The sequence below is a fragment of the Denitratimonas tolerans genome (assembly GCF_037203605.1).
Classification (GTDB): Bacteria; Pseudomonadota; Gammaproteobacteria; order Xanthomonadales; family Xanthomonadaceae; genus Denitratimonas; species Denitratimonas tolerans.
Map to the genome: position 1 here is coordinate 169,889 of NZ_JBBDHC010000002.1, position 56,755 is coordinate 226,643.

Consider the following 56,755-nt stretch of genomic DNA (forward strand, 5'->3'; position numbering starts at 1 on the left):
CGGCAAGGCCGAGGGAGGCCATGCGCTCGCGCAGTTCGTCGAGCGTGGCCACGTCGCCGCCGCGCAGGGTGAGATCGAGCGTGCCGGCGCGGTATTCCAACCCGTCCAGGGTGTAGCGGCCGCTGCCCGAGAGCAGCGGCGCGATGCGCGCCAGGAGGCCCAGGACGCCCTCGCCGCGCGCTGCGCCGCCGCGACGCGCAAGCTCTGCGGCCACCTGCGCGCGTGGATCGACCACGCGCTGCACGTCGGGCAGTGCCTCGCGCAGGAGGGTTTCCATCTGCGCGCGCTGGCTGGCATGGAGGCGGTCGAGCTGCCAGCGTTCGACCGCCATCGAGGTCATGCCCAGCAGCACGCCGGCAGCCGCCAGGATCGCCGCCCAGGCCCAGCCGCGACCGGGGTTCGCGCGCGCATCCTGCGGACGATAGTCACCGACCAGGAGATTGCTCTGGTCAAGGTCCAGCGTCGCCAGGCGCGTTGCCAGCCAGACCGGCACATCGACCGCCGTGTGCTCGATCCCCGCCGGCCACGAGATCGAGGCATCGACGCTGCGGCCCAGAATCTGCAAGGGTGCGGTCGCGCCGGAGTCCGCGAACAGCGCCAGCCAGCCCGCGACCTCTTCCACCCTCCCGGCCAGCACGCCACCGCGCGCGTGGCGCAGCGTCGCGCAGTCGCCGTCGAGCAGCAGCACGGGACCGGTGCCCTGCGGCAGCAGCAGGCTTTCGGGGACGAGACAGTCGGCCCGCACGCCGTGGCGGGAAAGCAGCGCCAGCCACGCCTCCATGCGCGCGCGCGCGGCGGCAAGCGCCAGCACGGTCTCGGGCCGACCGTCGTCGAACGCGGCCACATGGCACTGTTCGACCGGCTCGCCGAGCTGATCCTCGATGGCGAACGGCAGGCCGCGCTCGAGCTGGCGGCGCTGGCGCGCGATGCGCGGTGCCTCCAGCAGGAGCACCTCGGCGCTGGGCACGAGCACCACGGTATCGCCCTGCGGCGCGTGCGGCGGGAATCCCGGCGTCGGCCCCGCCAGAACCCGCCCGGCGCGATCCAGCGCCAGCCACTGGGCGCGTTCATCGTCGAGGATTCGGATCAGGTGGCGATGGGGCATGGCAGGCTCGATGCAATCCGGTCGATTCTAGCCGCAGTCACCGCACCTGCGCTGCAGGCGTCGCGCCGCCATCACAGCCGGCCGCGGGCGCGGGCGATCACCTCGACGCGGCCCGGACGCCGGTGCAGCAGGCTGGAATAGAGGAAGGGAATGCCGTCCGCAATGACCTGGGCTTCCAGGATGAACCACTCGGTTCCCACGGCGTAGCCGGCCAGCGGAACCGGCGGCAGGCCGATCTGGGCCAGCTCGCGCTGCACTTCGTCGGTCGATGCGTAGTTGGCCTGCCCGTCGCGCGCCAGGCGCTCGGCCATGGAGGGCGTCATCGCCTCCGACAGGCTCATCCACAGCGCCGGACTGGCGAAGTTGAGGTTGATCGGCGCGGCGGCGGGCAGCGCGCACACTTCCGGTGCAAGCAGCGCATAGACCTCGGGCGTGACGCCCGGCAACAGGCGCAGTTCCGACACGTGGACGAAGGGCTGGTTGGCCGCGCGCTGCGGCGGCTGGCGCGCCAGGTAGGCCGCGTCCTCGGCACCGCGCGAGCGCGGGATGGCGTCGGCGTCGATCCAGTCGGCGACCTGTTCGGCGATGGCCGGATCAAGCCGCAGCGCGCGCAGCAGCCGTTCGAAGCGCGCAATCGCACCGGCATCGTCGGCATCGCCGGGATGCAGGCTGTTGAGGTTGAAGCAGCCGCCCTGGTCGCGCAGGCGGCCGAAGATGCGCACGCCGGGCAGGTCGATCGGCGGCATGTCCTGGGCCCAGGGATCCTCGCGGCTGTCGATGCCCGGAGCATCGCTGGCGTCCTGCAGCAGCACCGCGCCGGCCCAGCCTTCGACCCCGCGCATCAGCTCCCAGCCCTGCGCCGCGCGCTGGCTGTTGCGGGTTCGCGCAAGCGTCGCCTCGCTGCGATCCAGCAGGGCGGCGATCAGCACCGTGGCCAGCGCCACCACCAGCACCGCGGCCAGCAGGGCCACGCCGCGCTGTCGCCGCGCGCTCACGGGGCCGGCTCCGCGGGCAGTTCGAGCACCCGTTCGATCTCGCCGAAACCTTCGACCTCAAGCCGCAGGCGCAGCGCGCGCGGCAGGACGCCGAACGCGCCATTCAGCGGCGGCCACTGGCGATGCTCGCGGCCGCGATCATCCAGAAACACCAGCTCCAGCGAATCCACCCCGTCAAGCAGGCGGTCCTCGATCGGCTGCGTGCCGGCGGCGCGGTCGAGCACCGCCCAGCGCTGGCGCAGCAGATCGCCGTCGCGCCGGATCCAGGCCACGCGTTCAAGCTCGGAGCGCGGCAGCGCCAGCGGATTGGCGTGGCCGTAACGGGTCAGCTCCATGCGCTGGGCGCTACCCTCGAACGCCGGTCGCATTCCGCCATAGGCGTCGCGCACCCCGCGCCGCGCCGCGGTGATCACGTCGCGCTCGATCAGGCCGACGGCAAACTGCAGCCGCCCCAGGCGCGCGGTGACCTGGGTCGACTGCTCCTGCGCCTGTACCAGCGCGCGCAGCCCGCCCCAGGCCAGCGCCGAGGCCACGGCGAACAACGCCACGGCGACCAGCATTTCCAGCAGGCTGAAGCCGCGATGGACGGCCGTGAGCGGCACCGCACGGTGCAGGCACGATCGGAAAGGCGCGCGCCGCATCAGGGCTGGTTCGCAAAGGCGGTGAGGCGTGCCGCGACGCCATTGCGCGCGTCGCCTTCGGCGGCCACCACGGTGACGTCCATGCGGCGCACGCGGACTTCCTGCGTGGGTTCGACGTCCAGGGTCCAGCGCCAGCGCTGTCCGCCCATGCGCATCTCGCCGCTGCTGCGACCGACGGCGGGAAACGGCGCGCGCAGCCGCGCATCGGCCACGACGTTGGTGGCCACCCACTGCGCCAAAGTACCGTCGCGCAACTGCGCCTGGGCGCGTGCGTCCAGACCCGCCAGGCGCACCATCGCGACCAGCGCGAGCGCCAGCAGCAGCAGCGCCACGAGCACTTCGAGCAGGGTGAAACCACCGGCGGCGACCGGCGATCGAGGCTGCCGGATCGCTGCGCGCGCTGCCGACGCGCGGCGCGGCGTGTGGCACATATCGCGCGGACGCGCTTCAGCGATCACGGCGCACCCGGATCAGGGTCAGCGTGCCGTCGAGTGCGCCCTGAAGCTGCCAGGGCTGCGCCACGTCGGCGCGATCGATGCGCAGCACGAACGGGGTCATCTCGCCGGAAGAGAAACAGCCGAAGCTCGGCTCGCGCCCGGACTCGTCGCCAAGCACCAGATCGAGGCCGTCGCGCTGGGCCGAAATCAGCAGCTCGCGCCCGAGCGGCCGGGCGCGCAGCTCGTCGGCGCCGCCCTCGCCCAGCGGCCGCCAGCCGTCGATCTCGACGTAGCCGAAGCGCAGGCCGTCGCGCACCGCGTCAAACCCGATGTCGCGCCCGCCGATGACGGCGCGCTCGCAGGCCAGCCGCACCAGCCGCTCGGCCCGGCGCGCGGCGTTTTCCACCTCGCGCTCGCCGCTGCCGCCGATCGACAGGACCGCGCCCGTCACCGCGATGCCGACGATCACCAGCACCACGAGGATTTCGATCAGCGAAAAACCGGTCGACCCGTGCGCGGGCACGGGCGCGCGTCGCGCGTGGGTCGAATCAGTTGTCCCAGCTGGCGATATCGGCATTCTCGCCCTCGCCGCCGGGCTGGCCGTCGGCCCCCAGCGAATACAGGTCGAAATCGCCGCGCTGGCCGGGGCTCAGGTACGCATAGTCGCGTCCCCACGGATCCTTGGGCAGGCGGTCGATGTAGCCGCCGGCCTTCCAGTTGCGCGCCTCGGGCAGGCCGCCGGGCTGGCTCACCAGCGCCTCCAGTCCCTGGTTGGTGCTGGGGTAGGTGAAGTTGTCGAGGCGATACATGTTGAGCGCGGTGGACAGCGCCTGGATGTCGGCGCGCGCCTTCACCTGGCGCGCCTCGCCGGGCTTGTCGAAGAACTTGGGCACCACGAAGGCCGCCAGGATGCCGAGGATCACGACGACCACGAGCACCTCGATCAGGGTGAAGCCGCGCATGCGCGATTCGGCGCGGGTGCGGCGTGATGTGGTGGAGCGGCGAATCGGAAGCATGGAGTAACCCTGGCCGGCGTGCGTTCGCCCGGATTCTAGCCGACCGTGGCAAGCAGCGTCGCCCGGCAGGCATCATGTCGGCATGGATTCCGAAGGACGCGCACCATGCGCCTGACCCGCTGCTTCATCGACGCACCGCTCTCGCCCGGTGCCATCCTCGCGCTGCCCGATACCGCCGCCGCCCACCTCACCCGCGCGCTGCGGCTGGGGCCGGGCGCGCGCTTCGCGCTGTTCAACGGTGACGGGCACGACTACGAAGCGGAGCTGGCGCAGGTCGACAGGCGCGGTGCCAGCGCCGAGGTCATCGCGGCGCGCCGCGTCGACAGCGAGTCGCCGCTGACGCTGGTGCTGGCCCAGGCCGTGGCGCGCGGGGAAAAGATGGATTTCGTGCTGCAGAAGGCTGCGGAACTGGGCGCGGCAGGCATCGTGCCGCTCGTCACCGAGCGCACCGAAGTCAGGCTCGACGCAGAGCGCGGCGAGAAGCGTCGCGCGCACTGGCAAGGCATCCTTGCCGCGGCCTGCGAACAGTGCGGCCGCGCGCGCCTGCCGGCGCTGGGGCCGGTGGCGACGCTGGCGAACTGGCTCGTCGGCGCGCCCGCGCCAGGGCTGGATGCGCGCAGCGATTCGCCCGACCAGCGCCTGCCGCTGTTCTACCTGGATCCGGATGCGGAAACGACGCTGCGCGACCTGCCGGAGGCCGCACGCGCCGGTGCCTGCTTCGTCATCGGGCCGGAAGGCGGGCTGGGCGAGCGGGATCTGGCGCTGCTGCGCGCCAGCGGCGCGATCGGCATCAGGCTCGGGCCGCGCGTGCTGCGGACCGAAACCGCGGGACTGGCCCTGCTGGCCGCGATGCAGGCGCTGTACGGGGATTTCTGATGGGGATCACGCCGCTGCGCGAATGTCGCTCGGGCGATGGGCGGACGCGAAAATCCGGCACACCGCCCGACGAGACGGGCTGGACTCAGGCCACCGCGGTCGAATCGATCTCGGCAATGCGCGCTTCGATGGCCGCCAGATCCGGGATGACCGCCTCTTCGTCGCGCAGCATGACGCGCATCAGCACGCCTTCTGCGGGCGCATCGTCATCACCGCTGTCACGCGCCAGCGCATCGTGCGATACCGTGACCAGGCGCGGGAAGCCCTGGGTCAGCATGGCAAAGTATGAATGGCGCGGATTGCCGCCCAGGGCCTTGAGCACCACGACCTTGGCACCGAATTCGCTCTCGTGCTCGGCCGAACCGATCATGCGGGCATAGGAGATGACCGGCAGGCGCCAGCCGCGCCAGCGAATGCGACCCAGCATCCAGGCCGGTGCCCCGTCCACCGGGTCGGGCGGCGAATAGGTGATCACCTCGGCCACTGTCGCGTTGGGCAGCAGTGCCCGTGCGCCGGTGACGGCGATCATGACGCCTCGGATGTCCTGCGAGACTACGGTGCTCATCCCTGCAACTCCCTCAGCGCGCCACGCGCGCAACGCAACGCTGTGCCAGCTCGCGCGGCGAACCGGTGAATTCGACCACGCCGCGGGCGCGCGCACCGTCCACCATCGAACTGACCACGCAGGACTCCGGATCCTGTGCCCAGACCTCACCGCCCTTGGTGGTGAGGTAGGCCGCACCTTCCACGGCGTCGCCCGCCATGCCGCTGAAGATGATGGCCGTGGCCTTGCTGCCGAAGCGATCGGCCACGTCCTGCAACACGGTGTCGATCGACGGCGTGTAGCGCGGCGGTTTTTCGTGCGGACGGGCGACCACGCTGCCGTCGGCTTCCAGCACGACGTGCTCGGTCGCGGGAATGACGAGCACCTCGCCCTTCTTCGCGGGCACTGCTGCCGATGCGATCCGGACCAGCAGCGCGGAGGCCTTCTGCAACTGCTGGGCGAGGCGTTCGAAATAGCCCGACTCCAGGTGCTGCACCAGCAGGAATACCGCCGGCAGATTGGCCGGAAGCTCGGACAGGAAGATTCGCACGGCATCCGGCCCGCCGATCGAAGCTCCCAGGACGAACACGTGGCCGAGCGGGCTGGCATCGGCTGCGGTAGCGGCCGTCGCGGTGTCCACCGCGCTGGCGGGAGCCTCCACGAGACCCATGGCGACCATCAGCGGATCAACCTCTTCCTCTTCGATCGGTTCCAGGCTGAACTTGTCGAGATCGCCGAAATCATAGGTCGGCTTTGCCTCGGCTCCGGTGGCGGAGTCCGATTCGGCCAGCGTGACCCCCTCGTCCAGCGATGCCAGCGCCAGCTCCAGTCCACCACCGGCGACCGGCACACGCGCGGCGCTCGCCGGTTCCGCATTCGCCGCCGCGACCGGCGCAGACGCGTCGATGCCGGCAGGCGCATCGAAGGCGGAAAAATCCAGCTCCTCCAAGGCGGCTCCGTTGTCCGTGGTCTCGAATGCATCCAGCTGCGCCGCAAGGGCCGCAACCTCGTCGTCCAGCGCGCCGGCCGAATCCGCGTCGTTCTCGCCTGCGCCGTCGTCCAGGCTCCAAGCTTCGGCATCGAAGCCCATCCCGGGTGCCGCCGCATCTTCCTGCGCCGTGGATTCCCGGGAGGCCGGATCGGCGAATTCAATGCTCCCGGAATGTTCCGGGCCGCCCCGATCGCCTGTTCCATCGGATCGGGAGCCGTCCTGCCCGACGGCCGGAGCAGGCGCGTCCGACGGCGCTTCCTCACCGAAATCCCAGTTGAACTCCGCGAGCTCTTCGGTCGCGGCGAGCACCATCTCGGCGTCGGGCGACGAAGTCTCGCGCGCCGGTGCCTCGGCATCGAGAGCGAGCGCCCGTTCGATCTGCGCGTCGCCCAAGGCTTCATCCGCCAGCACCGCCGCATCGACCGCGCCAGGCGTGGGCGCAAGCAGCTCGGGCGCGGGCGCATCCGCCAGGCTCAGGGCGTCTGAAAGCAGGTCGAAATCAATGTCCAGCGCCGCGCCCGCGCCCTGCGGCGGCTCGCGCGCACCCGCCGGCGCTGCGGTGAATTCCTCGCTGAATTCCCCGGTATCGGCACGCGAAAGCTCCGGCACCTCGGGCAGCGCATCAACGGGAACCGTTCCGGAGATGTCGAGGGCCTCGTCGATGAAAGGGGTCACGTCCGGCTCGGGGACCAGCTCGGCCGGTGTCGGAACGGCACCGGGATCGGGGAAAAGCGACACGGGCTCGCGCAGGCGCCCGGCCCCTTCCGGCACGGGCGGCATGGTTTCGCCGTGACCCAGGACCTTGGCGGCAAGATGCCGCGCCCAGCGCGCCAGATCCCAGCCTTCCAGCGAGCGACTGACATCCGCGTCGTTGAACACGACGTTGATTTCGGGGTCGTCGAGCACGGCCTGCAGGTGGTCCAGGGTGTCGTCCAGCCCTTCCTCCAGGTTGACAATCACCACGTTGAGTGCGCCGCCCAGCGCGCTCGGACCGGGCGCGGCGGAAGGCTCACCCTCGAAGGCGATGGAGGCACCGAGCTCCTGCAGCGCATCGCGCAGCTGGCGGCGCGCGCCGTCATCCCGGCCCAGGAGAGCGACCCGGCAGGACTCAGCCGAGATCGCCACGGTGCACCTTCAGGATTTCGTCCACATTGCGCATCAGGTCCGCCTCTTGGTACGGCTTGCCGAGGTAGCGATCAACGCCGATCTCGAACGCGCGCTGGCGATGCTTTTCGCCGGTGCGCGAGGTGATCATGATGATCGGGATGCCGCGCAGGCGCACATCGTTGCGGATGTGCGTCGCCAGCTCGTAGCCGTCCATGCGCGGCATCTCGATGTCGAGCAGCATCACGTCCGGCACCCGTTCGGTCAGTTTCTCGATGGCGTCGACGCCGTCCTTCGCGGTGAGCACCTCGTAGCCATGGCGCTCCAGCACGCGGCCGGTGACCTTGCGCATCGTGATCGAGTCGTCCACCACCATGACCAGCGGAACGCGGCTGACGGGTGCGGCCGGTGCCGCTTCGACCACCCCACCGTCGAGGTGCATGGCGGTGTAGCGACGCACCAGCGGCGCGACGTCGAGAATCACGATGACGCGGCCATCGCCCATGATGGTGGCACCGAAGATGCCGGGAATCGAACTGACCTGGGCACCCACCGGCTTGACCACGATCTCGCGGCTGCCGATGACGTGATCCACGCAGATCGCGGCGCGCTGGTCGCCGGAACGGGCCAGCAGCAGCGGCACCTGCAGGCTGCCCTCGGCGCGGACCGGAGCCTGCCCCAGCAGGCGGCCCAGGTCATGGATCACATAGTCCTCGCCCGCGTAGACGAAGCGGGGCGCGCCTGTGGCGAGCTGTGCGTCCAGTTCGCTGCGATCGATGCGCGCCACGCCCTGAACCGAGGCAATCGGCACGGCGAAGGAGGTTTCGCCCTGCTGCACGAACACCGCCTGCGTCACCGCCAGGGTGAAGGGCAGCCGCACCGTGAACACGGTTCCCTTGCCGCGCTCGGACTCGATGGTCAGCGAACCGCCGAGCTGGCGGATTTCGCTGTGAACCACGTCCATGCCGACGCCGCGGCCGGCGATCTTGCTGACCGTGGATGCGGTGGAAAAACCGGACTCCAGGATGAAGGCGTACAGCGCCTGGTCGGTGATGGTGGCGGTGGGAGCCAGCAGGCCGCGCTCGATCGCCTTGCGGCGGATCGCATCGCGGTCCAGGCCACGTCCGTCATCGGCCACCTTGATGACCACTTCGGAGCCTTCGCGCATCACCGCGATGCGGACCGTGCCCTCTTCCGGCTTGCCGACGGCGCGGCGCTCCTCCGGCGTCTCCAGTCCGTGGGCGAGCCCGTTGCGCAGCATGTGCTCCAACGGCGCGGTCATGCGATCGAGCACGCTGCGGTCCATTTCGCCCTGCGCACCCTCGACCCGCAGCTGCGCCTTCTTGCCCAGCTCCGAAGCGGTCTGGCGAATGATGCGGCGCATGCGCGGCACGAGCGAATCGAACGGCACCATGCGGGTGCGCATCAGGCCTTCCTGCAGGTCCGAGCTCACGCGCGACTGCTGCAGCAGGAGGGTCTCGTACTGGCGCGTGTGGTCTTCCAGCGTGCCCTGCAGGTTGACCAGGTCGGCGGCAGACTCGGACAGCGCGCGGGAAAGCTGCTGCAGGGTCGAGAAGCGGTCCAGCTCCAGCGGGTCGAACGCCTCCCTGCCGCCGGCCTCCACCTCGCGCTGGTAGCGCGCGACGATCTGCGCCTCGGTCTCGATTTCCAGCTTGCGCAGCTGGCCGCGCAGACGCTCGTTGGTCTGCTCCATTTCCGCCAGGTTGGCGTGGAACAGGCCCAGCTGCTGTTCCAGTCGGGCGCGGTAGATCGCGACTTCACCGGCGTAGTTGACCAGGCGGTCGAGCAGGTCGGCGCGGATGCGGATCTGCTCCTGCGGCGCGCGAACGCTGACGTCCTCTTCGTCCAGCGCCGTGGGTGCCAGTTCGACACTGGGAGCGGCTACGGCCTCCTCGGCGGTCCACTCCGTCGCGGTCGCCGGGGTTTCGGTTTCGGTTTCGACCTCAGTTGCGGTCACGACATCGGCAGCGATCGGCGGCTGCGCCGCTTCCAGGGCTTCGACGGCCACCGCGGCATCCTCGACGGCACCCGGCACCAGCTCCGGTTCCTCGCCGCGCGCCAGCATGTCCACGCGCTGGATCAGGAGCACGGGCGAAGCGATGGCCTGTCGCGATGCGACGCGCGCGGTCATGCGGTTGAGTCGATCGAACGCAAGCTCCAGCACATCGATGCCGTGGCGCGGCAGCGCGCGCTTCCCTTCCGCCACGATCTCCAGCAGGCTTTCCATCACGTGCCCGAGGTCGCCGATGGCATACAGACCCGCCATGCGCGCACCGCCCTTGAGGGTGTGCAGGTCGCGCTGCAGGGCAACGACAAGCTCCTGATCGGTCGGCGTTTCGCGCAGGCGTGCCATCAGCCCGTCGGAGTGGTCGAGGATGTCGGTCGCTTCCTCGCCGAAGATGTCGAGCAGTTCCTCGTCCATGTCCGCAATGCGCAGCGGCTGGTCGGGATCCGGGTCCGCGGTATCGAGACCGGCGATGAACCATGCCGCCAGCATGGTCTGCTTCGGATCGGCAGAGGACGTCCTTTCCGCGCGCGCTGCGGCTTCTTCGACGACGCGGTCATCGGCCTGCGCAGGCGCGGCTTCCGGTTCCAGCGCGTCGGCAGGTTCCTCGATCTGCGCGCCGTCCCAGATCGGCTCGTCGATCAGCGCATCGATGTATTCCTCTTCCGCCTCCAGCGCGGCCGATCCGGTCTCGGCAAACGCATCCAGCGGCGCGGCAGCCGCCTCGTCGCCAAAAGGCACCGGCACGCGCACGCCCGGCGCGACATCCCATTCCGGGGCGATTTCCTCGCCCGGAACCTGCGTCGCTTCGACAGGTTCGGCGGCATTCCCGTCAGGCATCCCGAGCAAAAGCTCGGCGTCAACGTCTTCGTCTTCGGCGACGGGCACCGGGATCGGCGCATCGACCGTATCCGATGACACCTCAGGCGCGGGCTCATCATCCAGATGATCGAAGAAGGCATCCGCGGACACGATCCCGGCGTGCGCCGGATCGCTGGCCTCGGTCGGGGCGAGGTCCACCGTCTCGATGTCCACGCCAGGCGTGCTCGCTGCGGCCGGCACCTGCGCCGCCGCTTCGTCCGCCAGCCACTGGCGAATCAGATCGTCCACGCCGGTTTCGGGTGCCGACGCGGACTCCGCGGCTTCTGCCGTCGTGGCCTCGGCACTGGCCTCATCGCCGGATTCAGCTGCCTCGTCCGCCAGGCTCACCGATTCCAGCATGGCCTCTTCCGGCACGTCGAACTCCGGTTCGGAGAACTCCATCTCGACGACTTCAAGGCCCGCGTCGATTTCCGCTGCTGCCGGCAGCTCCGACGGCATCTCGATCAACTCGGACCACTCGACCGCTTCGCCCGCTGCCGGCTCCCCGGCAGCGAGTTCCTCGACCTCCAGGCTCGGCGCGGGCGGTTCCGCAGCGGCGGGCTCGTCGATTTCGGCGGCGGCCATGTCTTCGATGTTCCAGACCGGGAACTCGTCGCTGGCTGGCGGTGCGGCGGCCGCTGCATCCGCGTCGGCGGGTGCGTCAGCCATCGGAATGCTGACCACGCTGGTGAGATCGGCCTGGACATCCAGGCCATCGAAGTCCAGCGTTTCGTCCAGGACGGTCTCCGGACCCTCGGCCGCGGCGTCCACGGGCGGCACCTCGTCCACAACAGGCGCGGCGATCTCCTCCGATGTGAACTGCGACCACGGTTCGAGCGACACGGCGCTGCTCAATTCCGGGGCCTCGCTGGTGATTTCTTCGTGCGTCGGCACCGGCGCGAACGGACTCGGCGTGTCGGGCAGCGTGTCGCGCTCGATGGAAAGCCGGGCGGCAAGCTCCCGCAGCGACGTCAGTCGCGGCGGCCGGGCCTCCAGTTCGACCAGCACCTGGCGCAACGCGCGGGTCGAGTCCATGAGTACCGCGCGTCCCTGCTCGGAAAGCGTCAGTCCGTTGGACAGCGCGCGCTTGAGGTAGTGCTCGAGCGGCGAGGTGATTTCGGTGACCAGGGGCAGCTCGGTCATCGCGAACGCGCCGTTCATCGTATGCACCGCACGCACCACCGCTTCATCGAGCGGCTGTGCCGGCTGTGCCAGCCAGGCTTCGATCGTGTCGAGATGCCCGGAGACTTCGGGCTGCAGGATCTCGAAAAGTACCGGGTCGATGGTGGCGACCTCGATGCGATCGTCACGGGCTTCTTCAATGCTCTCGAAGGCAGCTTCCGCGGAAATTTCCTCCTGCGGCGGTGCGATGGCATCCTGCGCCCCGGCGACGGGCGGGCCGGTGACCCCGGACACGGCGGTCGCGTCGACTTCGGACACGGCCGGGACGTCTTCGTGCGTCGGTTCGGGCATCGCAGGCGGCGCGACGGGCGTCGGGACGTAGTGGACCTGCTCGCCGGCCGCCAGCCGGTCGGCCACGGATTTGATCGCATCCAGATCGGTGCGAACGCTGCGCTCACCGCGCAGCGCGGCGTGAATTTCCGGCAGCACGTCAAACGCCGCCTCGACCAGCGAGGTCACCGCGGGCGTTGCGGAAATGGTGTGGTCGAGCACGCGGTTGAGCATGTTCTCGATCTTCCACGCGAATTCGCCCAGGGTGAGCGCGCCGACGAGGCGGCCGCTGCCCTTGAGGGTATGGAACACGCGTCGGATCGACTTGAGCTGGTCGAGGTCGCCGGGGGCCTGCATCCAGATCGGCAGCAGCTGCCCGAGGTTCTCGATTTCCTCCTGCACCTCTTCGACGAAGACCTCGCGGATCTCCTCGTCGATCTCCTCCGAGGCGGCCTCGAAGCCTCCGGTGATGGGGCCGCTCTCCGGTTCGGAGGCGACCTCTGCCGGTACCGGTGCCGGTGCCGGCGGCACCTTCCCGGATGCGGCGTCGGCCGGCGTCGCCGCATCCGGCATCGGCGCGATGGGCTGCACCTCCACCGTATCCGCGTCGTCCCGTGCCGGCGATGCCGCAACGTCATCCTCGGAAACGCGCGCATCCGGCACTGCGGGAACGATTGCGTCCGAGACCGGTTCAGGCGCGGAATCCCGAGGCGACGGCTCGATGGCGTCCTGCGGCGCCGCGACGGCGACTTCCGGGACCGGCCAGTAGCCCAGTTTCTCCAGGCTGCCGTGCGCCGTCAGCAGGATGCGATCGCGGCCGGGGCGCTGCTCTGCCTGGGCTTCGAGGAAATACTCGAGGCTGGCAAGGGCGTCAGCGAGCGTCTCCATCTGCGCGACATCGGGCACGAGCCGCTTTTCCAGCAGCTCGCGCCGGGTGAACTGTGCAATGGCTTCCAGATAGCCCGCCGGTTCGAGCAACTCGACGATCCGCAGCACGCCCGCGACCTGGCTGAGAAGATCCGGTGCGGCCTCGAGCTGTGCGGCATCCCAACTCGATTCGATGTAGCCGACAAAGCAATCCTTGGCGCGGGTGAAATTGACCTGAGCCTCTTTCACCAGCGCCTGCATCACGCGGCGCGTCTCGATCGCCGGAAGCCGGGTCGCAGCCTCGGCGCGCTCGCCCGTGGGCACGCCGCCCAGATGCTGAACCTGGTCGTCCAGCGACGCCTCGACGTACAGCAGCGCGCCCGCGATATCCAGCAGGGCGGACTCATCGGCCGCACGCGAGCCGTCGGTGATGGCCCGCACGGCATCGCGCTGCTCCTGCACCACGCGTCGCGCAACCCCGAGGCCAAGCATGCCCAGGGTGTCGGAAACCCGCTCCAGCACCTCGACCTGGTTGGCAAGCTGTGCCGCTTCCGCCTCCGGATTGCGCAGGTGCAGATCCAGCGCGTCCTTGACCCGCAGCAGGTCATCCTTGATCGCGCCTGCGACGGTGTCCAGCAGCGAGCGATTGTGCCCGGTCAGGCTGCTGCGAGCGTGTTCGACTTCTTCCTCGCTCGGCAGGAGGTCCTCCAGGCCGAAAACCTCGCGCATCTCGCCGATCCGGCCATGCTCGGTGGGCGCATGGGCCACGAAGTAAAGCAGGTTGCGGGTGAGCTCGTGCGGCGGGTCGGTCCTGAAGCTGCGCTCGCCAGAATCGGCCAGCCGCTTGATCTCCCGCTCCACCTTGCCGATCGTCTGCTTGAGCTGAAGGCTCGGCTCAAAAGCCTTGGCCCGCAGCGCCTCCAGCACGCCGGCCGCGACCCAGAACAGGCGGCGCGCCTCGAGCTCGGCGGTCTGCGCGATGAGTTTGTCCAAGGTGTCGGTCAGGCGCGCCAGGTTGCCGTCGACGTCGTCGTTGCGGAACCACTTGAGCAGCGCCAGCTGGAACTGGGCGCGCAGCGGTTCGGCCCTCGCGCGAAGCTCGGCTTCGGGTAGCGGCTGCGCCGGCCCGCCGGCACCGACCGGCAGTTCACGCCCCAGGTTGGGCGTGAAGAGCGCAATCTCCGACAGGCCCTTCTCGCCCCGCGCCGTGCGCAGGTCGTTGAGCAGCGGCAGGAGAACGATCGGGATGTCCTTGTGGCCGGTCTGCAGTCGCTCCAGGTAATCGGGCAGCTGCATGATGCCGCGCATGAGCACGCTGTAGGCCTCGTCGCGATCCGCGATCTGCCCGTCCAGCAGCGCCCCGGCCAGGCTCTCCATCTCCTCGGTCACCATGGCCGCACCGTACAGCTCGACCATGCGCAAGGTGCCCTGCACCTGATGCAGGTAGGTGGCGCAGAAGCGCATTTGGCTGACGTCGGAGGGATCCTCGACGTAGGCCTCAAGGGCTTGCCGAGCCTGCTTCAGGGTCTCGTCGAGTTCGCCCTTGACCCAGGCCAGCGTGGTGAAGTCGATGTCGTCTTGCGGCCTCATGCCTGGGTCTCTTTCGTATTCCGGAGGTAAGCCAGCGTCTGCGGCCCGCCGGTCCGGCGCATCTGCGGGTGGCTCCAGCCGGGCGCTTCGCCCGGGCCGAGCACCAGAAGACCGTTGGGTTGGAGCAGTTCCACCAGGGCATCGAGCATTTCGCCCCGGCGTTCGCGTGCAAAATAGATCAGCACGTTCTGGCAGTAGATGATGTCGAGCTTGCGCAGCGGCGCGCGTGACGCATGCAGCAGGTTGACGCAGGCAAAGCCGACGCGCTTGCGCAGGCGATCGCAGATGCGGAAGTTCTCGCCATCGTCAAGCGCCTCGACCTGCGCCCGGTAGGCGGTCGGGATTTCGCTGATCCGGCGCATCGGGTATTCGCCGGCCCGCGCCACGGCCAGTGCGGCCTGGCTGACGTCGGTGGCGGTGACCCCGAAGCGCCGCTCAGGTGCACTTCGCGACAGCTCGGCATCCACCACCATGGCGAGCGAGAAGGCCTCCTCCCCGGTGGAACAGCCGATCGAAAGCGCATGCAGCGAGGCGTCCGCACCGGCGGCATCCAGCCAGCGCGGCAGCCATTCCTCGCGGATCAGGGCGAGCGACGGCGGGTGGCGGAAGAAATGGGTTTCATGGACGGTGAGGTGATCGACCAGGGAGGCCCACTCGACCGCCCCGCGCGCTCCCTTGACAAGCTCGTCGTAATACGTCTGGAACCCGGTATGGCCGGTTTCGCGCATGCGCCGGCGCAGGCCCGTTTCCAGAAAAGGCTTGCGCTCGGGCGGCACGATGACGCCGGTGCGCGCCTCGAGCAGGCGCACCCACCGGTCGAACTCGGCATCGTCCAGTGCACGCATGCCGATTGCCGATGCCGATGTGGCTACCGTGGCCATTCCGTCGCAGCCCCCGTCCGCCCGCACCTCAGCCCGGCAGCTTGAAGTCGGCGACCGAACGACGCAGGTCGGCAGCCAGCTGGGCGAGGTTTCCGATCGACTCGGCCGTCTGGCTCGCGCCAACCGAGGTCTGCGTGGTGATTTCCTGAATCACGTTCATCGTGGCCGAGATGTTGGTTGCGGCAGCCGACTGCTGGCGCGCCGCCTCGGAGATGTTCTGAATCAGGTCGGCGAGGTCGTTGGACACCTTTTCGATCTCGCCCAGGGCCAGGCCCGCGTCCTCGGCCAGTCGCGCACCGGCCACCACTTCGGCGGTGGTCTGTTCCATCGAGGACACCGCTTCGTTGGTATCGGCCTGAATTGTCTGCACCAGCGTCTCGATTCGCTTGGTCGCATTCGCGGAGCGTTCCGCCAGTCGCTGCACTTCGTCGGCCACCACCGCGAACCCGCGGCCCGCCTCACCGGCCGAAGCAGCCTGAATGGCGGCGTTCAGTGCCAGGATGTTGGTCTGCTCGGCAATGTCGTTGATCAGTTCCACGATCGAACCGATTTCCTGCGAGCTTTCACCCAGACGCTTGATTCGCTTGGAAGTTTCCTGAATCTGGTCGCGAATCGAGTCCATGCCCTGAATCGTCTGGCGCACGACTTCGGCGCCCTTTGCGGCGATCTGCACCGAGCGCTGCGCCACGTCCGCCGATTCGGCCGAGTTCTTCGACACCTCGTCGATCGAAACCGCGATTTCGTTGATCGCGGCCGAGGCCGAGGTGATCTGCTGCGCCTGGTGCTCGGCGGCTTCGGCCAGATGCATCGCGGTGGCCTGCGTTTCCTGGGCAGCGGCAGCCACCTGCACGGCGGTTTCGTTGATGGTGGTAACGAGGGAGCGCAGCGCCTCGACCGCGAAGTTGATCGAGTCCGCGATCGCGCCGGTGATGTCCTCGGTCACCGTCGCGCGAACGGTCAGGTCGCCTTCGGCCAGCGAACCCATTTCGTCCAGCAGGCGCAGGATGGCCTCCTGGTTGCGCTGGTTCAGTTCCTGGGTGACGCGGAAGCGCTTGACCTGGTCGCGGTACAGGGTGAACAGCAGGCCGAGGATGGCGATGATGGCGGCCGCGCCTGCGGCGATACCGATCCACACGCTCGGGAACGCGCGGCTGGCGGGAAGATTGACGAACGCCTGGGTCAGGTTTTCCGCGCCGCCCAGGAGCTGGGCCGAGGCCTGCGAGATTTCATCGGCGGCGTTCTTGACTTCAAACAATTCGGTGGAGGCGTCAAGGATGGCGTCAACGTTTTGCTCGAGGTCGGAATAGAGCGTGGCCACGCGCGCCAGCGACTGGCGGGCCACCGGACTGTCGATGCGGCGGATGTTCTGCTCGGGCAGGCCGTTCTGGAGGCCACCGAGCACCTGGCTGAAGAGGGTGGCGTCGCGCGAAAACCGGTCGGCGGCGGACGTGGCCGCGGCACCGCCCTGACGAATCTGGGTCACGTGGCGCAGCATGCGGTCGGCCAGCACGATCTGGCGGATGGCGGTGGAAAGCTGGGCATAGCTGGCGTTGCCGGCCTCACCCATCGCGCGCACCACCTCGTCCATCTCGGCCTGGATCAGCGGCACGGCGTTGGCGAAGCGGTCGGCGGTCTCGGTCAGGCCCAACACCAGCTCCCGACTGTCGAGGATGCGCCGGGCCGCGTCGTTCATCGGCCCCCAGGTCTCGGTGACGCGCTGCAGCGGCACGCCGACGGTCGCGTCGCCGGCGTAGGCCGGGTTGCTTGCGCCGCCCTTGTTCAGGGCATCGAGGTTGGCCTGGATCGCGATGCGCGTGCTTTCGAGCTCGTCGAACGCGTCCACGCCGCCGGATGCGGCGTCCTGTGCAGCCTTTGCCACCTGCTGCGACAGCACGCGCACGTCGGCCACCAGGTCACGGGCCTGCCCCTCCTCGCCCGCGTATTTGGTCGAGAGCACGGCGTTGGCGATCAGCGCCAGCAGTGCGATTACCAGCAGGAAGATCCAGAAGTTGATCATCCCGCTGCGTTCTTTGCCGGTACCGGCGCCCAATGTGCTCATCGCAAGAACCTCACCCTGAAATGCATTACATACCGCCCTGTGCGGCGGCGGCCTGCCTGAATTCCGGCGTACGCGTCAATCGCGCCATGTCGAACACTCCCCAGACCGTGTCGCCCAGTCGATAGGCGCGCTGCACGAAGGGCGCATAGCCGCTCCCCGCCACGCCCTCCACGGCCACGATCTGGCCTTCGTTGAAGTTGCGCTGTCCCAGCAGTTCGTCGATGAGGACCGCGACGTTGCCGCCGCTCTGCCGGATCACCAGCGCGCGCGTGGTGGCGTGCTGCACCGTGCGCTCGCCTTCCAGATATTGCTTGAGGTCGACGATGGGCAGCAGCGAGCTGCGCAGGTTGGCCACGCCCAGCAGCCAGGTGTCCGCGCCGGGCACGGGCGTCAGCGGCGGCACCGAGATGATCTCCACGACCTCCGCGAAACTCGCGGCCAGGCGCTTTGCACCCAGACGAAACGCTATGCCGCGCCACAGGCCGGGGGCATCGATCTGGTCGGGCAGGCCCGCGACGTGGGTCAGGCTGCGTCGCTCGTAGTCGGTCAGGATGTCGAACGGGGTGGCCGAGGAGAACGTCATGGGTCAGCCTCCCGCACAGCCGTGAAGGACAGCTGCCCGACGGCACGGCGCGCGCCGCGCGTTCCGGGCAATCGCACAACCTGCCTGCACTGGATTTCGGACTTCAGCCATGCTCCCCCCGCAAGAGTTGGCGGTCAATCATGCACCACATGCCGCCGTATCGCCGAGAGTAGTTCCTCGCGGGTAAACGGCTTGGTGAGGTACTCCTCGGAACCTACGATTCGCCCGCGCGCCTTGTCGAACAATCCATCCCTGGACGACAGCATGATGACCGGCGTCGACCGGAAAAGCTGGTTGTTCTTGATAAGCGCGCAGGTCTGATAGCCATCCAGCCGCGGCATCATGATGTCCACGAAGATGATCTGGGGCTGGTTGTCGGCAATCTTGGACAGTGCCTCGAATCCGTCCGACGCCGTGAAGACCTCGCACCCCTCCTTCTTGAGAAGGGTCTCGGCCGTGCGTCGGATGGTCTTCGAGTCGTCGATGACCATCACCCGCATCCCCGCCAGACTGCCTGTGTTGCCATCCATCCAATGGTCCCTCTGTGGCACGGCACGCAGTCGCCGCGCATTGACGTCTTATCGCAACGGAAGCCGATGTCTGTCAAGGCATCTCCCCGAAATCTCGCCCCGCTGCTGCGATGCTAGTATAAGCACACGCCCGCCCTATCGCGGGCGTTTTCATGAAAAAGGTGTGATCGTGTCGCTTGAAGTACTCGTGGTGATGGACCCGATCGAGTCGATCAAGGTCGGCAAGGATACGAGCTTTGCGCTGCTGCTTGAGGCGCAGCGCCGCGGGCACCGCATCCATGTGGCCGGAATCCCGGATCTGGGCGTGCGCGATGGCCGCGCCATCGTGCAGGCCACGCCGCTGCAGGTGCGTGACGACCCCGAGGCCTGGCACATCCCGGGAGCGCCGCAGGAGCGCGCCTTGGGTGGCTTCGCCCTGGTCTTCATGCGCAGCGACCCGCCGGTCGACGCCGCCTACCTGCACGCCACCCAGATCCTGAGCCTGGCGCAGCATCAGGGCGCACGCGTGGTGAACGATCCGCAGGGCCTGCGCGACATGAACGAGAAGCTCGCCGCGCTGGCGTTCCCGCAGTGCTGCCCGCCGACTCTGGTGTCCTGCGAAAAAGCCGCGCTCAAGGACTTCGTGTCCGAATTCGGGGACTGCGTGCTCAAGCCGCTGGACGGCATGGGCGGACGATCGATCTTCCGCGCCCGTGCCGGCGAGTCCAACCTCAACGTGATCCTCGAGACGCTGACCGAGGGCGGGCGGCAGTTCGCCATGGCGCAGAAGTACCTGCCGGAGATCGTCGAAGGCGACAAGCGCATCCTGCTGATCGATGGCGAGCCCGTCCCATACGGCCTCGCGCGCATCCCGCAGGGTGACGAATTCCGCGGCAACCTGGCGGCGGGCGGGCGCGGCGAAGGCCGGGCGCTGACCGAGCGCGACCGCTGGATCGCCGCGCAGGTGGGGCCGGATCTGGCGAGGCGCGGCATGCGCCTGGTCGGCCTCGACGTGATCGGCGACTGGCTGACGGAAATCAACGTCACCAGCCCGACCTGCATGCGCGAACTCGACGCGCAGTTCGGCCTGAACATCGCCGGCGATCTGTTCGACCGGCTCGAGGCCGCGCCGGCGTGACGACCGCTCCCCCGGTCACCAGCGGGGACCGTCTCGGGGCGACCCTGGTGTTTTCGCTGATCGCCCACGGCGTGCTCGCGCTGGGCGTTGGATTCGCCATCGAGGATCCGGCCCCGGTGCTGCCGACCCTGGACGTGATCCTGGTGCAGACCCACTCCGACCAGGCGCCCGACAAGGCGGATTTTCTCGCCCAGGCGAACCAGTCGGGCGGCGGCGAGGTCGACACGGTAGAACGCCCCAGCGAACCGCAGCCGGCACCGGCACCCAACCCGGTACCCGGCGTCGCGCCCGCGCCGCTGGAGGCCGGTTCGCCGCGCCCGCAGCAAACCCATGCCGAGGCCGTGGTCGCCTCGATCACGCCGGATCAACAGCAGGTCGACACCACCCGCGCCGTGGTCACACCCAGCACGCCGCTGCCTACCAACCGCGAGCTGATCGAGCGCAGCCTGGAAATGGCGCGGCTGGCGGCTTCGGTGGAGCAACGCGAGCAGCAGTATGCGCGCCGCCCCAAGCGCAAGTTCGTCTCCGCCAACACGCGCGAATACGAATACGCCTCCTATCTGCGCGCCTGGCAGGCGCGGGTCGAACGCATCGGCAACCTCAATTATCCCGACGAGGCGCGTCGCCGCAGCCTCATCGGCCAGCTCGTGCTGACGGTCGCCATTCGCCGCGACGGCAGTGTGGAAGACATCACCATCGTCCAACCCAGCGGACTTGCCGTGCTCGACGAGGCCGCGGTCCGCACCGTGCGCCTGGCCGAGCCCTTCGCGCCGCTGCCCGATTCGGGCGACGGCACCGATATCCTGCACATCACCCGCACCTGGCATTACCTGCCCGGCAACATGATGCAGAGCCGCTGACGCCGTACACTTCCGGATGGCGGGGCGGGCTGAAGGCCGTAGAATGGCACCATGCAAAGCACGGACTCACTCGCCAACCGCTTCCTGATCGCCGTTCCGGGCATGGACGACCCGAACTTCAACGGCGGCGTCGCGCTCCTGTGCCACCACAGCGCGGAGGGCGCGATGGGTCTGCTGGTCAATCGCACCTCGGACTTCATCCTGGGCGAAGTGATGGCGCAGATGGGCATCCAGTCCGTCGATCCGCAGCTGGCCGCCATGCCGGTCCTCGCCGGCGGGCCGGTGGAACCGGAGCGCGGCTTCGTGCTGCACAGCCCGGACGGCGGCCCCTGGGACTCGACCTTCGAAGTATCCGGCGAGATCCACCTCACCACCTCCAGGGATATCCTCGAAGCCATGGCGCGCGGCCAGGGTCCACGGCACGCGGCGGTGGCGCTGGGCTATTCCGGCTGGGGCGTGCTGCAGCTCGAGAGCGAACTGCGCGAACACGTCTGGCTGTCGGTGGATGCCACGCCCGACATCGTGTTCGAGGTGCCGCTCGAAGCGCGCTGGCGGGCCGCGACGCGCCTCATCGGGATCGATCCCGCGGCGCTGGCCAGCTACAGCGGAAACGCATGAGCGACACCGCCACGACCATCTGCGTACTGGGCTTCGACGTCGGTGCACGGCGCATCGGGGTGGCCGTCGGCAATACCGTATCCGGAACCGCGCGCCCCATCGCCATGGTGGCGGCGCGCGACGAAGGGCCGGACTGGGATGCGGTCAGCGCCCTGGTGCGCGAATGGCGCCCGGATCGGCTGGTGGTCGGCGAACCACTGACCCTCGACGGAGAACCCCAGCCCGCAACCCACATGGCCCGGCGCTTTGCGCGCGAAGCTGCGGTCCGCTATGCGCTGCCGGTCGACCTGATCGACGAGCGCTCCAGCTCGCGCGAAGCCGAACGACGCTTCGCCACTGCCCGCCGCGACGGCCGAGCGCGCCGACGCGACGCGAAAGCGATGGATGCGCTCGCGGCGCAGGTCATCGTCGAACGCTGGCTGGGCGAATCACCCCTGCCCTCACCCTGACATTTCCCGAGAGCCCGATGCGCCACCTGCTCACCCTCGAAGACCTGCAGCGCGACGAAATCACCCGCCTGCTGGATGCCGCCCAGGCGCTGCGGCCCCACGCCCTGCGGCGCAGCGCGCACCGCCCGCTGCGCGGCCTGACCGTGGCCAACCTGTTCTTCGAGCCGTCCACCCGCACCCGCGCCTCCTTCCAGCTTGCGGCCGAAAGGCTCGGTGCGGACGTGCTCAACTTCGAGACCGAGAGTTCCTCCACCCGCAAGGGCGAAACCCTCGTGGACACCCTTCGCAATCTCGAAGCCATGGGCGCCAGCCTGTTCGTGGTGCGGCACACCCACAGCAGCGTGCCCGCCTCGCTCGCGGCGGCGGCAGCGCCCGCCAGCGGCGTCATCAGCGCCGGCGACGGGCACCACTCGCACCCGACCCAGGGGCTGCTCGACATGCTCACGATCCGCCAGCACAAGGGTGAGGACTTCTCCCGCCTGAAGGTCGCCATCGTCGGCGACATCCGCCACTCGCGCGTAGCGCGCTCGGATGCGCAGGCGCTGCGTGCGCTGGGCGTGCGCGACCTGCGCCTGGCGGCACCGGAGGCGCTGCTGCCTGATCGAAGCGACCCCAGCTTCGCCGGCGCGCAGGTGGCCGGAACCCTGGACGCCGCGCTCGACGGCTGTGACGTGGTGATGATGCTGCGCCTGCAGCGCGAGCGCATGGACGAGGGCCTGGTCGCCTCGCTGGAGGAGTACTACCGCGACTGGGGCCTGTCCCCCGAACGGCTCGCGCTGGCGCGACCCGATGCCATCGTGCTGCATCCGGGGCCGATGAACCGCGGCGTGGAGATCGCCGACGCGGTGGCCGACGGGCCGCAGTCGGTGATCCTGGAGCAGGTGTCCAACGGCGTCGCGGTGCGCATGGCGGTGCTCGAACGCCTCGCTCGGCGCTGAGCACTGATCGCCCCTCAACCGGAATCCGCGCCCTTCTCGCGCTGCCGGGCCAGCGCCCAGGCCACGTGCTCGCGCACCACCGGCGAAGGATCGTCGGCGCGCGCACGCAGCGCCGCCGTCACCTCCTGCGAGCACGCAGCGTTGCCCAGCGCGATGGCGATGTTGCGCAGCCAGCTCTCGTAGCCGGCGCGACGGATCGACATGCCTTCGGTCTTGTCGAGATACGTGGCCTCATCCCACCCGAACAGTTCCACCAGCTTCAGCCCGTCCAGCCCGTGGCGCGGTGCGAAGTCCGCCTCCATGCTGACCCGGGCGTACTTGTTGAAGGGACAGACCAGCTGGCAGTCGTCGCAACCGAAGATGCGGTTGCCCATCAGCGGGCGCAGGGCTTCGTCGATCGCCCCCTTGTGCTCGATGGTGAGGTAGGAAATGCAGCGGCGCGCATCGAGCCGGTAGGGCCCTACGATGGCACCGGTGGGACACAGGTCGATGCAGCGCGTGCAGCTGCCGCAGTGGTTGCTTGCCGGCGCGTCGACGGGCAGCGGCAGGTCGGTGAATATCTCGCCGAGGAAAAAATAGGAGCCGGCGGTCTTCGACAGCGTCAGGGTGTGCTTGCCGCGCCAGCCCAGCCCGGCCTTTTGCGCCAGCGGCTTTTCCATGATCGGGGCCGAATCGCAGAACACGCGGTAGCCGAACGGGCCGATCTCGCCGACGATGCGGTCGGCAAGCTTCTGCAGGCGCTTGCGCACCAGCTTGTGGTAATCGCGCCCCAGCGCATAGCGCGAGATGTAACCTCTGGTCCCGTCATGCAGGACGTCCCAGGCGCGTCCGATGTCCACCGGCGCGTAGTCCATGCGCAGGCTGATGACCCGCAGAGTGCCCGGATGCAGTTCCTCCGGCCGGGTGCGCAGCCGCTCGCGCTCTTCCAGCCAGGCCATGCTGCCGTGGTGCCCGGCGTCGAGATACTCGCGCAGGCCCGCCGCCGCCTCGGAAAGATCGGTATCGCTGATGCCCGCCTCGGCGAAGCCGAGCTCGGCCGCCCAGCTTCTGATGCGCGCGACAAGCCCTGCGGGATCCATGCGAGATGACGGAATCTGCGATCCGAGCGCCGTTGCGACACGCCCGCCGCGGGCTAGCGCACCTCGGTCAGCTCGATCCCGTCCATGCCCTGACTGAGGGTATGGGCGTCGCCGCCCTGCGCCAGCTTGATCCGCAGGCGAACCTCATTGGTCGAGTCGGCGTGGCGCAGCGCATCTTCGTAGGAGATTTCGCCGGCCTGGTAAAGCTCGAACAGGCTCTGGTCGAAGGTCTTCATGCCCAGCTGCACCGACTCCTTCATCACCTCCTTGAGCTTGTGGACCTCGCCGTCGCGGATGTAGTCCTGCACCAGCGGCGTGCCCAGCAGGATTTCCATCGCCACCTTGCGGCCCTTGCCGTCCGGCGTTGGAATGAGCTGCTGCGCGACCACGCCCTTGAGGTTCAGCGAAAGGTCCATCAGGAGCTGGCTGCGGCGGTCTTCCGGGAAGAAGTTGATGATGCGGTCCATCGCCTGGTTGGCGTTGTTGGCATGCAGGGTGCACAGGCACAGGTGGCCGGTTTCGGCGAAGGCGATGGCGTGATCCATGCCCTCGCGGGTGCGGACCTCGCCGATCATGATGACATCCGGTGCCTGGCGCAGGGTGTTCTTGAGCGCGGCCTCCCAGGTGTCGGTGTCGATGCCGACCTCGCGCTGGGTCACGATGCAGCCCTCGTGCCGGTGCACGAACTCGATCGGATCCTCGATGGTGATGATGTGGCCGGTGGAGTTCTGGTTGCGGAAGCCGATCATCGCCGCCAGCGAGGTGGATTTGCCGGTACCGGTGGCACCCACGAAGATGATGATGCCGCGTTTGGTCATCGCCAGGGTCTTGACCACCGCCGGCAGCGCCAGCTCGTCGATCGTCGGGATCTTGGTCTCGATCCGGCGCAGCACCATGCCGACCTGGTTGCGCTGGTAGAAGCACGACACGCGGAAGCGGCCCACGCCCGACACGCCAATGGCGAAGTTGCACTCGTGGGTCTTTTCGAACTCCTCGCGCTGGCTCGGCGTCATCACGTTGAGCACCAGATCGCGGCTCTGCTGCGGCGAGAGCGGATCCTGGGTGATCTTCATGATCTTGCCATGCACCTTCATCGACGGCGGCGCGCCGGCGGTGATGAACAGGTCCGACGCCTTCTTGTGCGCCATCAGCTTGAGGAACGAGGTGAAATCGATGCTGCTCATGGTTGGCTCCTGCGGAGCCGGGAATGGAGAATGGAGAATCGGAATCGTCAAAGCCGACGCGCTGCGTGCTCTTGACGATTCTCCATTCCCTGTGCCCTATTCCCGGTCATTCGAATAGACGCTTGTCCTTGGCGTAGCTGCGCGCCGAAACGCGCGTGATCAGGCCGCGCTTGACGAGATCCTGCAGGCACTGGTCAAGCGTCTGCATGCCGACGTTCTGGCCGGTCTGGATCGCCGAATACATCTGCGCCACCTTGTCCTCGCGGATCAGGTTGCGGATCGCGGGCACCGCGACCATGATCTCGTGCGCGGCGACGCGGCCGCCGCCGACCTTCTTGAGCAGGGACTGCGAGATCACCGCGCGCAGGGATTCGGACAGCATCGATCGCACCATCGGCTTTTCACCGGCCGGGAACACGTCGATGATGCGGTCGATGGTCTTGGCCGCCGAGCTGGTATGCACGGTCGCGAACACCAGGTGCCCGGTTTCCGCCGCGGTCAGCGCCAGACGGATGGTTTCCAGGTCGCGCAGCTCGCCCACCAGGATGTAGTCGGGGTCTTCGCGCAGGGCCGAGCGCAGCGCCTCGTTGAAGCCGTGGGTGTCGCGGTGCACTTCGCGCTGGTTGATCAGGCACCGGTTGGAGGTGTGCACGAATTCGATCGGATCCTCGACGGTGAGGAAGTGCCCGTATTCGTTCTTGTTGATGTGGTCGACCATCGCCGCCAGCGTGGTCGACTTGCCCGACCCGGTCGGGCCGGTGACCAGGATCAGGCCCTGCGGCTGGTCGATCAGCTCGCGGAACACCTTGGGTGCGGCCAGGTCATCGAGGGTGAGAACCTCGGAGGGAATGGTACGGAACACCGCGCCCGCGCCGCGGTTCTGGGTGAAAGCGTTGACGCGGAAGCGCGCCAGGCCGGGAATCTCGAAAGAGAAATCGACTTCGAAGAACTCCTCGTAGTCGCGCCGCACCTTGTCGGACATGATGTCGTACACCAGCGCATGGACCTGTTTGTGGTCCAGCGCCGGGATGTTGATGCGGCGCACGTCGCCATCGACCCGGATCATCGGCGGCAGCCCCGCCGAAAGATGCAGGTCAGACGCCTTGTTCTTGACCGAGAACGCCAGAAGTTCCGCGATATCCATGTCCTGTCCTCAGCAATCCGCTCACGTGGTGGCGCGCGTCACGCCCCGGTTCGCAGGCGGCGGTTTCACGCGAGTATAGCGCTGAATTCCGCAGCCGCCAGCCGCGCGCCGCCCGGCTCGGACGGCAGCGCCCCGGGGCGGGAATCAGTGCCCGCCACCGCCCTCCAGTGCCTTGAGTTCGGCGATGAGCTTCGTTGCCGCATCCTTGCCGTCGGCATAGAGCATGCGGGTGTTGTCGGCGTAGAACAGCGCGTTTTCGATGCCGGCAAAGCCGGTACCCTTGCCGCGTTTGATGACGATGACCTGGCGCGAGTTCACCACGTCGAGGATCGGCATGCCGTAGATCGGCGAGGACTTGTCGGTGCGCGCGGCCGGATTCACCACGTCGTTGGCACCGATGACGATGGCCACGTCCGTGGTCTTGAACTCCGGGTTCACGTCGTCCATGTCGGCGATGAGGTCATAAGGCACGCCGGCCTCGGCCAGCAGCACGTTCATGTGGCCGGGCATGCGGCCGGCGACCGGATGGATCGCGAAGATCACCTCCTTGTCGGCCTTGAGCAGGGCCTGGGTCAGTTCCCAGATCTTGTGCTGGGCCTGCGCCACGGCCATGCCGTAGCCCGGCACGATGACGACCTTTTCGGCCAGATACAGCAGCGAAGCCGCGTCCGGTGCCTCGATCGGCTTCTGGCTGCCGGCGATCTCGCCGCCGCCTTCGCCGCCGCCACCGAAATTGGAGAACAACACGTTGCTGATCGGCCGATTCATGGCCTTGGCCATGAGCTGGGTGAGCAGCAGGCCGGCCGCGCCCACCACCATGCCGGCGATGATCAGCGCCTCGATGCCGAGCACATAGCCTTCGAACGCGACCGCCAGGCCGGTGAGCGCGTTGTAGAGCGAGATCACCACCGGCATGTCGGCACCGCCGATGGGGAGCGTCATCAGCACACCCACGGCCAAGGCCAGGAGGAAAAATCCGATGACCACCGGAATGCTGAGATCCCACACCAGCCAGGCACCCAGCGCCAGCGTCGCAATGAACACGGCGAGGTTGAAGTACTGCTGGCCGCGGAAGGTGAAGCGTTTGTCCAGGCGGCCGTCGAGCTTGGCCCAGGCGATGACCGAACCGGAGAAGGAAATCGCGCCGATCAGGGCACCCACGACGCCCAGCACCATGCCGCTGCGGCCCATGCAGGCGTGATCGGCGATGGCCGCCGCATCGCAGGTGCCGGTGAACAGCGCGGCCTTGAGCAGGGCCACGCCGCCGATGGCGGCGGCCGAACCGCCGCCCATGCCGTTGAAGATCGCCACCATCTGCGGCATGTCGGTGATCGGCACCCTGCGGCCCCAGACCCAGAACACGCCGGACAGCGCCAGCGCCAGCACCATCAGGCCGAGGTTGAGCCGGTCGATGTTCGCCAGGCTCCAGTCGGCACCGTGGCCACCCCAGGTGGCCGGCGCGATGAAGGTGACGGCCACGGCCAGCACCATGCCCCAACCGGCCTGCACGATGCCGGCGCGCGCGGTGACCGGCGAGGACATCCGCTTGAGGCCGAAGATGAAGAGGAGCGCCGCCAGCAGATAGCTGGCCTTGGCGAGGACATCGAGTGCGTGGGCAAGCGAGATATCCATGTTACTTGCCTCCGCCCGGCTTCTTGCTGGACTTGAACATGTCCAGCATGCGCTCGGTCACGACGTAGCCGCCCACGGCGTTGCCCGCGCCCAGCAGCACCGCGACAAAGCCGATCGCGCGCTCCAGGTTGGTATCGGCATGGGCCAGGGCCACCATGGCACCGACCACCACGATGCCGTGCACGAAGTTGGAGCCGGACATCAGCGGCGTGTGCAGGATCACCGGCACGCGCGCGATGATCTCGTGGCCGAGGATGGCCGCGAGCAGGAAGATGTAAAGCGCGACAAACCCGTCCATCAGCGTGCGTCCCCTTGTATGCGATGCGTGTGTGCTGCGCTCATGCGCCGCCCTCGATTTTTTGGCGCGTGGCCTCGTGCCGGATCCGGCCGGCGTGGGTCAGGCAGGTCTGGGCGATCAGTTCGTCCTCCCAATCCAGCACCAATTCGCCCTCGTTGAGCGAAAGCGCCAGGAAATTGAAGAGGTTGCGCGCGTACATCTCGCTGGAATGGATCGCCCCCATGCTCGGCAGGTTGAGCGGGCCGGCGAGCGTGACGGCATTGTGTACGAAGGTTTCGCCCGGCCGGGTCAGCTCGCAGTTGCCGCCGGTTTCGGCCGCCAGGTCCACGACCACTGCGCCCGGCTTCATGCCTTCCACCATCGCGGCGGTGAGGATTTTCGGGGCCGGGCGGCCCGGCACGGCCGCCGTGGTCACCACCGCGTCGATGTTCTTCAGATGATTGGCCAGGCGCTGCTGCTGCTCGGCGCGTTCTTCGGCGGTCAGCTCGCGCGCGTAGCCGCCGCTGCCGGCGGCGCTCACGCCCAGATCCAGGAACTTCGCGCCGAGGGATTCGATCTGTTCGCGGGTTTCCGGACGCACGTCGAAGCCTTCCACCTGCGCCCCCAGGCGACGCGCGGTGGCGATGGCCTGCAGGCCCGCCACGCCCGCGCCGACGATCAGCACCTTCGACGGGCGGATCGTGCCGGCGGCGGTGGTCAGCATCGGGAAGAACTTGCCCGACAGTTCGGCGGCGATCAGCACCGCCTTGTAGCCGGCCATGCCGGCCTGCGAGCTGAGCACGTCCATGGCCTGGGCGCGGGTGGTGCGCGGCAGCAACTCCATCGCGAAAGAAGTGATCTTGCGGTCGCGCAGCGCCTTGACCCGTTCCGGATCGGCGTGCGGCTGCATGAAGCCGATCACGATGCTGCCTTCGCGCAAGCCGGCGATGGTGTCCAGCGAGGGCGGCTGCACCGCCAGCAGCACATCGGCGCGCGCCAGCGCCGCCGCTGCGGTCGCCTCCACCTCCACGTCGGGAAAAATCCCGTCGGGCTGGTTTGCGCCGCTGCCGGCACCGGCCTCGATGACGACCTGCGCCCCGAGGGCCTTGAGCTTTTTTGCCACTTCCGGCGACAGTGCGACGCGCCGCTCGTTGGGTGCACGCTCGCGCAGTGCGACTACGGTGACCGTCATGTCTCCCTCGTGGTGGATGCGCTGGCGTCCAGCGGGCTGCCGGATGCTACCGCATCGCGGGGGCGCAGGTCATCGCACGGCAAACGGCCCGTTGGACGCGATCACCCGCAGCGCGCCCTGCCCGCGCCGCGCTGCAGCACCCGGTCAGGCGCGCCCGCCTGCGCGCAGCTTGCCGAGCACCTGGCTCATCGCGTGCTCGAACGCCTCGTCGTTCTGACGGATGTTCAGCCGCTTCTCGCGCATCATCGCCGCCAGCTCCTCGGGCGAAGCCACACAGTAGCGCAGGCCGCGCCGGTTGACGAACAGCATCCGATTGGAGATCGGGCTGACCCAGGACAGCTTGGCCGGCACCACCGTGCCGTTTTCCTCGGTGAACTGGATCCAGGTGCCCACCTGCAGCTTGCGCACGCGATCGGCATCGGCCTCGTCGAACTCCAGCGCGGGGCCTTCGGGCTCATCGATGGCGACAGGCACCTCGGAATCGGGTACGGCAGCCGGCGGCGCGTTGCGTTCCAGCGCCGCGACGGCGGCGTCCTCGACCACGCCATCCTCCGCCTGCGGCAAGGCGATCTCTTCATCGCCCAGGGCGTGCCGCAGGGAAACCATGACGTCCTCGACCGCCGAACCCGCGCAGCCGGCGCTGACCAGGATCGGCTGCAGGCGCGGGCGCATGGCGGCCAGGCGCTCCGCCCGATTCACCGCGTTGTCGAGCTTCAGCAGTCCGGCCAGATCCTCGCCCACCGCGACCGCCTCGGCGTACTTGCCGGTGCTGCCGGTTTCGTCGCGCAGTGCGCAGAGCGTGAGGTGATGGGTCCAGTAGCGCCGCAGGAAGGCTTCGATGGCCGGGGGCAGGTCGCCATGGCGCTCCAGCAGCGCGCGCAGATCCTCCAGCGAGGTGACGCGCGCCTGCTCCAGTCGCTCCTTGCCGCGCTGCGCCTCGGCGGTGCGCCGCTCGGCCAATGCGACGCGACGGCGGTGGTTCTCGATGAATTCGCGGAATTCCTGTTCGAGCGCCTCGAAGATCGCGATGTCCTCGTTGAATTCGGCCACCAGCTGATCGATGGTGCGCTCCACGCGCGTCATCAGCTCGCGCTCCTGCGGGGCCTGGCCGGTATTGCCCTCGCAGGCCTCGGCCAGCGCGTTGAGCAGGCGGCGAGCCGGGTGGGTCTTCTGCAGGAACATGCGCCGGTCGAGCATCGCCACCTTGACGAAGGGCACGATCAGCCGGCCGATGAGCTGGCGCGAATCGGTATTGAAGTCGCGCTCGTCGAGCAGCACGTCGAACAGCATGCCGACCAGATCGATCGAGTCTTCGTCGGACGCCGCCATGCGCGAGCCCGGGCTGACGCCGAGGCGCTCGGCACCCTTCAGCAGCTCGCGCTTGATGTGCTGGGTGATGGATGCGTTCGGATCGCTGACGGCCTCCTGCAGCCCGGCGGGCATCTCGTTCTGGAACAGGCTCAGCACCGAGAGCACCTCGTTCGCGCTCATCTGCGGCGCGCCCTCGCCTGCGCCGTGCCCGGCGTGTGCATCCGATGCGCCGTCGGCCAGCGAGCGCATGCGCCGGTAACCGCTCAGCAATTCGTGCAGGCTGGCGAAGATGCTGCGCTCGGCGGCGGTCTCGGGGACCGGGACGTAGCGTGTTCCCGCCGGCGGAGCCGCCATCTGCACCGTGCCGTAGCCCGCCGCCTCGGCGGCGTGCGGATCATCGCCCGGCAATTCCTCCGGACCGCGCGGGCGACTGTCGCGCGCCGCCTGCGGCATGCGCATGTAGGTCGGTTTGATTTCCGGCGCGATGCCCGCGTCCACCAGGGCGCGATTGGTTTCGTTGTAGAACGCGGCCAGACCGTGCCCCATCTCGCGCTCGTACAGCTTGAACAGCAATACCTTGATGCGGATGGAGACCTCGCTGGTCTGCATCGAGTGGCGGAAGGCGAAGGCCACGTGCGGGGGCGCGATCGGATTGGCTTTTTCGTCCAGCTCGTCCATCCCCGCGATGATGCCCATGCGGTAGTTGAGCTGGCCCAGCAGCGGCCCGAACTGGCGCGACAGCGCGGTGGCGATCATGCCGGTGCCGAGCTGTTCCTCGAGCTGATCCTCGGACATCAGGCTCAACTCCTGCGACTCGGCAAGATTGCGCTGCAGGTCCACGATCAGCGGGGTGCGGCGCTCGAGCGCCACGAAGGCCGAAATGAGGTGCTCGGCGAAGCGCTGCTCGATCTCCTGCCGCTGCTTGCGCAGCTCGCGCATCGCGTCGAAATAGTCCTGACTGCTGATCGACCCGTCGCCGCGCTGCACGAAGTCGAACAGGGTGTCATCGGCCTTGTCGAGCACCTCGGCCACCAGCCCGGAAAGGCGCTTGATCGCCCGCATGCGGATCGACACCAGCATCGGGTGTGGCTCCCCGCGTCCGACCGCGTTTCGGACGCTGAAGTCAACGACCTTGTCGGCAGGGAATGGCGCCGTCATAGTGAACTCTCCTGTTGCAGGCACAGCGGGCGACACGCGCCCGGAACTCTGGATTGCGTCCAGCAAGCCATCACCCGGATTCCCCGGATACGAGTATGCCGGATTCTATCCTGCGGGTTGTGAACCTTCCCGCGGTTTGCCCACCGTTCGTCCTGTCCCACTGCGCATTTCCCGGAATCCCATGGACCACCTGACCTTTCTTTCCCGCCGCCTTTCCGTGCCGTCCGGCCAACTGGCCGCTCCCGGCCCGTCCCGCGATCAGCTGCAGCAGATGCTGGCGGCGGCGATGCGGGCGCCGGACCACGGCCGCCTTGCGCCGTGGCGGGTTCTCGCGATCGAAGGCGAGGCCCGCCATGCGCTGGGGGAATTCCTCGCGCAGCGCGCACTGGAGCTCAATCCCCAGGCGGCGCAAGCCACGCTGGACAAGGACCGCCGGCGCTTTTCCCACGCGCCGCTGGTGCTGGCCGTGGTGGCCCGCCTGCAGCAACCCTCGCGCATCCCCGAGATCGAGCAGATCCTGAGCACCGGCTGCGTCTGCTTCACCCTGCTGCAGGCCGCGCAGGCCCTGGGTTTCGGCGGGCAGTGGCTTACCGGCTGGGCGGCCTACGACCCGGCCGTTGCGGCTCACCTGGGCCTGGCGGGCAATGAGCGCATCGTGGGCTTCATCCACGTCGGCAGCATCCGCGAACCGGCGTCCGAGCGTCCGCGCCCGGCGGTGGAGGCGCACTTCTCGGTGTGGCAAGGCTGATGCCCAGGCTCCATCTTGTCGACGCCAGCCTGTACGTATTCCGGGCCTGGCACTCCCTGCCCGCGGACCTCACGGGTGCGGACGGCTGGCCGGTCAATGCGGTGCACGGCTTCGCGCGCTTCCTGCTGGAACTGCTGGAGCGCGAGCGCCCCACCCACGTCGCGGTGGCCTTCGATGAGTCGCTGGAAAGCTCGTTCCGCAACCGGATCTACCCGGCCTACAAGGCCAATCGCGAGCCGGCACCGAAGGAGCTCAAGCGCCAGTTCGGGCAGTGCCAGCAGCTTGCCGCCGCGCTGGGACTGGTGGTGCTGAAGGATGCCCGCTACGAGGCCGACGACCTCATCGGCACGCTTCTCGCGCGCCAGCGTGCGCGCGGGTTCGCGGGCGTGATCGTGTCGGCCGACAAGGATCTCTCGCAGCTTCTCGGCCCGTCCGACCAGCAGTGGGATTACGCACGCGACCTGCGCTGGGATGCCGCCGGCACCAAGGCCCGGCACGGCGTCCATGCGCACCAGATGGCGGACTATCTGGGCCTGGCGGGCGACGCGGTCGACAACATCCCGGGCGTGCCGGGAATCGGGAACAAGACCGCCGCGGCCCTGCTGGAGCACTTCGGCTCGCTCGACGCGCTGCTCGCGCGGGTGGATGAACTGCCGTTCCTGCGCCTGCGGGGCGCCGCCGCGCACGCCGCGCGCCTGCGCGAGCATCGCGCCCAGGCCCTCATGTCGCGTGAACTGGCCACCATCGCCCTGGACGCGCCGCTGCCCGAAGGCATCGGCGACGCCGCGCGCCGCCAGGTGGACACGACGCTGCTCGACGAAGTTTTCGAAACAGTCCGGATCGGCCCCATGACCCGCCGGCGCGCGCTGGCGCAGGCCGGGCTCTGAGCGCTGCCGGCAAGCGTCGAGTTACTGTCGAACGCCCGGCTCGTCGGACTGGAAGTCCGCGTCCATGCGCAGGATCCGCGTGCCTTCCAGGCGGTCCTTGTTCCTGAGCAGGCCGAAGCGGTCGTAGTTGTCCTTCTGCTCGTTGGCGATCAGGTAGAGCGTGGTGCCGTCCAGCGCGGTGGTGCCGATCTTGCCGAACTGCGGATTGCTGGCCTCGATCGGGCGCACCCCGACGATCGTGTCGCCTTCAGGCGAGAGCGCAAGCCGCATGACGCGCGCCGGGTTCATGCCGCTTTGCACCGCCAGCAGGTCGTTGCCGACCACCTCCAGCGCGCTGATGCCCTCCAGCGAGAGCTTCTCCGGCACGCGCACGTCGAAGGGCTGGGCGTTGCTGAGCGTGATCCCGAGCACGCCGCGCTCCGGATCGGCCATGTACAGGCGCCTGCCGTCCGTGGAAACCGCCAGCGCCGAGATCGAGCTGAGCATCGGCGCGTGGAGGATGCGGCGGAACTGGTCGTCGCGCACCTGGTAGATGGCGCGGTTGACGCCATCGGCCACATACACCTCGCCATCCTTGCCCAGCGCTATCGAGGACAGCAGGAAGGACTGCCCCGGCACAACCGGCGACAGGTAGCTCTTGAGGAACTTGCCGGTCTTGAGATCGAACTTGAAGACGCCGGCGCGCCCCAGATCGGCCTCGGGCCGGTAGCTCTTGAAATGCGGCACCGCGGTGGACGCGACCCAAAGCACGTTGCGCGGAGCATCGACGACCAGGTCGAACACCGCCCACATGCCATTGTCGGCATCGGCCGAGGCGATCGGGGCCAGCTTGCCGCCCTCGCCCACCGCGTACACCTTGCCCTCGCGCGCGCTGCCGACCAGCAGCTGCCTGCGGGTGGCATCGAACGCCATGCTTTCCAGCAGCAGGTCCTCGCGCGGCAGCGTGTACGCGAGCTTGCCTTCGCCGAACGGCTGGCGGTTGCGGTCGAGGTTGTCGAGGATGTAGCCCCAGACCTCGGTATCGGCGATCCGCGAGAAACGCTGGTCGCCGCGAAGGTCGTAGGCGTAGCCGGCATTCTGCATCTCGATCAGCAGCGTATAGGCTTCGCTCTTGCGATCCTCGCGCGCCAGCGTCACCGCCTTGTCGAGCTTGTAGGCACCGATATGCGGACGCAGCGCGATGCGGCGATCCAGCGCGGCCAGCTCGGCGTTCAGGTCGCCGTTTTCGCGGTAGTACACCACCAGCTGCGACAGCGTCTGAAGATCGTCCACGGCAGCGATCCTGGCCTCCAGCTCCGGCGACGGCGCTGCCGCGCTGGCGGCATCCTGCGGCGTGGGCATGAGCGCCTGGGCGTGGGCCAGGCCGAGCGATGCGGCGAACAGGACGGGGACGAGAATCGATTTCATGGGAATACCTGGGGTTTGGGGGCGACTTGGACCGACGCTGCGCGCGGAGGTTCCGCCGCCGCGCGCGGCCGCGAGCGGCGCGGCGGTCGATCCGGACGCGGATCCGGGTGAAAATGCCGCAGATCAGGGTAGCGCGGGGCGCGAACGATGGACCAAACCGACACGCTTTTCAATGGCCGCTACCTGCGCATCCGGCGCCGCGGGCACTGGGAATACGCCGAACGCACCAACGCCAGCGCCGCCGTCATCATCGTGGCGGTGACGCCCGAGGACCGCCTGCTGCTGGTCGAACAATTCCGCATACCGGTCAACGCCCGCAGCATCGAAATGCCCGCCGGTCTGGTCGGAGACATCGCGGACGGCGAATCGGTGGAGGCGGCGGCGCTGCGCGAGCTGGAGGAGGAAACCGGCTGGCGCGCGGGCCGCATCGATTACCTGATGGCCGGCCCGTCCTCTTCGGGCATGAGCAACGAACGGGTTGCCTTCGTGCGCGCGCTGGATCTGGTTCGGGTCGGGCCGGGCGGCGGCGACGAGACCGAGGACATCCGCGTGCACGAAATCCCGCGCGCCGACGCCGCCGCCTGGCTGTCCGCGAGGATGCGCGAGGGCTACTCGATCGACCCCAAGCTCTACGCCGGACTCTGGTTCCTCGATCGCAATCCGGACGGCAGTCCGGCCCGGCGCACGCCCTGAGCGGCCCGTCACGCCAGTGCACGCAGCGGCCGCGCCGTGCGCACACGCGGCGATGGAGCCGGTCAGGCGGTTACCGGCGGCAGCAGACGCGCGACCAGGATCGCAACGAGGATCGCGCCTACGCCCACCCAGGCCGCCACCGCCAGCAGCGCCACGCCGCCCAGCCTCGCCAGCGCCGAACCGGGCCGCGCCAAGGCCGCGCCGGCGCGCAGCGCCAGGCCCGCGCCCAGCAGCGCGAGGATGAAGGCCGCGCTGCGCGCGATCCAGCGCAGGGCCTGCGTCACCTCATCATCGGCTGCGGCGCGCGCATCTTCCTGCGTGCCCGCCGCCACCGGCCCGGGCGCGGGCAGCAGTTCGAAGCGCACGCGCAGGTCACCGACCTCGGGAATGGCCCCCTCCGGCGTGGTGACCCACCAGGCACCATCGGCGCGGAACGCCGCCGCGAGATTCTCGGGCAGCGCGAGTCGCGCCGGCGAAACCGCGCGCCAGCCGGACTGTGCAATTCCCGGTATTTCAATCGATTGCGGGCTGCCGAAGCTCTGGCTGCGATAGGGCGGTGCCGGCGGATTGGCGTGTTCTTCCGGCCGGGAAAAGCGGGTCGAGTCGATGATCCGTTCGCTCCAGAGGCGCTGGTAGCCCGCGTGCTCGGACACGATTTCGTCACCCGGATCAAGCGGTTGGCCAACGCCTTCTCGCCACTGCAGCATCTGCACCACGCGCCGCAGCGCCAGGCCTTCCAGGCTCACGCCGAAGGCCTCGTCGCGCAGCACGGGGGGCGCTTCCTGCGGTGCTTCGACAACGGCTGCGGGCGCACTCTCGCCCGCGGCTGACGCTGGCGCACTGCGCACCAGAATGACCATCCAGACCACCGCCGCGGCCAGCAGCGCCAGGCCCAGCGCAAGCATGGCCACGTCCGCGCCGCGCGCCGCGCGCATGGCGACGGGTCGATGGTCGAGCGGTGTCATCGGGGCTGTCTCAGCGATAGATCGCGGCCGGCGCGCCCAGTGCGCCCTTGCCGACCGCCTTCCAGCGCCGGTCGCTCCCGGCTTCGACCTCGCCGCTGCGGCGGTTCCACAGCACCACCTGCATGTTGCCCCAGGTCGAATCGGCGATCTTGACGGTGTGGCCCATCGATTCCAGCTGCGCCACCACGTCGCCGGGCAGCGCACCCGGTTCGGCCAGGATCGCATCGGGAACATACTGGTGGTGATAGCGCGGGCGATCCGCGGCCGCCTGCGCGCCGCCGCCGTCCATCAGATCCATCAGACCCAGCAGCACCATGGTGATGATGCGGCTGCCGCCGGGGGTGCCGATCGCCGCGGTGCGCTCGCCATCGCTGAGGAAGGTCGGCGTCATCGAGGACAGCGGGCGCTTGCCCGGCGCGATCTCGTTCGCCTCGTCGCCGATGAGGCCGAAGGCGTTGGGCACGCCCGGCGCGGCGGAGAAGTCGTCCATCTCGTTGTTGAGCACGAAGCCGGTTCCCGGTACCGCGAAGGCGTTGCCGAAGGTGAGGTTCACCGTCTGGGTCACCGCCGCCAGGTTGCCCTCGGTGTCGATGATGGAGAAGTGCGTCGTGTCCGGCCGTTCCCGCGCCGGCCCGACCGGCGGCAGAAGGCTGCTGGGCGTGGCCTTGTGCGGGTGGATCGAAGCGCGCAGGCCGGCGGCGAAGTCCAGGCTCATCATGCGCGCCAGCGGCACGTCGACGAAATCCGGATCGCCCAGGAACTGCGCGCGATCGCGGTAGGCGCGACGCATGGCCTCGACCACCAGGTGGGTGCGCTCGCCCTGTGCCATCGCCGGGTAGTCGTAACCCGACAGCACATTGAGGATTTCCGCCAGCGCCACCCCGCCCGAGGACGGCGGCGGCGCGGTGACGAGCTGGAAGCCGCGGTGTGAAAACCGCAGCGGCTCGCGCTCGACGGCGCGGTACTGGGCCAGGTCTTCCAGCGTCCAGATGCCGCCGGCACCGCGCACGCCGTCCACCAGCCTGCGGGCCAGCGAACCGGCGTAAAAACCCTCGCGACCGTCGCGCGCAAGCCGCTCCAGGGTGCGCGCATAGTCCGGATTCTTCAGCACCTGCCCGGCTTCGACCGGCTTGCCCTTGCGCAGGAACAGCTCGCGCGCACCGGGCGATTGCGCCAGCACTTCGCTGCGCCAGGGCAGGACCTGGGCGGTCTTGGCATTCATCACCCAGCCCTTGCGCGCGAGGCGGATGGCCGGGGCCAGCGACACCGAAAGCGGCACCCGGCCATATTTTTCCGAAAGATGCGCGAGGCCGGCCGGCAGTCCGGGGATCGCGGCGGCGAGCGGGCCGTCGATCGAGCTTTTCGGACGCACCTGACCGCTGGCATCCAAGTACATGTCGCGGGTGGCCGCCAGCGGTGCGCGCTCGCGCGCATCGACGAAGACATCCCGGTCGCCATCGGCCAGGTGCAGCAGCATCAGGGCACCGCCGCCGATCCCGGAGCTCTCCGGCTCGACCAGCCCGAGGGTTGCGCTTACCGCCACCGCGGCGTCGAACGCATTGCCGCCCTGCGCCAGCACTTCCAGACCCGCGTCGGTGGCATAGGCGTTGGCGCTGGCGATTGCCGCCTGGCGCGGCGGTACGGGAGCCTGTGCTTCGCGCGCCTGCAGCGCGGCCGAAAACGGTAGCAGCAGAAGGATCAGGCCCAGCAGAACGGGACGAATATTCATGGAAACAGCTCCTGCGGGCCGCGCCACGGCGCGACGCCTTCATCAATCAACGGCGCAGCGGCCAGCCTGAGGCCCGGGAATGCGCCAGACCCTGCGCGCATCCGCGACGGCAGCACGGGCTGCGGGCGGTCGCGTGCGGAAACGCAGCAACCCGGCGCAGCCGTGGCCGGGTCACCGGCAATGACGCGGCCCGTCAGGCCGCGCCACCGCATCAGGATCACTTGACCTCGTGGAACACCACGTTGGCACCGCTCGGCTCGACCGCCGTCCTGACGCGCTCCAGATCATCGCTGCTGCCGATGAAGAGGACGCGAACATCCTTCATCGAGCCGGCCGGCACGTGCTGGAAGGCCTCGACGATGAGGTCGGCCATGCGTCCGGACGCAGGCGATCCGAAGGCGAGCATGTTGCCCGGCAGCACGCCGCGCATCACCGCGCCGCCCACGTTGTCGACCTGGCGCTGGTACTGCTCGTCGAAATCCTCGGCGTCCTGCGACGGCAGGTAGTACATGAACGGGCTGCTGCGGATGCCCTCCATGTGCTGCTTGGCCACGTTGACCAGGTACAGCTTCCAGGCCTGGGCGTTGTCGGCCGGCGGTGCCACCAGCGGTGCCTGCGCCACCGCCTCGACCTTGGGTGCCGCGGCGTCCTTGCCCTGCTGATTGCAGCCGGAAAGGAACAGTGCGCCAGCCACCAGCGCGATGAGAGCCATCTTCTTGGTCATGTCATTCACCTCAGATCTTGGATTGTTCCGATTTCCCCAGCGCCCGCAAGTCCGGGTGCGTACCTAACCACGTCCCCACTTCCTCTTCAGCGCCGCCAGCACCGCCGCCGGCACGAAGCCCGACACATCGCCTCCGAGCCTGGCGATTTCGCGCACCAGGGAGGAGGAAATGAATCCGTATTTTTCCGCCGGCGTCAGGAACAGCGTCTCGACCTCCGGCACCAGATGCCGATTCATGCTGGCAAGCTGGAATTCGTACTCGAAATCCGACACCGCGCGCAGCCCGCGCAGCAGCACGCCCGCCCCCACCTCCGTCACGAAGTGCGCAAGCAGCGTGGAAAACCCGCGCACCTCGACGTTCGGAACCTCCGCCAACCCGAGCCGCGCCAGCTCGATGCGGTCCGCAAGCGCGAATCCCGGCCCCTTGGCGGGGCTTTCCGCCACCCCGACGATGATCTTCTCGAACAGCGGCGCGGCCCGAGCAACGAGGTCGATGTGGCCATTGGTTATCGGGTCGAAGGTGCCCGGATAAAGCGCAATGCGGTGCCTGGCTGGACTCATGTCGTCGGTGGCGCCTGGTCGCCGGAGGATGGAGCGAGTGTAGCAGGCGCATCATGCACCGAAGCGTCTTTCCGGCGCGCGAAAAGAACGTGGCGCGTGTCGCGGGTTTCGCCCTGGCGATGCGGCGTGAACCCCGACAGCTCATGGACGGGCTCGCCGCGCGCGCTTTCCACATAAACCCTGGCCGCGGGCGACAGCCACGGCCCCAGCGCATCGAGCACCGCCCGATGCAGCCCGGCGGCAAAAGGCGGGTCGACGAACACCACGTCGAACGGCCGACCCGGACCGCGCATCAGCCACGCAAGCGCATCGTCGGCCACCACCTCGACCTGATCGGCACCAAGACGCGCCTTGGCCGCGCCCAGCGCCGCCAGCGCGCGCGGATCGCGCTCGACCATCACCACCTCGCCGGCACCGCGCGAGGCCGCTTCGAACCCGAGCGCGCCGCTGCCGGCAAAAAGATCGAGGCAGCGGACACCGGCGATATCGCCCTGCAGCCAGTTGAACAGGGTCTCGCGCACCCGATCCGGGCTGGGCCGAAGCCCGGGCACCGCCGGCACCTCCAGGCGCGAGCCGCGCCAGCGGCCGGCGATGATCCTCACCTTGCCCGCCGGCGGCACCGGCGATCGGGCGGCGGTCCGCGGGCGACTCATGCGGACCACCGGCACGCAGTGGCTTCATCGGAAGGAAGGGAGGCGGGTGATACCATGCCGGCCATTCTCCGACACTCCGCCCCTGGATGTTCAAACTCTTCCGCAAGAAGCCCGTCGAACCGGCTGCCGATGCGCCCGCGTCGCCTGCGCAGGGCGCGCCATCGCCCGTGCCTGCCGTGGATTCGTCCCCGCACGACGCGCCCGCAGCCGGCCTCGAAAGCGTGGCTTCACCCGCGCCGCAGGCACCGGAACCCGCCGCTGCGAACTGGCGCGACCGGCTGCGCAACAGCGGGTTCGCCAGGAACTTCTCCTCGCTGTTCTCGCGCACCGTCAAACTCGACGAGGATTTCCTCGAGGAAATCGAGACCTGCCTGCTGACCGCCGACGTCGGCGTTGCGGCCACCACGATCATCGTCGAGGACCTGCGCCAGCGGATGGATCGGGGCGAGTTCTCGGATGCGCGCGACCTGCTCAACGCGCTGCGCGGCGAGCTGATTGCCCTGCTGGTGCCGGTGGCCGAGCCGATCAACATCTACACCGGTGCCAAACCTTTCGTGATCCTCACGGTGGGCGTCAACGGCGTCGGCAAGACCACCACCATCGGCAAGCTGGCGCGGCGCTATCTGGACGAGCGCAAGCAGGTGATGCTGGCGGCCGGCGACACCTTCCGCGCGGCTGCGGTGGAGCAACTCAAAACCTGGGGCGAGCGCAACGGCGTACACGTCGTGGCCCAGTCCAGCGGGGCCGATCCGGCTGCGGTGGTCTACGACGCGCTGCAGACGGCGCAGGCACGCGGCACCGATATCCTGATCGCCGACACCGCCGGGCGGCTGCACACCCAGCAAGGGCTGATGGACGAGCTGGGCAAGGTGCGGCGGGTGCTGGGCAAGCTCGATCCCACCGCGCCGCACGAGGTGCTGCAGGTGATCGACGGCACCACCGGGCAAAACGCGATCAACCAGGTGCGCCAGTTCCAGAAGGCCGCCGGCGTGACGGGCCTGATCGTCACCAAGCTCGACGGCAGCGCCAAGGGCGGAGTGATCTTTGCCCTCGCGCGCGAATTCGGCCTGCCGATCCGATTCGTCGGACTGGGCGAGGGCGTGCACGACCTGCGCGCCTTCGATCCCTATGCCTTCGTCGACGCACTCCTCCCCGAATCCCTCGCCGCGGCCTGAAGCGGCCGCCCGGCCGCGTCGCCGCTGGCTGCTGGTGCTGCTCCTGCCGGGGCTGGCCATCGCGGCGGCTCTGGGGCTGCGCGCACTGCTGCATCCCGAACGCATCAGCGACTTCCTGCTGCAGCAAGGGCAGCAGGCAACCGGGCTGGAACTGTCGCTCGACCGCCCCGCCGATGTCGGCCTGTGGCCGGACCTGCACGTCCAGCTCACCGGCCTTGGCGCGCGCGCGCCGGGTGCCGCACAGCCGCTGCTGCGCGCCGAGCGGATCGAGGCGGCGCTGCCGTGGTCGATGCTGCGCAATCAGGACATCACCCTGCTCGGCCTGCGCCTGATCTCGCCGCAGCTCGATCTTGTCGCCCTGCAGGACTTTCTCGACCGCGACGACGACATCGGGCCACCCGCGCCCATGCGCATTCCGACGCTCGATGCGCCGCTGGAAGTGCGCGACGGGCGCATCGCCGGTGACGGCTGGGCGCTCGAGCAGCTCGACCTCACCCTGCCCGCGCTGCACGAAGGCGCGCGCACCAGCCTCGGTGCCAGCGCGCTGTGGGTGTCGGGCACCGACAGCGCGCCGGCGGCGGGCCAGCGGTTCGCCCTGCAGCTTGCTGCCGTACCGCACAGCGACGGCTCCACGCTGCGCCTCGACCAGATCGCGCTGGACCTGGTGCTCGATGCCGTGCCGCAGTGGCGTCCCCGTATCGAGGGCATCGTCTCGTGGAATCCCTCCGGCACGCTGGCGCTCGCGCTCACCAGCCAGATCGCCGCCTGGCCCGCGGACTGGCCCGCCCTGCCGCTGCCGCCGGGTGATGCGGACGCCACGGTTCTGGCGCTGGCCTATTCGGGCGATGCCGCGCTGACCGGGCTTGCCACCTTTTCCCTCTGGCGCGGCGACGACGGACTGCGCGGCGCGCTGACCCTGCACGACACGCTGGCCTGGCTCGGCGGAAAGGAGCGGGGCCTCGTGCCCCCGGCGGAAGGAGAAATCCGCATCCCGCGGCTGGAATACGAGGGCATCCAGGCCGAGGGCATCCGCATCCGGCTGACGCCACCCGGGGCCGAGGATGCGGAGAAGGACGCGGCGCATTGAATATCGCCCGCAAGAATCGGCCTTGCCCGGATGCGCCGGACGGCAGTGCGGAGCATGACCCACCCGGCTTCGCCGTGCGCCTGCTCGACTGGTTCGAACCGCACGGACGCCACGACCTGCCCTGGCAGCATCCGCGCAGCGCGTATCGGGTGTGGCTGTCGGAAATCATGCTGCAGCAGACCCAGGTGCAAACCGTCATCGCCTACTTCGAACGGTTCACCGCCGCCCTGCCCGACCTTCCTTCACTCGCCGCCGCCTCGCACGACGAGGTGATGGCGCTGTGGTCGGGGCTTGGCTACTACGCCCGCGCCCGCAACCTGCACGCCGCCGCGAAACTGTGCATGGAGCGACACGGCGGCGCGCTTCCCACCGATTTCGACGCGCTCCTCGCCCTGCCCGGCATCGGGCGCTCCACCGCGGGCGCGATCCTTGCGCAGGCGCATGGGCTGGCATTCGCGATCCTCGATGGCAACGTCAAGCGCGTGCTCGCGCGCTGGCGCGGCATCGACGGCTGGCCCGCTGCTTCAGCGGTTGAGCGCGAGCTCTGGCAATTCGCGGAATCACTGCTGCCAAACGATCGCCTTCCCGACTACACGCAGGCGCTGATGGACCTGGGCGCGACCGTTTGCACCCGCACCAGACCCGCTTGCCCACGCTGCCCGCTGCGCCAGGACTGCGTCGCGCGGCGCGAGGGCCGCGTCGAACAGCTGCCCACCCGGAAACCGGCAAAAATCCTGCCGCGCCGTGAATGCGCCATGCTCCTGGCCTTCGACGAATCCGGCCGCGTGCTGCTGCAAAAGCGCGGTGGCCCCGGCGTCTGGAACGGCCTGTGGAGCCTGCCCGAAGCGCCCGATGCCTACTCGCTCGCCGCCTTCATCCAGCGCCACCTGCGCACCCGCGGTGCGGCGCACGTCCTGCCCGCCTTCGAGCACGTCTTCAGCCACTACCGCCTCACGATCACTCCACACCGCCACAGCGCCGCGCAGGCGCGCCTGCGGGTGGCCGACAATAATGGCCCGGAACTGCGCTGGGCCGCGCCAGCCGAATGGCCGGATATCGGCCTTCCCGCGCCGGTGCGCCAGCTGCTCCAGTCCCAGTGCGCCCACCAGTCCACATCCAGCGAGGAAACCCCATGACCCGCACCGTCTTCTGCACCAAGCACCAGAAAGAAGCCGAAGCCCTCGATTTTGCCCCATGGCCCGGCCCGCTCGGCCAGCGCGTGCTCGACCACATCGGCAAGCCCGCCTGGAACGAATGGCTCGCCCACCAGACCATCCTCATCAACGAATACCGCCTCACCCCGCGCGACCCGAAGGCGCGCGCCTTCCTGCAGGCGGAGATGGAAAAATTCCTGTTCGGAGAAGGGACGCAGATGCCGGCGGGTTACGTCGCGCCGGAAGGATGACCGGAGCACCGCGCCAAATGCGGCCAACCGCGTTCCAGCCCACCCCGGGAGGCTCCGAACAAGTCGTCACCCCAGCGAAGGCCTGGATCCATGTTGCTGTTTTTGAATGGATTCCAGCCTTCGCTGGAATGACGGTGAAGGCTTGCCCAGAGGTTCCCTAGGACAAGTCCGACCCCACGTTCGGGCCAATTCCTGCGCCAGGGCCGTCGTTTCCCGGATGCCGGGCAACCGCGCCGATGAGGACACTGTCTCCACCGCCGGACATCGCGTCCAGGCGGCACATCCACCCCTCATCGGAGACATGCCATGACCAAGTTCGCCCTCATCCTCAAGTCCCTCCTGCTCTCGCTCGCGCTGAGCTTCGCCGCCTTCGCCGCCAGCCCGGTGAACATCAACTCTGCCGACGCCACCGCGCTCGCATCCGGCCTGCACGGCGTCGGCCCCGCCAAGGCACAGGCCATCGTCGATTACCGCCAGGCCCACGGTCCGTTCAAGAGCGTCGACCAGCTCGCCTCGGTGAAGGGCATCGGCGCGGCGACCGTCGAGAAGAACCGCGACCGCATCCAGCTCGACGCGACCCGCGCCGCGCAACCGGAGTAACGCGTCACCCTGCGACGCCCGTCCCGCACCCGCGTGCGGGGCGGGCTGCGCGCTTGCCGCATCGCGCGCGACCACATCCGAGGCCGCGCGTCCTGTCCACGCCCGGATATGCCAGACTCCCGCAATCCCCACCGCTGCGGAGCTCCCCATGTCCATCGCCTACTGGTGCATCCTGATCGCCGCCACGCTGCCCTACGTCTGGGTCGCCATCGCCAAGTCCAGCGCGCCCGGATACAACAACCGGGATCCGCGCGGCTGGATCGCCAGGCAGGACAGCCCCCGGGTGCGCAACGGCTATGCCGCGCACCTCAACGCCTTCGAAGCCTTCGCGCCGTTTGCCGCCGGCGTGCTGATGGCGCAGTTCGCCGGCGTGGATCATGCCCTGATAACGCAACTGGCCCTCGCCTTCATCGCCTGCCGGGTGCTGCACGGGGTGTTCTATCTCGCCGCGATCCCGCTGATGCGCAGCCTGGCCTGGTTGGGCGGCATCGCCTGCGTTGTCGCGCTGATGGTGCCGGCGGCGCTGAAGATCGGCGGCTGACGCCGGCGACCGGACGCGCATGCGCGTCGCTCAATCCGGCTCGCGCACCCAGATCATGCCGTCTTCCACCTTGACCGGGTACGGACGCGCCGGCTCGTAGGCGGGGGCGCGCAGAGCTTCGCCGCTGCGCACGTCGAACAGCGCGCCGTGCAGCACGCACTCGATCTGGCCGGTGGCCTGATCGTAGGGCCCGGCGGAAAGCTCGAAGTCCTCGTGCGTGCAGCGGTCTTCCAGCGCGTAGAAGATGCCGTCGAAGTTGACGATCACCAGCGGCACGTCGCCGAACCAGGCGACGTGGGATTCGCCGGGCAGCACGTCCGAGGTCGGACACAGCACGGTCCAACCGCCGCTCACAGCGCCTTCTCCAGCAGCTCGAAGCGCAGGTCGTCGCGGCGCGGCAGGCCAAAGCGCGAATCGCCGTAGGGAAACGGTTTCCTGATGCCGGTGCGGCGGTAGCCGCGGCGTTCGTAGAAGGCGATCAGCTCCTCGCGCACGTCGATTACGGTCATGCGCATGGACGCCAGACCCCAGACCTCGCGCGCGATGCGCTCGGCCTCGGCCAGCACGCGCTTGCCCACTCCCGCGCCCTGCCCGTCCGGGCGCACTGCGAACATGCCGAAATACCCCGCGTCGCCATCCACGGCCACATGCGCGCAGGCCAGCAGTTCATCGCCGCGCCGCGCCAGGAGGATGCGGCTTCGCGGATGGACCAACTCCTGCTCGATGGCCTGCGAATCCACCCGCTGGCCGTCGAGCAGATCGGCCTCGGTGGTCCAGCCCTGGCGGCTCGCGTCGCCGCGATAGGCCGACTCCACCAGCGCCACGATCGCGGCAACGTCGGCCGGCGTAGCGCTATCGAAAACCAGGTCATCAGGCAGTTCGGTCATGCGCGTATGGTAGCGGCTGCGCCCCGGGCCGGACTGTGGAAGCGAGCCATTTCGCCGCCCTCAGGGGGCCAGCGAGCCGGACAGGTCCAGCCGCACGCGCGTGCCCTGTCCATCCGGCCCCGGCTGGATGTCCAGCGGCCAGCCCAGGTGCTCGCTGAGGCGGGCGATGAGCGCCAGCCCGATGCCGCTGCCGCGATCCCCGCCGCGCGCGATCCGGGCATAGAGCGCGCTGATCTCTTCCGGCGTCATGCCGTGTCCCGGATCGCGGATCTCCACCCGCGCGCTCGCGTCCAGCCAGATGCAGATGTCGCCCTGGTCGCTGTGTTCGATGGCATTGCGGACGAGGTTCGCGACGGTCACGCGCACCACGGCCTCGGGCGCGATCACGATGCACGGCGCGAGCGACCCAAGTACCAGGCGCAGCGCCTTGCCTTCGCACAGCGCGCGGTGATCCTCCACCACGGCGCTCACCACCTCGTCGAGCCGGATGCGCTCGGAAGCGTCACGGATGCGCCGCGGGACGCGCGCCAGCATCAGCAGCATGGCGACCATTTCTTCCATCTCGGCCGTGGTTCGTGCGATTCGCTCCAGCTGGCTCAGGGCCGCGGCGGGAATGCCGTCGATCACGCGCGCAACCTGCGTGGCACCTCGAATCACCGTGAGCGGCGTGCGCAGTTCGTGGCTGGCGCTGTCGATGAAGGCGCGTTCGCGCTCCACGAACCGGTCATTGCGCCCGAGGTAATCGTTCAGCGACGCGGCTATCACCTCAAGCTCGGTGCTGGCGTAGCGCGACAGTTCGACGCGCTGGCCGCGCCGATCCGGTGCCAGATCGGCGATTCGCGTCGCCAGGTTGCGCAGCGGTCCGGTCAAAAGGCGCACGCCGAAGAAAATCGCCACGCTCAGCAGCAGCATCGCCAGAATCGAAAACAGGATCACCGGGCGCATCAGGCGCCATTCGGCCGCCTCGAATCCGTCGATATCCAGCGCCAGTGCGTGTCGGGTCTGGTGCGAATCGTCGCGCACCAGAACCACCCATTCGTTGTCGTTGAAGCGCACTTCATCGTGCAGGCCGGGCGGCAGCGCCGAGACTTCCGGGGGCACCTGCGCGCCGGCATCGAAGCGGTAGAGGTCGAGCTTGCCGTTGTTCGACCAGGCATGGTCGGGATCATCGCGCAGGCGTGCGAAGATGATGTCCATCTCGGTGTCCAGCATCGCCTGCCAGAGCATGCGCTCAGCGTGCTCGTTGACCATCAGCCCATGCGTGAACAGGGCCGCGCTCAGGAGCAGCCCGTAGACCACCAGGCCAACGCCCACCTGGCGCGCGAGGCTGGACCTAACCCTGATCATCGGGAACCGCCAGGCGATAGCCGACGCGCGGCAGGGTATGGATCAGCTTGATCGTCTGGCCGGCATCCACGCTGCGGCGCAGTTCGTAGATGTGGGAGCGCAGCGCGTCGCCATCCGGAGGCTCGTCGCCCCACAGCGCGTACTCGAGCTGCTGCCGGCTGACCGCGGCGGGGCTGGCTTTCATCAACTCCTGCAGGAGCCGGAGCGAGGCGGGGTACAGGTGCAGCGTGCGATCGCCGCGACGCGCCTCCAGCGTGCTCAGGTCGAGCGTGAGGTCGCCAATGCGGAGGGAGCGAACGGCCACCCGCCCCTGGGCTCGCGTCACCAGCGCCGCCAGGCGCGCTTCCAGCTCGAACAGGTCGAAGGGCTTGGTCAGGTAGTCGTCCGCCCCGGCGCGAAAACCCGCCAGCTTGTCCGGCAGCTGGTCGCGCGCGGTCAGCATCAGCACGGGAACGTCACGGCCGTGCGCGCGCAGGGCCTCCAGCACCGCAGGGCCTTCCATGCGCGGCAGCATCCAGTCGAGGATCACCGCGTCGTAGTCGTTCGTCAATGCCAGATGCAGCCCGACCAGCCCGTCGGGCGCGGCATCCAGGTGCGCGCCGTGCGCCTCGAAATAGGAAAACAGGTTCGCCACCAGGGCCGGGTGGTCTTCGATCACGAGCAGGCGCATCGGCTCAGCGTCCGGGACAGTGCGCAAAGCATGGTCGAAGTCGCACTTCGGTGCCAGTCCGAGGGCTGCATCGTGTGTCCGTCCCAGGCTTTTGCCCGGTCAATTAATGCGCAACAAACGAAACTTCGACGGCTCTCCGACACCGCTGGACCGATGCTTTCGGCCACTCGGACCCTGTACCCGTCAGCCATTGCGTCATGTCGTCGAACCTGCTTCACGCAATTCACCCAGCCGAACGCGCCGTCAGTCCGGCGCAATCCGTGCCCGCATCCGATCGGCACCTCGACCCCGTACTCCTTGCGGGCTGGAAGGCCGGCGCAGCCGTACTGCTGTTCGCCGCCCTCCTGGCCGGATTGTTGCAATACGCGGGTGGAGACCTCTGGCTTGCCGACCGTATCTACCGCTGGCAGGGCGGCCAGTGGGCGCTGCGCGACACCTGGCTTTTTTCCACCGTGCTGCACAGGGGCGGGCATCACCTCAGCGTCGTCGCCTGGCTGGCAGTGGTCGCCGCCTGGGCCGCGAGCGGGCGCTGTAAGATAGTGCCGGCCCACTGGCGCAGGCCGCTGGGCTATCTGGCGGTGACGGTGCTTGCATCGACTCTGCTGGTGGGCCTGATCAAGCGCTGCAGCGGCGTGGACTGCCCCTGGGACCTGCTGCGCTACGGCGGCACGCACGCCTACCTTGCGCCGTTTTCGCCGGCTTCCTTGGGCCAGCCCGGCGCGTGCTTTCCCGCCGGTCACGCCAGCGCAGGCTACGCCTGGGTGGCAGCGGGTTTCGCGCTCGCGGCAAATCCGCGCCGCGCGCGTCTGGCATGGGCCCTGGCAATCGCGGCCGGCTTGGTCTTCGGCATCTCCCAGCAGATTCGCGGCGCGCATTTCCTGTCGCATGACATCTGGACCGCGGCACTGTGCTGGCTGGTGGCCGCGCGGCTGTTCATGCTTTGGCGCCGGCGCGATCCCGAGGCACCCGTCGGCACGCCTGTTCGCCCGGGCAACGCGCGGGGTGGTGCCTGATGAACGCCATCGCCATCGACGAGGGCGCGCGCAGCACCCGCCGTTGGAGCCGCCCGGCACTGTCCAGCGAAACGATGATCCTTTTGGCCTGTGCCTGGTTCGTGCTGGCCTGCAACGGGCCGTTCTGGGCCGCCGTACAGCGAGCGCAAGCATCCACCGCACTGGCCGTCTCGCTGGGCGTGGCGATGTTCGCGCTGCACGCCTTCCTGATCGGCCTGTGCGCCTGGGGCCGCGCGGTGCGACCGCTGCTGGCGGTGCTGCTGGTCACCACCGCCTTCGCCACCTGGTACATGGATCGCTTCGCGGTGGTCTTCGATGCCGACATGATGCGCAGCATCGTGCAAACCGATCCGGCCGAAACGCGCGAGCTGCTCAGCCCCAGCCTGATCCTGCATGTGCTGCTGCAAGGCGCGCTGCCTGCCGCCGCACTGTGGCTCGTCACGCCCAGGCAGTTGCCCTGGCGACGCCAGCTGAAACGGCGGCTGCTGTTCCTGGTCGCCACGCTGGCGCTGGCCGTAGGTGCGCTGCTGCCGGTGTCGCAAGGCGTGTTCGGACTCATGCGCGGCGATCCCCTGCTGCGCTACCGCATCACGCCGGGCAACTTTGTGGTTTCCGGCGCGCGCGCGCTGGCGCAGGGTGACGCGAAGGCGGCGCTCGGCCCGAAGCGGCCCATCGCGACCGACGCCATCCAAGTGCCCACCGCCGCTACCCGCCGCCCGCGCCTGCTGGTGCTGGTGGTCGGGGAAACCGTGCGCGGCGACCACTGGGGGCTGAACGGCTACGCGCGCCAGACCACGCCCGCCCTGGCGGCCCGCGCGGATCTGGTCAATTTTCCGGACGTGAGCGCCTGCGGCACCAGCACCGCGGTCTCGCTGCCGTGCATGTTCTCCCCGCGCGGCCGGGCGCACTACGATCGCGCCGCCATCGCCGGCGAGGCATCGGTGCTCGATGTGCTCGCCAACCTCGGAATTTCGGTGCTGTGGCGCGACAACCAGGCCGGCTGCAAGGGCGTGTGCGACGGCGTCGAAACACAGGCGATGTCGTCTGCCGACGATCCCGCGCTCTGCCACGATGGCCGCTGTCTGGATGAAATCCTGCTGCGCGGCCTGGCCGAACGCATCCAGGCCGCGCCCGGCGACCAGCTCATCGTCCTGCACATGCTGGGCAACCACGGACCCAACTATTTCGAACGCTATCCGGCCGCCGACGAGCACTTCACCCCGACCTGCCGCACCGCCGAACTGAGCCGCTGCGGGCGCGAGGAAATCGCCAACGCCTACGACAACGCGCTGCTCTACACCGACGCGGTGCTGGATCAGCTCATCGAGCTTCTGGCCGCCGAGCGCGAGCGCGACATCGCGATGCTCTATGTCTCCGATCACGGCGAATCGCTCGGCGAATACGGCCTCTACCTGCACGGCGCGCCCTACCGCGTGGCACCGCGCGCGCAGCTGCACGTGCCGATGGTGCTGTGGATGTCACCCGCGTTTTCCGCCAACAGCCGCATCGACACGGCCTGCGTGCGCGAGGTCGCGCGCGAGCCTGTCAGCCACGATCATCTGTTCTCGACCCTGCTGGGCGTGTTCGACGTGAAAACCAGCGCCTATGATCCCGAACGCGACCTGTTCGCCGCGTGCCGCGATTCTCCCGAGGCCGTGTAGCCGTAACGCTCAGGCCAGCAGCGCGCGCACTTTGCGCAGTGCGGCGATGAAGGCGTCGATTTCCTCGTGGGTGTTGTAGAAGGCGAGCGAGGCGCGACAGGTCGTTCCCACGCCCAGCCACTGCAGCAGCGGATGCGCGCAGTGCTGGCCCGAGCGCACCGCCACGCCCTCGAGGTCCAGCAGCGTGGCCAGGTCGTGCGAATGGACGCCGTCGATGGCGAACGACACCACCGCGGCCTTGTCGGGCGCGCGGCCGAAGAGGCGCAGGCCATCGATGTGGTCCAGCTCCCCGGTCAGGTGCGCAAGCAGCTGCGCCTCGCGCGCGTGGATGGCCTGCATCCCGACGCCTTCGAGAAAATCGACCGCCGCGCCCAGACCCGCGAAGCCGGCGATGTTGGGCGTGCCGGCCTCGAAGCGATGCGGCGGATCGTTGTAGACGGTGCCCTCGAAACGCACCTCCTTGATCATCTCGCCACCGCCCAGGAACGGCGGCATCGCCTCCAGGTGCTCGCGTCGCGCCCACAGCGCGCCGGTTCCGGTCGGGCCGCAGAGCTTGTGCCCGGTGAAGGCGTAGAAATCGCAGCCGATCGCGGCCACGTCGACCGCCCGATGCGGCACCGCCTGGGAGCCATCGACCAGGGTGACGATGCCGCGGCGGCGCGCTTCGCGGCAGATATCGCGCACCGGATTGACCGTGCCCAGCACGTTGGAGGTGTGGGTGAGGGCGAAAAGCTTCACCGCGCCGGTGAGCTTCTCGTGCAGCATCTCAGGGTCCAGCGTCCCGTCGGGCAGCAGCTCGACCACCTCGATACGCGCGCCGCAGCGCGCGGCCACCAGCTGCCAGGGCACGATGTTGGCGTGGTGCTCCATGCGGGTGAGGAGAATCACGTCACCCGGCTTGAGCCGCGGCTGTGCCCAGGAATACGCGACCAGATTGATCGCGAAGGTGGTGCCGCTGGTCAGCACGATTTCGTCGCGACGCGCATTGATGAAGCGCGCCAGCTTCGTGCGCGCGCCTTCGTAGGCCTCGGTGGCCTCGTTGCCGAGCTGGTGCACGGCGCGGCTGACGTTGGCGTTGTGGCGGCGGTAGAAATCGTCCACCGCCGCGATCACCGCGTCGGGTTTCTGGCTGGTGTTGGCCGAATCGAAATAGACCAGCGGCTTGCCGTGGACCTGGCGCGCAAGCAGCGGGAAGCGCGCGCGCAGTGCCGCCCAGTCGGGTTCGTGCGGGCTCACGCGAGGGTGTCCAGACAGCCGTCGAGCGCCGCCTCGGCGGTGCTGCGCAAGGGCGCGTCGAGGACGCTCAGCACCTCGCGGCAGAAGGCCGCCGTCAGCATGCGGTGCGCCTGCGCCTGCGGAATCCCGCGCGAGCGCAGGTAGAACAGCGCGGTGTCATCGAGGCTGCCGACCGTGGCACCGTGCGCGGCCTGCACCTCATCGGCGTGGATTTCCAGCACCGGCTGGGTGTCGATCTCGGCCTCGTCGGATAGCAGCAGGTTCTTGTTGGAAAGCCGCGCGTCGGTGCCGTCGGCACCGGCCTGGATCAGGATGCCGCCGTGGAACACGGCGCGCGAGCGCTGCGCTCCGAGGCCGCGCCATTCCAGCAGGCAGGAGGTGTCGCGCGCGACGTGCCTGATGCCCAGGCGCGTGTCCAGATGGCGGCGGCCATCGCCCAGCAGCACGCCGTTGGCGTGCAGACGCGCGCCTTCACCATGCAGCCCGACGTTGAGCTCATGCCGCGACAGCGCTGCACCCAGCTCCAGATCAAGCCGCCGATAGGTGGATTTTTCCGCAAGCACGGCCTCGGTGCGCAGGAAATGCGTCGCGCTCGCCGCCTCGGCCTGGATGCGCAGATGACCAAGCTCGGCATGCGGCTCGATCCGGACCTGGGTCAGCGCGTTGCAAAGATGCGCGTGTGCGCCCGGCGCACGCTGGTGCTCGACCACGCATAGCCGCGCGCCCTCGCCCAATTCGATCAGGTGACGCAGCGCCCAGGCCGCATCCTCGGGCGCTGGCGCACCGATGAACACCAGATGCAAAGGTGCTTCCACCGCAACGCCGGCCGCCACCCGCAGCACCACACCTTCCTCGGCCAGCGCGCCGTTGAGCTGGGCGAAGACCTCGTCGCGTGCATCGAAGCGGCGCGCAAGGAAGGCGAGCGCCTGCGGCGAGTCCTCGCGCAGGGCCTGCGACAGGGGCCGCAGCGAAACCCCGTCCGGCAGGCCGGAGAAATCGCTGAGCGCCGCCGCGAAGCGGCCGTTGACAAAGGTCAGGCGCGGCGCGGCGGGCAGCGCCAGCGCGCCGGCATCAAGCGCCACCGGCGCACCGTCCACCGCAAAGCGACGCCGCTCCAGCGCGCGCAGCGAGGTGTACTTCCAGCGCTCCTGGCGCAGCGTGGGAAGGCCCGACTCGAGCGCCTGCGCCAGCGCCGCACGCCGCGCCGCCGCCAGCCCGCCGGCATCACGCAGCGCGAGCGCATCGAAGCCTGCGGCAAGGGATTCAAGGAGAGGGGTCATGGGGTGGTCAGGGATTCGGGATTCGGGATTGGAGATTCGATGGGATTCGGAGCTCGCGGGAGACCGGCCTTTGCCAATCCCGACTCCCGAATCCCGAATCCCGTCGCAAGACTCACGCCGCCTCCGGTCCGAGGCGGTCGCGGATCCAGCTGTAGCCGTGCGCCTCCAGCTCCAGCGCGAGCTCGGGGCCGCCGCTTTCCACGATGCGGCCCTCGGCCAGCACGTGGACGACGTCGGGCCGGATGTAGTCGAGCAGTCGCTGGTAGTGGGTGATGACGAGGAAGGCGCGCTCCGGCGAGCGCAGCGCGTTGACGCCGTCGGCCACGGCCTTGAGCGCGTCGATGTCCAGGCCCGAATCGGTTTCATCGAGGATCGCCAGCTTCGGCTCCAGCACCGCAAGCTGAAAGATCTCGTTGCGCTTCTTCTCGCCACCCGAGAACCCTTCGTTGACGGCGCGATGCAGGAGTTCGTCCTTCAGGTGCAACACGGCGAGCTTTTCGCGCACGCGCTTGAGGAACTGCATCGAGTCGAGTTCGGCCTCGCCGCGCGCCTTGCGCTGGGCGTTGAGCGCGGCGCGCAGGAAGTAGGTGTTGTTCACGCCGGGGATTTCCACCGGGTACTGGAAGGCCAGGAACAGGCCGGCCGCGGCGCGCTCCTCGGGCGCAAGATCGAGCAGCGGCGCGCCCTCGAACTCGACGCTGCCGGCGGTCACCTCATACCCGGCGCGTCCGGCCAGCACGTTGCCCAGGGTGGATTTGCCGGCACCGTTCGGGCCCATCAGGGCGTGAACCTCGCCGGGTTTCACCTCCAGCGAAAGGCCCTTGAGGATTTCCTTGCCGGCAACGCTGGCGTGCAGGTCAGTGATCTTGAGCATGTTGGGATTGGGGATTGGGGATTGGGGATTGGGGATTGGGGATTGGGGATTGGGGATTGGGGATTGGGTGGCGCGCACTCACCCGACCGCCCCTTCCAGGGAAAGATCGAGCAGCTTCTTGGCTTCCACCGCGAACTCCATCGGCAGCTCGCGGAAGACCTGCTTGCAGAAGCCGTCGACGATCATCGAGACCGCGTCTTCCTCGCCGATGCCGCGCGAGAGGCAATAGAAAAGCTGGTCGTCGGAAATCTTGGAGGTGGTGGCCTCGTGTTCGACGATGGCCCCGGGGTTCTTCACCTCGATGTAGGGGAAGGTGTGGGCACCGCACTTCTTGCCGATCAGGAGCGAATCGCACTGGGTGTGGTTGCGCGCGCCGCTGGCGGATTTGGCCACCTTCACCAGCCCGCGGTAGGTATTCTGCCCGCGCCCGGCGCTGATGCCCTTGCTGACGATCTTGCTTTTCGTGTTCCTGCCGATATGGATCATCTTGGTGCCGGTGTCGGCCTGTTGGCGGTGGTGGGTGAGCGCGACCGAGTGGAACTCGCCCGTCGAGTCGTCGCCGGTCAGCACGCAGGAGGGGTACTTCCAGGTGATCGCCGAGCCGGTTTCGACCTGGGTCCAGACCACCTTGCTGCGCGGTCCGCGGCACTCGGCACGCTTGGTGACGAAGTTGTAGATGCCGCCCACGCCGTTCTCGTCGCCCGGATACCAGTTCTGCACCGTGGAGTACTTGATGTGGGCGTCATCCAGCGCCACTAGCTCCACCACGGCGGCGTGCAGCTGGTTTTCGTCGCGCATCGGCGCAGTGCAGCCTTCCAGATAGGAGACGTTGCTGCCTTCTTCCGCGATGATCAGGGTGCGCTCGAACTGGCCGGTGTGGCCGGCGTTGATGCGGAAGTACGTGGACAGCTCCATCGGACAGCGCACGCCTCTGGGGATGAACACGAAGCTGCCGTCGGAAAACACCGCCGAATTGAGCGCGGCGAAGTAGTTGTCGCCGGTCGGCACCACGGTACCCAGGTATTTTTTCACCAATTCCGGATGGTTCTGGATGGCGTCGCTCATCGAGGTGAAGATGATGCCGACGTCGGCCAGTTCCTTCTTGAAGGTGGTCGCGACGGAGACCGAATCGAACACCGCATCCACCGCCACGCCGGCGAGCTTGGCGCGCTCGTGCAGCGGCACGCCGAGCTTGTCGTAGGTATCCAGCAGCTCCTTGGGCACGTCGTCCAGGGATTTGTACTTCGGCCCTTTCGGCGCGCTGTAGTAGGACAGCGCCTGCAGGTCGATCGGGGCGATCTCCAGCTTGGCCCAGTCGGGCTGGCGCATGGTGAGGAAATGCCGGTAGGCGGCGAGGCGCCACTCCAGCATCCACTCCGGCTCGTGCTTCTTGGCCGAGAGGGCACGGATGATGTCCTCGTCCAGGCCCGGCGGCAGCGAGTCGGTCTCGATGTCGGTGATGAAACCGGCCTCGTAGCGACGCGCCAGCGCCTGTTCGATTTCCTTGCGTTCGGTGGCCATCGGGCTGCCTTGGGGTCAGGTGACGTGGCGCACGGGAACCCGTCGCGCGTCGGCCGCAGAAGGGGGAAGGGGCGCGATCATGCAGTCCAGCGTCATGGCGCGCAGCGCATCGGTGATGACATCGTTCACGCGGTGCCAGTGCGGAGCGACCGTACAGAACGCCGCGCGGTCGCAGTGCAAGTCGGCGACGCTGCACTCGGTCATGCCCAGCGGACCCTCGATCGCCTCGACGATCTCCAGCAGGCTGATCTCGTGTGGCGCACGCACCATGCGATAGCCGCCGTAGGCACCGCGCAGGCCCTCGATCAGGCCCGCCTGCGCCAACGATTTCAACACCTTGCTGACCGTGGTCAGCTCCAGACGCGCGCACTCGGCCAGCGCCGCACCGCTGTGCACCGTCCCCGGCGCGCGCGCCAGGACGGTCATGAGCAAGGTGGCATAATCGGTGAGTCGGGTGACACGCAGCATGCTCGATCCTGTGGCACGCAGCCGGAACAACCGGGTGCGGAATCGAAAGGGGACGAAAATTGTACCGTTTGAGCTTGCGTGCGACAAGCGGTGGCCCGAATGCAGCCGCGGTTGCATTGCCCGAACCGCCCGGTTTGCGGCAAGCTGGCGGCCGTTTCTGCTGGACCCGCCTCGTGCCGCACGCCCGTCTCGCCCTTTCGCTCAGCATTCTCACCATCGCCGTCTGCACGAGTGTGGCGCAGGCGCGCTCGCGCCTGGAGTACGACCCGGCCCAATGGGTGCTGTGCAAACCCAATGCGCTCTATGAGTTCTATCGCCCGATCACCTCCCCGGAGGCCGATCGCGCACACGCCCAGACCCAGATCTGGGCGCACAGCATCGACCTGCGCAATGGCGACGACTACCGGCTCGAAGGTGACGTCGAGATCCAGCGCGCCGACCAGCGCGTGGCGGCGGCGCTGCTGCACTACGACCCGGCGCAGGAAACCTGGCGGGCCGAAGGGCGGGTCCAGTATCAGGACGCCGGGATGCTGATGGAAGCCGCAAGCGCGCAAGGCGAGCTCGAAGCCGAGCGTGCGACGCTGGTCGGCTTGCGCTACCAGCTGCTGCAGGCGCGCGGCAACGGCGAGGCCGACCAGGCCACCAACCAGGGCGACATCAGCCGACTGGAAGGCGTGTCCTACACCACCTGCGATCCGGACGACCGGCAGTGGACCATCCGCGCCAGGCGCGTGGACATCGACCAGGGCGAGGGCATGGCCACCATCCGGCGCGGCACGCTGCGCATCGGCTCGGTGCCCGTGCTGTACCTGCCCATCGCCACCCTGCCCATCGATGATCGCCGCAAGACCGGATTCCTCTTCCCCTCGGTGAGCTTATCGCGCTCACGCGGCTTCGATCTCCAGGTGCCGTACTACATCAACATCGCGCCCAACTACGACGTCACCCTGACGCCGCGCCTGATGACCAAGCGCGGGGTGATGCTTGGCACCGAGTTCCGCTACCTCACCGACACCCAGCGCGGTCGTTTCTACGGTGCCTGGCTGCCCAGCGACGACCGCACCGGCAAAGACCGCGGCACCCTGACCTGGGAGCATCGCGGACGG

At 68.6% G+C, this 56,755-nt stretch carries 53 protein-coding genes (2 of these 53 cut by a window edge); 18 read left to right on the top strand and 35 right to left on the bottom strand.

Translation table 11 applies throughout. The features are described 5' to 3' along the window. The 6 genes from gspL to gspG form a co-directional block, all read right to left on the bottom strand. Window positions 1–1,105, bottom strand: partial view of a type II secretion system protein GspL gene (gene gspL, locus WB794_RS02030; protein ID WP_337334174.1) — the 5' portion only. 74 nt of this gene lie to the left of the window's left edge; the window shows 1,105 of its 1,179 coding nt (coding positions 1–1,105); the start codon lies at window positions 1,103–1,105; its stop codon lies off the left edge, out of view. A gap of 71 nt (window positions 1,106–1,176) precedes the next feature. Continuing rightward, complete coding sequence (gene gspK / locus WB794_RS02035) at window positions 1,177–2,100, bottom strand: type II secretion system minor pseudopilin GspK (protein WP_337334175.1); 924 nt, start codon at window positions 2,098–2,100, stop codon at window positions 1,177–1,179. Then, window positions 2,097–2,702, bottom strand: a complete 606-nt coding sequence (gspJ, locus tag WB794_RS02040) for a type II secretion system minor pseudopilin GspJ (protein WP_337334176.1) — start codon at window positions 2,700–2,702, stop codon at window positions 2,097–2,099. The genes gspK and gspJ overlap by 4 nt, the downstream gene beginning before the upstream one ends. A gap of 38 nt (window positions 2,703–2,740) precedes the next feature. Next, window positions 2,741–3,199 carry a type II secretion system minor pseudopilin GspI gene (gene gspI, locus WB794_RS02045; protein WP_337334177.1) on the bottom strand — a complete coding sequence of 153 codons (459 nt, stop codon included), beginning with the start codon at window positions 3,197–3,199 and terminating at the stop codon, window positions 2,741–2,743. Continuing rightward, complete coding sequence (gene gspH, locus WB794_RS02050) at window positions 3,189–3,701, bottom strand: type II secretion system minor pseudopilin GspH (RefSeq protein WP_337334178.1); 513 nt, start codon at window positions 3,699–3,701, stop codon at window positions 3,189–3,191. Before gspH ends, gspI begins: the two co-directional genes overlap by 11 nt. A 25-nt stretch (window positions 3,702–3,726) precedes the next feature. Next, the gene (gene gspG / locus WB794_RS02055) at window positions 3,727–4,194 is read right to left on the bottom strand and encodes a type II secretion system major pseudopilin GspG (protein WP_337334179.1); all 468 of its coding nucleotides are present in this window, start codon (window positions 4,192–4,194) and stop codon (window positions 3,727–3,729) included. A gap of 105 nt (window positions 4,195–4,299) precedes the next feature. On the opposite strand from gspG, the gene WB794_RS02060 reads away from it, so the two are divergent. Further along, entirely contained in the window at window positions 4,300–5,070 is a 771-nt protein-coding gene (locus tag WB794_RS02060) for a 16S rRNA (uracil(1498)-N(3))-methyltransferase (protein WP_337334180.1), read from the top strand. Window positions 5,071–5,155: 85 nt separating this feature from the next. On the opposite strand, the gene WB794_RS02065 is transcribed toward WB794_RS02060, so the two are convergent. The 7 genes from WB794_RS02065 to pilG form a co-directional block, all read right to left on the bottom strand. Continuing rightward, window positions 5,156–5,635: a chemotaxis protein CheW gene (locus WB794_RS02065; protein WP_337334181.1), complete on the bottom strand. Its 480-nt coding sequence runs from the start codon at window positions 5,633–5,635 to the stop codon at window positions 5,156–5,158. 13 nt (window positions 5,636–5,648) lie between these two features. Further along, the gene (locus WB794_RS02070) at window positions 5,649–7,730 is read right to left on the bottom strand and encodes a chemotaxis protein CheB (protein WP_337334182.1); all 2,082 of its coding nucleotides are present in this window, start codon (window positions 7,728–7,730) and stop codon (window positions 5,649–5,651) included. Beyond that, window positions 7,714–14,505, bottom strand: coding sequence for a hybrid sensor histidine kinase/response regulator (locus WB794_RS02075; protein ID WP_337334183.1), 6,792 nt, complete (start codon window positions 14,503–14,505; stop codon window positions 7,714–7,716). Before WB794_RS02075 ends, WB794_RS02070 begins: the two co-directional genes overlap by 17 nt. After that, a complete protein-coding gene (locus WB794_RS02080; RefSeq protein WP_337334184.1) occupies window positions 14,502–15,350 on the bottom strand; it encodes a CheR family methyltransferase in 849 nt (282 codons plus the stop codon). Before WB794_RS02080 ends, WB794_RS02075 begins: the two co-directional genes overlap by 4 nt. Window positions 15,351–15,414: 64 nt before the next feature. Further along, entirely contained in the window at window positions 15,415–17,445 is a 2,031-nt protein-coding gene (locus WB794_RS02085; RefSeq protein ID WP_337334185.1) for a methyl-accepting chemotaxis protein, read from the bottom strand. Window positions 17,446–17,470: 25 nt separating this feature from the next. After that, window positions 17,471–18,028 carry a chemotaxis protein CheW gene (locus tag WB794_RS02090; RefSeq protein ID WP_337334186.1) on the bottom strand — a complete coding sequence of 186 codons (558 nt, stop codon included), beginning with the start codon at window positions 18,026–18,028 and terminating at the stop codon, window positions 17,471–17,473. A gap of 134 nt (window positions 18,029–18,162) precedes the next feature. Beyond that, window positions 18,163–18,558 carry a twitching motility response regulator PilG gene (gene pilG / locus WB794_RS02095; RefSeq protein ID WP_337334187.1) on the bottom strand — a complete coding sequence of 132 codons (396 nt, stop codon included), beginning with the start codon at window positions 18,556–18,558 and terminating at the stop codon, window positions 18,163–18,165. 169 nt (window positions 18,559–18,727) lie between these two features. Between pilG and gshB the strand changes: the two genes are divergently transcribed. Genes gshB through WB794_RS02120 form a run of 5 tightly spaced genes read left to right on the top strand, consistent with a single transcriptional unit; the run spans window position 18,728 to window position 22,540 of the window. Continuing rightward, the gene (gshB, locus tag WB794_RS02100) at window positions 18,728–19,675 is read left to right on the top strand and encodes a glutathione synthase (protein ID WP_337334188.1); all 948 of its coding nucleotides are present in this window, start codon (window positions 18,728–18,730) and stop codon (window positions 19,673–19,675) included. Continuing rightward, on the top strand, window positions 19,672–20,535 hold the full coding sequence (locus WB794_RS02105) for an energy transducer TonB (protein ID WP_337334189.1): 864 nt from the start codon (window positions 19,672–19,674) through the stop codon (window positions 20,533–20,535). Before gshB ends, WB794_RS02105 begins: the two co-directional genes overlap by 4 nt. Window positions 20,536–20,586: 51 nt before the next feature. Next, the gene (locus WB794_RS02110) at window positions 20,587–21,153 is read left to right on the top strand and encodes a YqgE/AlgH family protein (RefSeq protein ID WP_337334190.1); all 567 of its coding nucleotides are present in this window, start codon (window positions 20,587–20,589) and stop codon (window positions 21,151–21,153) included. Next, on the top strand, window positions 21,150–21,602 hold the full coding sequence (ruvX, locus tag WB794_RS02115; protein WP_337334191.1) for a Holliday junction resolvase RuvX: 453 nt from the start codon (window positions 21,150–21,152) through the stop codon (window positions 21,600–21,602). Before WB794_RS02110 ends, ruvX begins: the two co-directional genes overlap by 4 nt. A 17-nt stretch (window positions 21,603–21,619) precedes the next feature. Beyond that, on the top strand, window positions 21,620–22,540 hold the full coding sequence (locus WB794_RS02120) for an aspartate carbamoyltransferase catalytic subunit (RefSeq protein ID WP_337334192.1): 921 nt from the start codon (window positions 21,620–21,622) through the stop codon (window positions 22,538–22,540). Window positions 22,541–22,554: 14 nt separating this feature from the next. Here the strand turns inward: WB794_RS02120 and queG are convergent, their stop codons facing one another. From queG to WB794_RS02155, 7 genes are all read right to left on the bottom strand, one after another. Then, on the bottom strand, window positions 22,555–23,619 hold the full coding sequence (queG, locus tag WB794_RS02125; RefSeq protein WP_337334193.1) for a tRNA epoxyqueuosine(34) reductase QueG: 1,065 nt from the start codon (window positions 23,617–23,619) through the stop codon (window positions 22,555–22,557). Window positions 23,620–23,672: 53 nt separating this feature from the next. Next, the gene (locus WB794_RS02130) at window positions 23,673–24,803 is read right to left on the bottom strand and encodes a PilT/PilU family type 4a pilus ATPase (RefSeq protein ID WP_337334194.1); all 1,131 of its coding nucleotides are present in this window, start codon (window positions 24,801–24,803) and stop codon (window positions 23,673–23,675) included. Window positions 24,804–24,909: 106 nt separating this feature from the next. Next, on the bottom strand, window positions 24,910–25,947 hold the full coding sequence (locus tag WB794_RS02135) for a type IV pilus twitching motility protein PilT (RefSeq protein WP_337334195.1): 1,038 nt from the start codon (window positions 25,945–25,947) through the stop codon (window positions 24,910–24,912). Window positions 25,948–26,091: 144 nt separating this feature from the next. Then, entirely contained in the window at window positions 26,092–27,579 is a 1,488-nt protein-coding gene (locus tag WB794_RS02140; protein ID WP_337334196.1) for an NAD(P)(+) transhydrogenase (Re/Si-specific) subunit beta, read from the bottom strand. A gap of 1 nt (window position 27,580) precedes the next feature. After that, a complete protein-coding gene (locus WB794_RS02145; RefSeq protein WP_337334279.1) occupies window positions 27,581–27,880 on the bottom strand; it encodes an NAD(P) transhydrogenase subunit alpha part 2 in 300 nt (99 codons plus the stop codon). 37 nt (window positions 27,881–27,917) lie between these two features. Then, window positions 27,918–29,048, bottom strand: coding sequence for an NAD(P) transhydrogenase subunit alpha (locus WB794_RS02150; protein WP_337334197.1), 1,131 nt, complete (start codon window positions 29,046–29,048; stop codon window positions 27,918–27,920). A gap of 144 nt (window positions 29,049–29,192) precedes the next feature. Then, a complete protein-coding gene (locus WB794_RS02155; protein WP_337334198.1) occupies window positions 29,193–31,517 on the bottom strand; it encodes a DUF1631 domain-containing protein in 2,325 nt (774 codons plus the stop codon). Between the two features lie 181 nt (window positions 31,518–31,698). Between WB794_RS02155 and WB794_RS02160 the strand changes: the two genes are divergently transcribed. After that, entirely contained in the window at window positions 31,699–32,265 is a 567-nt protein-coding gene (locus WB794_RS02160) for a nitroreductase family protein (protein ID WP_337334199.1), read from the top strand. After that, complete coding sequence (locus WB794_RS02165) at window positions 32,265–33,152, top strand: 5'-3' exonuclease (RefSeq protein WP_337334200.1); 888 nt, start codon at window positions 32,265–32,267, stop codon at window positions 33,150–33,152. Before WB794_RS02160 ends, WB794_RS02165 begins: the two co-directional genes overlap by 1 nt. A gap of 21 nt (window positions 33,153–33,173) precedes the next feature. Here WB794_RS02165 and WB794_RS02170 read toward each other — a convergent pair whose 3' ends face one another. Beyond that, window positions 33,174–34,559, bottom strand: coding sequence for an L-dopachrome tautomerase-related protein (locus WB794_RS02170; RefSeq protein WP_337334201.1), 1,386 nt, complete (start codon window positions 34,557–34,559; stop codon window positions 33,174–33,176). Window positions 34,560–34,706: 147 nt separating this feature from the next. Between WB794_RS02170 and WB794_RS02175 the strand changes: the two genes are divergently transcribed. Continuing rightward, on the top strand, window positions 34,707–35,252 hold the full coding sequence (locus WB794_RS02175; RefSeq protein ID WP_337334202.1) for an NUDIX hydrolase: 546 nt from the start codon (window positions 34,707–34,709) through the stop codon (window positions 35,250–35,252). A gap of 62 nt (window positions 35,253–35,314) precedes the next feature. Here WB794_RS02175 and WB794_RS02180 read toward each other — a convergent pair whose 3' ends face one another. The 5 genes from WB794_RS02180 to rsmD form a co-directional block, all read right to left on the bottom strand. Then, window positions 35,315–36,217: a TMEM43 family protein gene (locus WB794_RS02180; RefSeq protein WP_337334203.1), complete on the bottom strand. Its 903-nt coding sequence runs from the start codon at window positions 36,215–36,217 to the stop codon at window positions 35,315–35,317. 10 nt (window positions 36,218–36,227) lie between these two features. Beyond that, window positions 36,228–37,946 (bottom strand): gamma-glutamyltransferase, encoded by a 1,719-nt coding sequence (gene ggt, locus WB794_RS02185; protein WP_337334204.1) that lies wholly within the window; start codon window positions 37,944–37,946, stop codon window positions 36,228–36,230. A gap of 217 nt (window positions 37,947–38,163) precedes the next feature. Further along, window positions 38,164–38,670, bottom strand: a complete 507-nt coding sequence (locus WB794_RS02190; RefSeq protein ID WP_337334205.1) for a hypothetical protein — start codon at window positions 38,668–38,670, stop codon at window positions 38,164–38,166. A 63-nt stretch (window positions 38,671–38,733) separates the two neighbouring features. After that, entirely contained in the window at window positions 38,734–39,231 is a 498-nt protein-coding gene (coaD, locus tag WB794_RS02195; RefSeq protein WP_337334206.1) for a pantetheine-phosphate adenylyltransferase, read from the bottom strand. After that, a complete protein-coding gene (gene rsmD, locus WB794_RS02200; RefSeq protein ID WP_337334207.1) occupies window positions 39,228–39,884 on the bottom strand; it encodes a 16S rRNA (guanine(966)-N(2))-methyltransferase RsmD in 657 nt (218 codons plus the stop codon). Before rsmD ends, coaD begins: the two co-directional genes overlap by 4 nt. Window positions 39,885–39,970: 86 nt before the next feature. Between rsmD and ftsY the strand changes: the two genes are divergently transcribed. From ftsY to WB794_RS02230, 6 genes are all read left to right on the top strand, one after another. Next, window positions 39,971–41,059, top strand: a complete 1,089-nt coding sequence (gene ftsY, locus WB794_RS02205; RefSeq protein ID WP_337334208.1) for a signal recognition particle-docking protein FtsY — start codon at window positions 39,971–39,973, stop codon at window positions 41,057–41,059. A gap of 34 nt (window positions 41,060–41,093) precedes the next feature. Next, window positions 41,094–42,146, top strand: coding sequence for an AsmA family protein (locus WB794_RS02210; protein ID WP_337334209.1), 1,053 nt, complete (start codon window positions 41,094–41,096; stop codon window positions 42,144–42,146). Between the two features lie 2 nt (window positions 42,147–42,148). Continuing rightward, window positions 42,149–43,282 (top strand): A/G-specific adenine glycosylase, encoded by a 1,134-nt coding sequence (gene mutY, locus WB794_RS02215; protein ID WP_415926630.1) that lies wholly within the window; start codon window positions 42,149–42,151, stop codon window positions 43,280–43,282. Beyond that, window positions 43,279–43,551 (top strand): oxidative damage protection protein, encoded by a 273-nt coding sequence (locus tag WB794_RS02220; RefSeq protein ID WP_337334210.1) that lies wholly within the window; start codon window positions 43,279–43,281, stop codon window positions 43,549–43,551. Before mutY ends, WB794_RS02220 begins: the two co-directional genes overlap by 4 nt. 306 nt (window positions 43,552–43,857) lie before the next feature. Beyond that, window positions 43,858–44,151: a ComEA family DNA-binding protein gene (locus WB794_RS02225; RefSeq protein WP_337334211.1), complete on the top strand. Its 294-nt coding sequence runs from the start codon at window positions 43,858–43,860 to the stop codon at window positions 44,149–44,151. Between the two features lie 148 nt (window positions 44,152–44,299). After that, the gene (locus WB794_RS02230; RefSeq protein ID WP_337334212.1) at window positions 44,300–44,692 is read left to right on the top strand and encodes an MAPEG family protein; all 393 of its coding nucleotides are present in this window, start codon (window positions 44,300–44,302) and stop codon (window positions 44,690–44,692) included. Between the two features lie 30 nt (window positions 44,693–44,722). On the opposite strand, the gene WB794_RS02235 is transcribed toward WB794_RS02230, so the two are convergent. From WB794_RS02235 to WB794_RS02250, 4 genes are read right to left on the bottom strand one after another with little or no spacing between them, the layout of a single operon-like run. After that, entirely contained in the window at window positions 44,723–45,046 is a 324-nt protein-coding gene (locus WB794_RS02235; RefSeq protein WP_337334213.1) for a non-heme iron oxygenase ferredoxin subunit, read from the bottom strand. Continuing rightward, window positions 45,043–45,579: a GNAT family N-acetyltransferase gene (locus WB794_RS02240; protein ID WP_337334214.1), complete on the bottom strand. Its 537-nt coding sequence runs from the start codon at window positions 45,577–45,579 to the stop codon at window positions 45,043–45,045. Before WB794_RS02240 ends, WB794_RS02235 begins: the two co-directional genes overlap by 4 nt. Before the next feature lie 60 nt (window positions 45,580–45,639). Continuing rightward, window positions 45,640–46,926, bottom strand: a complete 1,287-nt coding sequence (locus WB794_RS02245) for a sensor histidine kinase (RefSeq protein WP_337334215.1) — start codon at window positions 46,924–46,926, stop codon at window positions 45,640–45,642. Further along, entirely contained in the window at window positions 46,913–47,596 is a 684-nt protein-coding gene (locus WB794_RS02250; RefSeq protein ID WP_337334216.1) for a response regulator transcription factor, read from the bottom strand. Before WB794_RS02250 ends, WB794_RS02245 begins: the two co-directional genes overlap by 14 nt. A gap of 260 nt (window positions 47,597–47,856) precedes the next feature. On the opposite strand from WB794_RS02250, the gene WB794_RS02255 reads away from it, so the two are divergent. Together WB794_RS02255 and WB794_RS02260 are read left to right on the top strand one after the other, a co-directional pair. After that, on the top strand, window positions 47,857–48,609 hold the full coding sequence (locus WB794_RS02255) for a phosphatase PAP2 family protein (protein WP_337334217.1): 753 nt from the start codon (window positions 47,857–47,859) through the stop codon (window positions 48,607–48,609). Next, window positions 48,609–50,270, top strand: coding sequence for a phosphoethanolamine transferase (locus WB794_RS02260; protein WP_337334218.1), 1,662 nt, complete (start codon window positions 48,609–48,611; stop codon window positions 50,268–50,270). The genes WB794_RS02255 and WB794_RS02260 overlap by 1 nt, the downstream gene beginning before the upstream one ends. Before the next feature lie 9 nt (window positions 50,271–50,279). Here the strand turns inward: WB794_RS02260 and WB794_RS02265 are convergent, their stop codons facing one another. From WB794_RS02265 to WB794_RS02285, 5 genes are all read right to left on the bottom strand, one after another. Then, window positions 50,280–51,524, bottom strand: a complete 1,245-nt coding sequence (locus WB794_RS02265) for a cysteine desulfurase (RefSeq protein ID WP_337334281.1) — start codon at window positions 51,522–51,524, stop codon at window positions 50,280–50,282. Continuing rightward, window positions 51,503–52,786, bottom strand: a complete 1,284-nt coding sequence (sufD, locus tag WB794_RS02270; protein ID WP_337334219.1) for a Fe-S cluster assembly protein SufD — start codon at window positions 52,784–52,786, stop codon at window positions 51,503–51,505. Before sufD ends, WB794_RS02265 begins: the two co-directional genes overlap by 22 nt. A 112-nt stretch (window positions 52,787–52,898) precedes the next feature. After that, a complete protein-coding gene (gene sufC, locus WB794_RS02275) occupies window positions 52,899–53,660 on the bottom strand; it encodes a Fe-S cluster assembly ATPase SufC (RefSeq protein WP_337334220.1) in 762 nt (253 codons plus the stop codon). A 78-nt stretch (window positions 53,661–53,738) separates the two neighbouring features. Next, a complete protein-coding gene (sufB, locus tag WB794_RS02280) occupies window positions 53,739–55,181 on the bottom strand; it encodes a Fe-S cluster assembly protein SufB (RefSeq protein WP_337334221.1) in 1,443 nt (480 codons plus the stop codon). A 15-nt stretch (window positions 55,182–55,196) separates the two neighbouring features. Continuing rightward, window positions 55,197–55,649, bottom strand: a complete 453-nt coding sequence (locus tag WB794_RS02285; RefSeq protein WP_337334222.1) for an SUF system Fe-S cluster assembly regulator — start codon at window positions 55,647–55,649, stop codon at window positions 55,197–55,199. 173 nt (window positions 55,650–55,822) lie between these two features. Between WB794_RS02285 and lptD the strand changes: the two genes are divergently transcribed. Continuing rightward, window positions 55,823–56,755 carry the 5' portion of an LPS assembly protein LptD gene (gene lptD / locus WB794_RS02290; RefSeq protein WP_337334223.1) on the top strand. 1,323 nt of this gene lie beyond the right edge of the window, so 933 of the gene's 2,256 nt are visible here — the first part of the coding sequence; the start codon lies at window positions 55,823–55,825; its stop codon lies beyond the right edge, outside the window.

What these genes read in the sequence shown, in the direction of transcription:
- gspG (WP_337334179.1), bottom strand. Translation starts at nt 4,194, where the DNA reads ATGCTTCCGATTCGCCGCTCCACCACATCACGCCGCACCCGCGCCGAA.
- WB794_RS02060 (WP_337334180.1), top strand. Translation starts at nt 4,300, where the DNA reads ATGCGCCTGACCCGCTGCTTCATCGACGCACCGCTCTCGCCCGGTGCC.
- WB794_RS02065 (WP_337334181.1), bottom strand. Translation starts at nt 5,635, where the DNA reads ATGAGCACCGTAGTCTCGCAGGACATCCGAGGCGTCATGATCGCCGTC.
- WB794_RS02075 (WP_337334183.1), bottom strand. Translation starts at nt 14,505, where the DNA reads ATGAGGCCGCAAGACGACATCGACTTCACCACGCTGGCCTGGGTCAAG.
- WB794_RS02080 (WP_337334184.1), bottom strand. Translation starts at nt 15,350, where the DNA reads ATGCGTGCACTGGACGATGCCGAGTTCGACCGGTGGGTGCGCCTGCTC.
- WB794_RS02085 (WP_337334185.1), bottom strand. Translation starts at nt 17,445, where the DNA reads ATGAGCACATTGGGCGCCGGTACCGGCAAAGAACGCAGCGGGATGATC.
- WB794_RS02090 (WP_337334186.1), bottom strand. Translation starts at nt 18,028, where the DNA reads ATGACGTTCTCCTCGGCCACCCCGTTCGACATCCTGACCGACTACGAG.
- pilG (WP_337334187.1), bottom strand. Translation starts at nt 18,558, where the DNA reads ATGGATGGCAACACAGGCAGTCTGGCGGGGATGCGGGTGATGGTCATC.
- WB794_RS02110 (WP_337334190.1), top strand. Translation starts at nt 20,587, where the DNA reads ATGCAAAGCACGGACTCACTCGCCAACCGCTTCCTGATCGCCGTTCCG.
- ruvX (WP_337334191.1), top strand. Translation starts at nt 21,150, where the DNA reads ATGAGCGACACCGCCACGACCATCTGCGTACTGGGCTTCGACGTCGGT.
- WB794_RS02120 (WP_337334192.1), top strand. Translation starts at nt 21,620, where the DNA reads ATGCGCCACCTGCTCACCCTCGAAGACCTGCAGCGCGACGAAATCACC.
- queG (WP_337334193.1), bottom strand. Translation starts at nt 23,619, where the DNA reads ATGGATCCCGCAGGGCTTGTCGCGCGCATCAGAAGCTGGGCGGCCGAG.
- WB794_RS02130 (WP_337334194.1), bottom strand. Translation starts at nt 24,803, where the DNA reads ATGAGCAGCATCGATTTCACCTCGTTCCTCAAGCTGATGGCGCACAAG.
- WB794_RS02135 (WP_337334195.1), bottom strand. Translation starts at nt 25,947, where the DNA reads ATGGATATCGCGGAACTTCTGGCGTTCTCGGTCAAGAACAAGGCGTCT.
- WB794_RS02140 (WP_337334196.1), bottom strand. Translation starts at nt 27,579, where the DNA reads ATGGATATCTCGCTTGCCCACGCACTCGATGTCCTCGCCAAGGCCAGC.
- WB794_RS02150 (WP_337334197.1), bottom strand. Translation starts at nt 29,048, where the DNA reads ATGACGGTCACCGTAGTCGCACTGCGCGAGCGTGCACCCAACGAGCGG.
- WB794_RS02155 (WP_337334198.1), bottom strand. Translation starts at nt 31,517, where the DNA reads ATGACGGCGCCATTCCCTGCCGACAAGGTCGTTGACTTCAGCGTCCGA.
- WB794_RS02160 (WP_337334199.1), top strand. Translation starts at nt 31,699, where the DNA reads ATGGACCACCTGACCTTTCTTTCCCGCCGCCTTTCCGTGCCGTCCGGC.
- WB794_RS02165 (WP_337334200.1), top strand. Translation starts at nt 32,265, where the DNA reads ATGCCCAGGCTCCATCTTGTCGACGCCAGCCTGTACGTATTCCGGGCC.
- WB794_RS02170 (WP_337334201.1), bottom strand. Translation starts at nt 34,559, where the DNA reads ATGAAATCGATTCTCGTCCCCGTCCTGTTCGCCGCATCGCTCGGCCTG.
- WB794_RS02175 (WP_337334202.1), top strand. Translation starts at nt 34,707, where the DNA reads ATGGACCAAACCGACACGCTTTTCAATGGCCGCTACCTGCGCATCCGG.
- WB794_RS02180 (WP_337334203.1), bottom strand. Translation starts at nt 36,217, where the DNA reads ATGACACCGCTCGACCATCGACCCGTCGCCATGCGCGCGGCGCGCGGC.
- ggt (WP_337334204.1), bottom strand. Translation starts at nt 37,946, where the DNA reads ATGAATATTCGTCCCGTTCTGCTGGGCCTGATCCTTCTGCTGCTACCG.
- WB794_RS02190 (WP_337334205.1), bottom strand. Translation starts at nt 38,670, where the DNA reads ATGACCAAGAAGATGGCTCTCATCGCGCTGGTGGCTGGCGCACTGTTC.
- coaD (WP_337334206.1), bottom strand. Translation starts at nt 39,231, where the DNA reads ATGAGTCCAGCCAGGCACCGCATTGCGCTTTATCCGGGCACCTTCGAC.
- rsmD (WP_337334207.1), bottom strand. Translation starts at nt 39,884, where the DNA reads ATGAGTCGCCCGCGGACCGCCGCCCGATCGCCGGTGCCGCCGGCGGGC.
- ftsY (WP_337334208.1), top strand. Translation starts at nt 39,971, where the DNA reads ATGTTCAAACTCTTCCGCAAGAAGCCCGTCGAACCGGCTGCCGATGCG.
- WB794_RS02220 (WP_337334210.1), top strand. Translation starts at nt 43,279, where the DNA reads ATGACCCGCACCGTCTTCTGCACCAAGCACCAGAAAGAAGCCGAAGCC.
- WB794_RS02225 (WP_337334211.1), top strand. Translation starts at nt 43,858, where the DNA reads ATGACCAAGTTCGCCCTCATCCTCAAGTCCCTCCTGCTCTCGCTCGCG.
- WB794_RS02230 (WP_337334212.1), top strand. Translation starts at nt 44,300, where the DNA reads ATGTCCATCGCCTACTGGTGCATCCTGATCGCCGCCACGCTGCCCTAC.
- WB794_RS02240 (WP_337334214.1), bottom strand. Translation starts at nt 45,579, where the DNA reads ATGACCGAACTGCCTGATGACCTGGTTTTCGATAGCGCTACGCCGGCC.
- WB794_RS02245 (WP_337334215.1), bottom strand. Translation starts at nt 46,926, where the DNA reads ATGATCAGGGTTAGGTCCAGCCTCGCGCGCCAGGTGGGCGTTGGCCTG.
- WB794_RS02250 (WP_337334216.1), bottom strand. Translation starts at nt 47,596, where the DNA reads ATGCGCCTGCTCGTGATCGAAGACCACCCGGCCCTGGTGGCGAACCTG.
- WB794_RS02260 (WP_337334218.1), top strand. Translation starts at nt 48,609, where the DNA reads ATGAACGCCATCGCCATCGACGAGGGCGCGCGCAGCACCCGCCGTTGG.
- sufD (WP_337334219.1), bottom strand. Translation starts at nt 52,786, where the DNA reads ATGACCCCTCTCCTTGAATCCCTTGCCGCAGGCTTCGATGCGCTCGCG.
- sufC (WP_337334220.1), bottom strand. Translation starts at nt 53,660, where the DNA reads ATGCTCAAGATCACTGACCTGCACGCCAGCGTTGCCGGCAAGGAAATC.
- sufB (WP_337334221.1), bottom strand. Translation starts at nt 55,181, where the DNA reads ATGGCCACCGAACGCAAGGAAATCGAACAGGCGCTGGCGCGTCGCTAC.
- WB794_RS02285 (WP_337334222.1), bottom strand. Translation starts at nt 55,649, where the DNA reads ATGCTGCGTGTCACCCGACTCACCGATTATGCCACCTTGCTCATGACC.